Below are 40513 nucleotides of genomic sequence, written 5' to 3' on the forward strand. Positions count from 1 at the left end.
GGTGAGATGAGACCGCAGGGCCAAAGACCGCCGGGTGAATTCAGACCGCAGGGTCAAAGACCACCAGGTGAATTCAGACCGCAGGGTCAAAGACCGCCAGGCGAGATGAGACCGCCGGGTCAAAGACCGCCAGGTGAGATGAGACCGCAGGGTCAAAGACCGCCAGGTGAGATGAGACCGCAGGGCCAAAGACCGCCGGGTGAATTCAGACCGCAGGGTCAAAGACCACCAGGTGAATTCAGACCGCAGGGTCAAAGACCGCCAGGTGAATTCAGACCGCAGGGCCAAAGACCGCCAGGTGAATTCAGACCGCAGGGTCAAAGACCACCGGGTGAATTCAGACCGCCGGGTCAAAGACCGCCGGGTGAATTCAGACCACAGGGTCAAAGACCACCAGGACCAAGACCGCCGATGAGCGGAGACCGGCCGTATGCGCCGAGACCGCAGGGCGATTTTCGTCCATCACAGCGTCCTGCAGGTGATGACCGGAGACCGCAGGGCGGCGGACGTCCGTTCTCCGACACCGGAAGAAGACCTTCCCAGGGACAGCGTCCGGGAGCAGATAAAAAAGCCCCTCAAACTCAGAGGATCAAGATCGAAGGAAAATCCGTTGAGCTTACTGTCGCCGAGCAGCCGGTAAAACGCCAGCCACCGGAGAAAAAGAAAGCCCACGAGAATAAAGAGTTTTTATTTGATAAACGGCGCAATGATGAAAAAGATTTTTCTTCCATCTTAAGAAAAAATGACCGGAGTCAACCAAACCGGAACCAACTCAATAAGATGGTTAAAGAAGTGGTTCCCAAGCATATTATTATTCCTGAGTCCTTGTCAGTTCAGGAACTGGCGCTCAGAATGAGCCGCAAAGCCGGAGAAGTCATCAAGGAATTAATGAAGCTTGGTGTTATGGCGACCATCAATCAGGAAATTGATGCTGATACAGCAACGATTGTCGCTACTGAAATGGGCATGACGCTTGAGGTTAGAGCCGAAAAATCCATGGCAGTCATTGAGGAAGTAGAAGATGATGCGTCCACGCTCAAATTCCGTCCTCCGGTTGTCACGGTCATGGGCCACGTCGACCACGGAAAAACATCTTTGCTCGATGCGATTCGTTCCGCCAATGTCACCGCATCCGAAGCTGGCGGGATTACGCAGCATATCGGTGCTTATCAGGTAGAAATTAAAAATCAAAAAATTACTTTCCTGGATACTCCTGGTCACGAGGCTTTTACAGCCATGAGAGCGAGAGGGGCCCAGGTCACAGATATTGCCATACTGGTTGTTGCTGCGGATGATGGTGTCATGCCCCAGACCGTGGAAGCGATCAACCATGCCAAAGCGGCCAATGTACCCATCATTGTTGCTATCAATAAAATTGATAAAGAAAATGCCAATCCGGACCGTGTCAAACAGGAATTGACTGAGTACGGCTTAGTTGTTGAAGAATGGGGCGGGGATACGATCACGGTACCGGTCTCAGCCAAAGCTAGACTCAACATTGACACTCTGCTGGAAATGGTCCTGCTTGTTGCAGAGATGAAAGATCTGAAAGCTAATCCGAACCGGAAGGCAACCGGAACCGTTATTGAAGCGAAGCTCGATAAAGGCAAGGGGCCTGTAGCAACTGTCCTGGTATCCAAAGGTACGCTGAATATCGGTGACATTATTGTTGCCGGGCATTCTTTTGGTAGGATCAGGGGGATGGTTGACGACAAAGGCCGCAGAGTAAAAAAAGCGGGACCTTCCATGCCTGTGGAGGTTCAGGGATTGTCTGAAGTTCCGCCGGCGGGAGAAATCTTCAACGTTGTTAACGATGAGAAACTCGCCCGCAGCGTTACCGAAGCCAGAATGGATGAGAAAAAAGCGGAAGAAGTTAAACAAAAATCCAGGATTAGCCTTGATGATCTTTTCGATAAGATCAAAGAAGGCGAAGTCAAAGATTTGAATATCATTATTAAAGCTGACGTTCAGGGCTCTGTCGAAGCTATTAAGCAGTCTCTGGCCAAGCTGACGACCTCGGAAGTACGTGTAAACATCATTCACGGCGGAGTCGGTGCGATCAGTGAATCCGACGTGATGCTCGCTGCTGCTTCCAATGCGATCATTATTGGCTTTAATGTCAGACATGATTCCAACACAAAATCGACAGCAGAACTTCAGGGTGTGGACATCAGGATGTACAGAGTCATCTATGATGCGATTGATGACATTAAGGCAGCGATGGAGGGCCTGCTCGAACCTACCTTCAAGGAAGTCATACAGGGTAAAGCGGAAGTCCGTCAGATTTTCAAGGTGCCAAAGGCTGGAACTGTTGCTGGAAGCTATATAACCGACGGCAAGATTCATAGGTCGGATAAGATCAGGGTAATCAGAGATGGAATTGTCGTTCACGAGGGAGACCTGGAATCTCTGAGACGTTTCAAGGATGATGCCAAGGAAGTTGCGGAAGGATACGAATGCGGGATTGGCTTAAAGAACTTCAATGATCTTAAAGAAGGAGATATCTTGGAAGCCTTTACGATGGAGGAAGTTAAAAGAGAGCTCTAGACCAGCATTGGAGGTTTTCTGAATGGCTAAACACAGGGCTTTTCGCCTGGCAGAATCGATCAAAGCAGAAGTGGCACAGATGATCCGGGAGAATATTAAAGACCCGCGGCTTGGATTCGTGACCGTCACGGATGTGGAGGTAGCTGACGATTTACGGCATGCCAAAATATTCGTCAGCGTATTGGGAACAGAAGAAGAAATGAAAAGCAGTTTGGATGTTTTAAATAAGGCATCCGGATATCTGCGCAGCGAACTGGGTAAAATCATCAGCCTGCGCTATTTTCCCGAGATCACTTTCAAGTATGATCAGTCTATTGAACATGGCGCCCATATTTCCAAGCTGCTTCGTGAGGTTGGCGCGAAAGGTGAATCCAGCTATGGACAAGACGACGAATAAGGTGATCTCAGAACTGGCCAAAAAATTGGATACAATCTCCGAGGCTGCACTGCTTACGCATATATCCCCGGATGGGGACTGCATAGGTTCAATGCTTGCTTTGGGGATTGCCTTAGAAGGTTTGAACAAAAAAATATGTTATTATAATCCTGGGTTTCTGCCGGTAAATTTGAAGTTTCTTCCGGGTGTGGACAAGATATGTTCTGTTCTGCCTCCGGAAGAGTTTCCAGAAACCCTTATTTTTATTGACTGCGCTGAAGCGGAAAGGGCGTACAACGATCTTTGCCCGGAGTTTCTTCAGGGAAAAACGGTGATTAACATTGATCATCATATTTCCAATAACGGTTTTGGTACGGTTAATTGGATTGACGCCGGTGCAGCCGCCACAGGTGAAATGATTTTTCACCTGCTGGGTGAAATGGGAGTTTCCATGACCAAGGAAATTGCAGAGAATCTCTATACTGCGATTATCACGGATACAGGCAGGTTCAGCTACAGTAATACCACAGTCGAAAGCTTCAGGATTGCTGCGGAATTACTCAAAACAGGCCTTGATCTTGTTCAGATCAACAATATACTGTTTGAACAGAAAAGCCTGGCTCAGACCAAACTGCTGCAAAAAGCGCTGACGAACCTGGAACTTCATCAGCAGGGAACGATGGCTGTCATTGTTCTGACCAGAGAAGACTTTGAAGAAACAGGTGCAGATGAGAGCTTGAGTGAAGGCTTAGTGAACTATGCACGCAATATCGAAAAGGTGGAAGCTGCTGCGCTGTTAAAAGAAATTGCCCCGGATGAAATCAAAGTCAGTTTCCGGTCCAATACCTGGCTTGATGTAAATCAAGTTGCGAGCCGGTTCGGCGGAGGCGGACACCGGCGGGCATCAGGCTGTTCTATTAATGGAACAATGGGTCAAGCCAGGCAAATGATTGTATCCGCACTTGAGGAGGCCCTGAACGTTGGACGGGATCATTAATGTTTTAAAACCTGTTGGCATGACCTCCACAGACGTTGTTAGGTGGCTGCTTCGAAAAACAAAAGCCGGCAAGGCAGGCCATATTGGGACGCTGGATCCCGGAGCTGCCGGGGTGCTTCCGATTTGCCTTGGCAAGGCAACGCGGCTGGCAGAATACCACAGCGACCAGGGGAAAAGTTATAGAGCTGAGATTACACTCGGAATCACGACAGATACGCAGGATGCTTTCGGACAGGAACTATCGAGGATTGTTCCTATAGTATCACGAGCGCAATTTGCAAATAAACTGGAGAATTTTCTTGGTGTCATTGAACAGGAACCGCCCATGTATTCCGCTGTCAGAAAGAATGGCAGGCATCTGTACGAATATGCCCGCCAGGGGATCGATGTTGCAAGAGAAAAAAGACAGGTTGAGATCAAGCGGCTGGATCTGGTGGAATGGCATGAAGAGACATTTCCAAGAGTTTTATTTGATGTGGAATGCTCCAAAGGAACGTATATACGCACTTTATGTCACGATATTGGCGCTGCCCTGGGTTGCGGTGCACATATGTCCTTTTTGCTCAGATTAAGCGCAGGCAAGTTTACGCTGGATTCCACCTACACACTGGAAGAGATTGACCAGGCGCTTGCCGACGGCGATGAACACATGCTCCTGGCTCCGGAATGGGGACTCACACTGCCAAAGGCAAGTATACCGGCCTATCGGCTTGCCGCTTTCCGAAACGGGCTTTCTACCGGAGGGGATCTTGTTGATGCTGAAGTGTACGGGGAACAGCTTCCTGTTCAGGTATTTTGTGAGGGACGTTTTATTGGTATAGGGAATTGGGAAAACGGATGTTTATGCCCCAATAAGGTCATGGGTTAGCAAAGGTTAACAAGGTACTAGGGGGTAAAGGTTTTTGGAAGTTTGCACTTTGATTCCGGGACACAAATTTGAGCCGACTGTGCTTGCTCTGGGGAATTTTGACGGTATACACCTAGGACATCAGGAGCTGTTGAAGCACGGTTTGGAGAAAGCACGTTCACTGAAGACATTGTTTTCAGTTTTGCTTTTTGATCCCCATCCGCTGAAAGTACTTCATCCAGATAGAAAACTGGAATTGATTACCGGCAAGGATGAGAAAATCATGCTATTTGAAAAATTTGGCGTAGACAAAGTGTTCTTATTGCCTTTCTCTCCGGAATTTGCCGAGACAACACCACAGGAATTCGTTGAAAATATTCTGCTGAAGATCGGGGCCGTTCATGTTACCGTTGGCTTCAACTACTCCTTCGGCTGTCATGGCAAAGGAAAACCTGGCGACCTTGAAAAGTTTGGTGAAACTTACAATTTTGGGGTAAGTGTTGTCCAAGCCCAGATGCTTGACGACAGAGTGATCTCTTCGACCGAAATCAGACGTGCACTTCTGAATGGGGATATCGATTTGGCCAAGGCCATGATGGGACGCGCACCTACGATTATCGGAACGGTGGTTCACGGTGACGGGCGGGGTAGGGATATTGGATTTCCGACAGCCAACATAGAGACGCATGAGGACTTGCTAATCCCGAAAAATGGTGTGTATGCTGTTACTGCAAAAATTGACGGCAGGATCTACGGCGGGATGATGAACATCGGGATTGTACCGACCTTTAAAACCGGCCAGGAGAAGACCATTGAGATTCATTTTTTTGATTTTCACGGAGATTTATATCGGAAGGACTTATTTATAGATATTCAGGTCAGACTGCGCGCTGAGAAAAAATTCAGCGGAGTCAAGGAAATCACAGAGCAACTCGGCAAAGACATGGAAGAGGCAAAACAAAAGCTGCAAAAACAAAACTTTACAAAATTTATGGAATAAGTTAAAATGACAAAAGTAACCGCTGACTGGGTTCGACGAATCACCACCGTCTTACTTGGCAGCAGGCGCTTAAAAAATATGGAGGTGCAGAACCAATGCTTACACCGGAGAAAAAGAAGGATATCATTGCGAAGTTTCAGCAGCATGAAGGAGACACAGGTTCACCCGAGGTTCAGATCGCTCTTCTCACTACAAGAATCAATGAGTTGACAGAACACTTCAAGACCCATAAGAAAGATCATCATTCCCGCCGGGGTCTTTTCAAATTGATTGGACAACGCCGTGCAATGCTGAACTACCTCAAGAAATCCGATTTTAACCGTTACCGCACAGTAGTAACAGAACTTGGCTTACGTCACTAAAAACCATCGAAAATATTTTGGTTATTCAATTTATATGTCGATATTTACAGGAGCGTGTTCAGCGCTCTTTGTATTTATGTATTAGGGTATTTATCTTAAGAAAAATTGTCCGGATTGTTTTTTTTGTTCGGGTGCAGGAAATAATAAATAATATGTCGAACACATTCCGGATATAAAAAATTGTGAATAAAAGAAGCGTATTTAAGGAGGTTTCCAAAGTGACTCAAGAAGTCTTGGAACGCTCGCTACAGGTTGGAGGCAGAAACCTGTCGTTTGAAACCGGTATCATAGGTCGTCAAGCCGGTGGGGCAATTTATGCCAGATATGGAGACACAGTCATATCTGCATTTGCAACGACCAGTTCTAAACCACGGGAAGGGATCGACTTTTTTCCTTTGACTGTTGATTTGGAAGAACGTTTTTATGCCGTAGGAAAGATTCCCGGTGGATTCATTAAAAGAGAAGGCAGACCTAGTGAGAAGTCCATATTGTCGTCAAGACTGATAGACAGACCGGTCCGTCCGCTTTTCCCGGACGGTTACCGCAACGATGTACAGATCAGTGCGATGGTCATGTCCGTCGATCAGGACTGTGCACCGGACGTAACGGCTATCAACGCAGTTTCGGCTGCGCTCACGATTTCCGATATTCCTTTTCTGGGTCCTATTGCCGCCGTGGTTGTCGGGCTTGTCGATGGCGAGTTTGTCGTTAACCCGACGGTAGCCCAGGCGGAAATCAGCAAAATGCAGCTGACTGTTGCTGGAACCAAAGATGCGATTATGATGGTCGAGGCTGGTGCCAAGGAAGTTCCCGAGGATCAGATGCTCGAAGCGATCATGTTTGCGCACGAAGAAATTAAAAAGATAGCGGAATTTATTGAGAGATACAGGGAAGCAGCCCTGGAAGTGGGACTTGCCAAAGCCAAAAGAGAAGTCACTCCGGTCGAGATCCCTGCGGAGATATCCGACAAGGTCCTGGCCTGGGGTTATGATAAGCTCGATCAGGCTATCCGTATTGAAGAAAAACTGGCCCGCCAGGAAGCTGTCGACAAGGTCAAAGCAGACGCGCTCGAAGTTTTTGCCGAGGAATTTTCTGAGAACTTAAAATTAGTTACGAAAATATTGGATGACCTGACCCATAAAATTATCCGCAAGCTGATTACCCACGAACATATCAGACCTGATGGCCGTGCTTTGGATGAGATCAGACCGATTACGATTGAAGTCGGACGTCTGCCGAGAACACACGGCACCGGTCTGTTTACGCGCGGACAGACACAGGTACTCACGGTTGCGACATTAGGAGCTGCCGGTGATGAGCAGATCATTGACGGTTTGGGATTGGAAGATTCCAAACGTTATATGCATCATTATAATTTCCCGGCCTTCAGTGTCGGCGAAGTCCGTCCGAACAGGGGACCGGGCAGACGTGAGATTGGTCACGGCGCTTTGGCTGAACGTGCCCTGTTGCCGATGATTCCTCCGGAAAGTGAATTCCCGTATACGCTGCGTCTGGTTTCCGAAGTATTGGAATCCAACGGATCGAGCTCCATGGCTTCCGTCTGCGGCAGCACACTCGCGCTAATGGATGCTGGGGTTCCGATTAAGGCCCCGGTAGCTGGGATTGCGATGGGATTGATCAAAGAAGAAGACCATTTTGCGATTCTTACCGATATTCAGGGTTTGGAAGACCACGACGGTGATATGGACTTTAAAGTAGCCGGTACTGCCGAGGGCATTACAGCACTGCAGATGGATATCAAGATCAAAGGCGTCAATCGTGAGATCCTCGCTCAGGCTCTGGCTCAGGCCAAGGCCGGCAGGATGTTCATCCTGGATAAAATGCTGCAGGTCCTGCCACAGTCCAGACCGAATCTCTCGCCGTTTGCACCGCGGATTATTACCTTTACCATTCATCCTGACAAAATCAGAGATGTCATCGGACCAGGCGGCAAGATCATTAAGAAGATCGTGGAAGAAACCAAGGTCAAAATCGATATCGAAGATGACGGACAGGTATTTATTGCTGCGGTTGACGGTGAAGCCGGAGACAAGGCAGCTGAGATTATTCGCTCTTTGACGCAGGACATTGAAGTCGGGAAGATCTACAAAGGCAAAGTTGTCCGGATCATGGATTTTGGCGCCTTTGTCGAAGTCATTCCAGGTGTGCTTGGACTTCCGGGAAAAGACGGTCTTGTGCATATCTCCCAGCTCGATGTGAACCGCGTGAACAAAGTAGAAGATGTCGTCAAACTCGGCGACGAGATCATCGTCAAGGCTACCGGCATTGACAAGCAGGGCAGACTGAACTTGTCCCGTAAAGAAGCAATGGGACAGAGCCAGGGAGCAAAAGAATAAGGAATTTTTGCGAGCTTAGGCCTGCAATCATTAATTAATGGAGCTAACTAAACTCAGCTCACAGAAGGCGTCTCATCATATAATTGAGGCGTCTTTTTTCTATTCTTGGGCAGTGTAGCCTTGCACAGATAAATTTGGAGAATACGCGAGACGTTAAATATGGCATCGCATCCATACTCTAATACGTTATGATACTTGAAATTAGTGTCTCCGTAATGCATAGCCAGCGTCAAGTGGAGCACGATGCGGAGTGCGGCTTTTTGTGCCATGGATGGCACAATAGCCGAAAGCGGTTATGCGTTATGGAGACCCGCCTCAAATAAGTATTTAATAGTCAATATAGAATGACGTCTGTATTACTTCTCATCGTCATATTAATGTAGGGGAGGGGATGCAGATGTCATTTTTTCCTCTGACTAAGATCAAGTTTAAAGCAATTACCCTGCTGGTTGTGTTTATCGGTCTTACCTTGATGCAAAGCCGAGTCGTTGGAGTCAGCAACCCGAATTTACCTGTTCCGGTCGATCAGGTTCAGACAGATAATAAAATGATTGCGCTTACCATTAATGTCGACTGGGGGGAAGCGTATATCCCGGAAATACTGGATACCCTTGACCGTTATCAGGCCAAGGCAACTTTTTTTGTGACGGGCAAATGGGCCGCCAAACATCCCGAACTCATTCAGCAGATTGCAGCAAAAGGCCATTTGCTTGGGAATCACGGTTATTCCCATTCGCATCCGGACAACCTGACTGTGGTTCAAAATAAAGAAGAGTTAAGCAAGACGGAAAACATAATTAAAGAAGCGACCGGGTGCAAAACAATATACTATGCCCCTCCATATGGGGAAAAAGGAAAAAACGGACTTCAGGCAGCAGATGAGCTGGGCTATACGACCATCCTCTGGACGCTGGATACCATTGACTGGAAGCCGGAGAGCACTCCGGAACTGATTACCCAGAGAATTTTGGAACCTAAAATACGATATGGCGTAAAACCGGAGAAAAAGGGTGCGATTGTGCTGATGCATCCCAAGGAAAATACCGTCAAAGCGTTACCCAATATCTTAGCCGGTTTAAAAAGTGAAGGATTCAGTTTTGTAACAATAGAAAAATTAATAACAAACGGATTAACAGGAAATACTACTCCTTGAGCAAAATGAAGGGGTGGTACAATTGAAAAAAAAATTCTTGGGCATAATTCTGAGTCTGCTGACCATGATACTGACAGCAGGCAGTCCTCTATATGCCCAAAATACCAGGTTATCCGGAGAAATGATCGTAGAGACGTCCAATTTATCCAGCGGAAAGTGGACGCTTCCATATGTAACAGCGCATTCGGCAGTGCTGCTTGATGCGGAAACAGGAGAGCTGCTATATGACAGAGATGGGAATGTCCAACGGCCGCCCGCCAGCACCACCAAGATTATGACTGCAATCCTGGCTCTGGAGCTGACAGAACCTGAGGAGATAACCACGGTCAGTGAGAAAGCCGGCAATGTTGGGGAATCTTCTATCTATCTGGACAAGGGAGACAAGATTAAGATTGGAGAATTGCTGGAAGGGGCGCTCTTAAGCTCCGGCAATGATGCGTGTGTCGCGCTCGCTGAAAATACCGCGGGAAGCCAGGATGAGTTCATCCGGCTGATGAATCAGAAAGCAGCCTCGCTGGGCGCTTATAACACAAACTTTGTCAATCCAAACGGTCTTCCCGATCCAAATCATTATTCCACGGCGTTTGACCTGGCTCTCATCACCAGATATGCGATGAATAACCCTCAATTTGCCGAAATCGTAAGCCAAAAATATTCAGTTATTAACTTTGAGGAACCGCGTAAGTCTCAAAATGCCAAAAACACCAATAAACTTCTGTGGAATTACCCTTTGGCGGACGGTGTAAAAACGGGAACGACCAACGCAGCTGGGAAATGCCTAGTCGCTTCAGCCAGTAAAGACGGACGGAGACTGATCTGCGTTGTGCTGAATGCCCCGGATCGTTTCGGAGATGCCCAAAGACTTCTGCAATGGGGCTTTGATTATACCGGAATCATTGAAATCGGAAAAAAAGGGGACGTTGCAGGCAACTTTCCGATTTCAGATACGGAAATTCCTCTGGTTCTAGGCGAAGATATCCGGCTCTGTCTTGAAAAAGACACGATCAAAGGCCTTAAAATGCAGATAAACCGAAGGACGGAAATTGACTATCCAATTAAAGAAGGAGAAATTCTGGGTTATTATCAAATTTATGCAGAGGACAAGCTTCTTAAAGAAGTACCGCTCCTGGCACAGCATGATGGGGAAAACCCAGGTAATCTTCCCGGAAGAGTCCGAATCTTTGTGGACGATTTACTGGATTTCTTTGCTAAGAAAGGATAAACTAAATAGAGCGTTATCAAAGTGCTTAAGGGGGAAGATCATTGCATCGAAAACACGTATTGCCTAACGGAGTTCGAATCATCACCGAAGAGATCGATTATGTCCGTTCCGTGGCAATTGGGATCTGGGTCGGAACAGGATCTCGCAACGAAACGGAAGGGTATGAAGGTATTTCTCATTTCATTGAACATATGTTTTTCAAAGGAACCGGAAAACGGAGTGCCCGTCAGCTCGCAGAATCTCTGGAAGCAGTCGGCGGCCAGATTAATGCGTTTACGACCAAGGAGCTTACTTGTTATTATGCCAAAGTACTTGATGAGGACCTCTCACTGGCGATTGATGTCTTAAGTGATATGTTTTTTAACTCTCTTTTTGATCCGAAGGAGATGGATAAAGAAAAAAATGTTGTCATTGAAGAAATTAAAATGTATCAGGATTCTCCGGATGAGCTGATCCATGATCTCTTTTCCCAGTATGTCTGGCATAAAGACCCACTGGGCAAACCCATCCTTGGTATGGAAGAAACCATACACGATTTAAGCAGCGAAAAGGTTTCTCATTACCTGGAGACACGCTATACACCGGACCAGGTCGTCATTGCGGTAGCCGGAAAGATTAAGCATGAGGATATCATCCGCCAGCTGGCCATGTTCGGTGAATTCCAGAGACAAAGAACAGATTCCATCAAGGAAAACCCTCAAGGGACGACCTTCAGAAAAGCGATTGGCAAGGATACCGAGCAGATGCACCTGATCGTGGGGGTGCCGGGGCTCGGACAGGATCATGAGGATATCTATGTGATGCATGTGATCAACAGCATCCTAGGTGGAGGGCTTAGTTCACGTCTTTTTCAGGAAATCAGGGAACAGAGAGGCCTGGCTTATTCCGTCTATTCCTATCACTCCACCTATGTCGATATCGGTCTGTTTGCGGTGTATGCAGGCACGAGCCCTGGGAATACGGATGAAGTCATCAAATGTATCCTCGATGAATTGAATAAATTAAAAAAAGAAGGATTAACTGAAGAGGAGCTCATGAAAACAAAAGCCCAGATCAAGGGCAACCTTTATCTGGGACTGGAATCTGTCAGCAGCAGAATGAGCAGACTCGGCAAAACAGAGCTGTCTTTTGGTGAAGTAAAAACACCGGAAGAGGCAGTTGAAAAACTGGAAAAGGTCACCACGGCCGATGTCACGAGAGTGATGGAGCGTCTCTGGCAGAAAGACAAAATCAGCATCCTCACGTTGGGACAAAAGGATTATAATACAGATTTCGACAGGATGATTGAGGAAGCTTTTGCGGAAATGTGATGCAATAAAGGCAAAGAAAAATGAGGAGGAAGAGGAAAACGATGCTGGAAGAGAGGATCCGAGTCAAGATAAAGAAGATTTCGGACGGAGATGCGGATAGATCCAATGTACCTTTTTATGCAACGACAGGAGCCGCAGGCGCAGACCTGTTTGCTTCCCTGGACCAGGACATGGTTGTGAGGCCAGGGGAAAGGGTCCGTGTTCCTACCGGAATAGCCATAGAGCTGCCAGACCCGCAGGTGGCAGCATTTGTGTTTGCACGCAGCGGTCTGGCAGATAAAAAAGGGCTTGCTTTAAGCAACGGGGTTGGTGTGATTGATTCGGATTTCCGAGGAGAAATCAAAGTACTGATGATCAATCTCGGAAATGAAGACGTTGTCGTCAGCAATGGTGATCGCATTGCCCAGATTGCGTTTATGCCTGTTTGCCGGGCCATTTTTACAGAGGTTGACGATCTGGGTGACACGCTTAGGGGCGAAGGTGGATTTGGATCGACTGGCTTATAGAAAGTCAGTTAAGCTGATTCATTTTATTGTCCAAGTCTTTTCGGCCTTTTCAAAAAGAAAGTTAAAAAGACTGCTAACAAACATAGGATACACGAAATGGTAAACGCAAGCGAATAGCTTTTCGTGGCATCAGCAATTCGAGCGGCCATCAGGGGGCCAAAGACACCTCCGACGCCCCAGGCAGTAAAGACAAAACCGTAATTCACACCGGCATGTTTTGTGCCGAAATAATCATAGGTTGCTGATGGGAAGAGCGAAAGCAAAGAACCGTAGCCTAATCCTGCAATCGCTGCACCCAACGCAATTAATGCCGGAGTATTGTAAGTGCTGAAAGCAAGCATGTTGAGCGCCTGGATCAGGAAGAAAATACGCATCGACCAAGAACGCCCGATTTTATCGGAGAGCCAGCCGGCAATAACCCTGCCGGAGGCATTAAAAACGGCCAGCAAAGCGACCATCGCGTACCCCCAGGAAATACCGGCCTGCGTTTTGGCAATTGAAGAAAGCTGGCTGATAATCATCAGCCCGGCGCTGGCTCCTGCCGCATACATCACCCAAAGCAGATAGAATTCCCGTCTTATAAGCATTTGCCGCCAGTTTAGGCCTCCTGTCGAGGCAGTAGCCGCTGAAGGGGAAGCCGTGCTGCTCTGAGATTGACCGCTTAGAGTGGAAGGGACAGTCAGTACCTGGGCAAGCAAAACAATAATCAGTAAGAACAGGATCCCTTCAATACGGAAGGTGTTCTCTATGCCAAACTTTCTGAGTAAAGCATTGGTTAATGGTGCGATATAAAGAGAAGCCAAACCAAAGCCGGCAACAACGACACCCGAGATCAGACCTTTTTTCTCTGGGGGAAACCATTTGACTGCGGCAGGTGTCGCAGCCGAGTATCCGAGCCCGATCCCCATCCCGGCAATTAAACCGAAAGTAACGATCAGCATGGTCAGTGAGTGCGTAAAGCTGCTCAGGATTAAACCACTGCCTGCCATGATTCCGCCAAAGGCAGCAATCCAGCGGGGGCCGTACCGGTCTTGAAGATATCCGCCGGGAACCATCATCAAGGCAAACACTGCGCAAGCGACCATATACGGAACAGAAGCCGCAGTTTTAGTCCAGTGAGCCTGCTCAATCAGGGCAGCTGCAAAAACGCTCCAGGTATACAGAACGCCAAGAGCCAAATTAATGCCGGTTCCGGCCAAAGTAACTGTCCAACCTTGTCTCACTCTGTTCATCATTATCTTCCTTTCTTTATCTGTCCGTCGATCCTGATGGAATCCGGCCAGTGTTATCTTTTAGGTATCTTATCAGAAAAGAGATCAAAGGTTTGTGATTCTGACTGCAAAAGCAGTATTCAGCACGTCAACGGAAGATAATAAAGCGTTACCCGTTTACGGAAGAATAATGCCGTTTTTTCCCTCATAGATATGCTTAGGGGGGATTCCTAATGAAAGCCCTGAAGCGTTTATGAGTATTCTATATAGTGTTCTGCTGGCGCTCGGGATTGCCGTATCATTGAGAACCAGAGTAAAAGTCATGATGTGGAGGTCTCCTGAGGCACCTAATCGTTTGGCCAAAGCCATTACCCAGCTGGTCGGGACTGCGGGTGGAATTTATATTTCTTTGGAACTGCTACTGACTTTTCTAGGAATACCAGAAAACATCTGGAATCCCTCATCGGTTTATTTTATAAAGCCACTGGCTGTTTTTTCGCTGATCATTGCGATACTGCAGCCCTATGGTCAAAAAATATGGGAAACGGTCCGGGGCAGGAGTGTGTAAGATGCTTTTAAGTGAACTGTCAGGAAAAGAGATTATTAATCTTCATGATGGCGCGAAGCTCGGTTCAATTGGCGAGAGTGATATTAAAATTAGCCCCGAAGGAAAAATCGAGGCAATCATCATCGATTCAAGAGCGGGATACGGAAGGTTTTTTAATAAGAACAGTGAAAAAGAAGGCGGGTATGTGGTCGTCCCTTGGAAAGCCATTAAAAAAGTAGGCAGTGAAGTGATCATCGTAGATATCGATATGTAGGTTTGACAGGTTTCTATTGATATAATAGAATAAGAAGTGTATTAAACCCCGAAAGGCTTCTGGCGCGGGGTTTTGCGTTATCGTATTCAGGAGGGGTATATTTGGACAAAATACGCGTATTTGTTGCCGGAGCATGTGGCAAAGTGGGCATGGAAACAGTCAGGACAATACGTCTGCAGAACGATATGGAGCTTGCAGGGGTATCAGATATTCAGAATCAAGGAAAGGATATTGGATTAGTCCTTGGACAGCAGCCATTCGACCTACAGATTTCAGGCCAGATGGAAATAGAAAAATTAAAAGAACTGCAAGTAGATATTCTCGTTGATTTTACGAATCCCCAATCAGTATTTTCCAATGCCAAAACTGCAATTAAAGCGGGGGTTGTTCCTGTTATTGGAGCGACTGGGCTGGACGATCATGAAATCAGTGAATTGGAAGATCTGTCCAAAGCGACCGGCACAGGGGTTTTTATTGCACCAAATTTTGCGCTTGGCGCAATACTGATGATGAAGTTTGCGAAAGAAACCGCAAAATACTTTCATCACGTCGATATTGTTGAATATCATCATGATCAGAAGCTGGATGCACCTTCCGGCACTGCTTTGAAAACCGCGGATATGATCTCTGAGATCCGGGAACCAATCATCCAGGGACATCCGAACGAATATGAGAAAATACCTGGTGCGCGGGGCGGAGACCTGAATGGCATTCACATCCATTCCATCCGTTTACCGGGACTGATCGCCCATCAGGAAGTTATTTTTGGAGGATCCGGACAGACGCTTACGATCCGTCATGACGCGTATACACGGGAAACCTACATGCCCGGGGTGATACTGGCCATTCGCAAAGCATATAAGCTGACCGGACTTGTTGTCGGACTGGAGAATTTCCTGGATTAGGTTAAGCACCGCGTTTCTCGGCTGCTCATATACTGGATAGTAGTTAACTGGACACTATCCAGTAAGGAGGCATAAACATGAATGCGGTACTTGAAGGAGTTCGCCTGGCAGTAATCGGCGGGGATGACAGAGAAATATTTCTTGTCCCTGAGCTGCAAAAGTGTGGTGCGAAGATCATCGGGCTCGGTCTGGAAAAGTCTCCGCTTGGAGACAGCATTGAACATGCCAAATCTTTTACCGAGGTTATTGCTAAAGCAGATGCGCTTATCTTGCCAATGTTTGGTACAGATGCACGGGGCCTGATCAAGGCAAAGTATTCCAGCTACCCGATCATCTTGAATAATGAAGTTCTGGAATCGATTCCACCCGGTGTTCCACTGTTTATAGGCTGGGCCCGTCCTGCTCTGATCAGTGCAGCCCAGAAGATGAACATAGACCTTGTAGAAATTGCCAACCGTGATGAGATTGTCATCTTGAATTCGATACCTTCAGCCGAGGGGGCGGTTCAGATGGCAATGGAGGCTACCAATATCACCCTTCACGGTAGTGAAAGCTTTGTTTTAGGGTTTGGCCGCTGCGGCATGACGCTGGTCAATTTGTTGAAGGGAATGGGAGCTAGGGTTACATGCGTTGCCCGTAAGCCGGCAGATTTGGCCCGGGCATCAGAAATGGGCGTGCATGTTGCCAGTTTTGCTGATCTTGAGAAGGAAATCAGCAGGGCGGAAATCGTATTCAACACTGTGCCTGCTCTGGTTCTCGGCAAAGAAGTCTTAAACAAAATGTCTCAGGATACCGTCATTATTGATATCGCCTCTATTCCGGGGGGAACAGACTTTGAATATGCTCAGATGCTTGGCATTAGGGCGCAGCTTGCCCCTGGCCTCCCAGGCATTGTGGCACCCAGAACCGCCGGAAAAATGCTGGCAAAACTTTATCCATCTCTGATTCTTGAGCACCTTGTACCTGCTGCAGATGCAGCCACTGCAGCTGCAGTCCGGAAGGGGGTGCCCAAAAATGAGATTTGAAAAGTTGCACATCGGTTTTGCGCTGACCGGTTCCCATTGTACCCTTGGCCGTGTCATGGGGGTGATCAGGCAGCTTGTCGAAGAAGGAGCAGATATAACGCCGATTGTTTCGGAGTCCGTTAATACAGTGGATACGAGATTTGGAAAAGCAGCGTACTGGAAATCCAGTCTGAAAGAGATTACCGGGAAAGACCCGATCAGAACTATCCCGGAAGCAGAACCAATCGGTCCGGGCAAGCTTTTTGACTGTATAGTTATTGCGCCCTGTACCGGGAATACACTTGCCAAACTCGCCAACGGTATCACCGATACACCCGTCTTAATGGCTACCAAAGCGCATTTGCGCAACTTAGGTCCTGTGGTAATCGCTATATCCACAAATGACGGGTTAGGGGTTAACGCCAAGAATATCGGAGCCTTACTCTTAGCCAAGAATATCTACCTGGTGCCTTTTGGTCAGGACAGCCCGCTCAAAAAAACCAATTCACTAGTTGCCCAGATGGATAAAATACCGGACACAATACTGCTGGCCTGCCAGGGAAAACAAATTGAACCGCTCCTGGTAGAAATTACTTCTTATGAGTAGCCAAAATATTTAGTATCCTATGAGAGAATAATGATTTATACTATATTAATACTTAGTTGTTGAAAGTGAATTGTCAGAATTATTGAATATCCATGTTTAAGGAGGATCTCAATGCCGAATATTGCAATTGTCGGGGCAACGGGTGTCGTTGGTCAGGAATTTCTGAAAATTCTTGCTGAACGGAAGTTCCCGGTGAATGAGCTTCGCTTGCTTGCGACGAAAAGATCAAGCGGGTCACGGATTCCCTGGCAGGGAAAAGAAATAGAAGTACAAGAAACAACGAATCAGAGCTTTCAAGGCATTGATATCGCCTTATTTGCGGGCGGTTCCGCCAGTACGGAGTATGCGCCGGCCGCAGTCAGGAGCGGGGCAGTCGTCATTGACAACAGCAGTGCTTTTCGGCTAAATCCGGATGTTCCTCTGGTTGTGCCTGAAGTCAACCCCGAAGATGTCAAATGGCATAAAGGAATTATTGCCAATCCGAACTGTTCCACGATTATCATGGTCGTGGCACTGAAACCGCTCGAAGCGCTTTCGCCAATCAAACGCATTGTGGTATCCACGTATCAGGCAGTTTCCGGCGCGGGCAAAGAAGGAATTATTGAACTGGAGGAACAAGTGAAGTCGTGGAGTAACGGGGAAAAGATCACGGATATCGATACCTTCCCATATCAGATCGCCTTTAACCTGATACCCAGAATTGATGTATTTCAGGAGGGTGACTATACAAAGGAAGAATGGAAAATGGTCAAGGAAACCCAAAAAATCTTCCACAGGGATGATTTGCGTATTACGGCTACCTGTGTCCGTGTTCCAGTCTTTCGTTCCCACTGTGAATCCATCAATATTGAGACTGAGAAAAAAATCACGATTAATCAGGCCAAGGCTGCGCTTGCCCAGGCTCCCGGCGTAATCTTAAAAGACGATTCGGCGAAAGATATTTATCCGATGCCGCTCGATAGCTCGAACAGGGATGAAGTTCTGGTCGGAAGAATCCGGGAAGATCAAACCATTGATCAGGGGATTAATCTCTGGATCGCAGGTGATCAGATTCGCAAAGGTGCAGCGACAAATGCAGTCCAGATTGCAGAATTGCTGTTATAATAGATAGGAAATAACGGATAAGATTAAAAGAAAAGAAAAGAAAACATAGACGTTATAATAGTAAGGAAAGCAAAATACAAGACAAGTTGAGAAAATTAGAGGAAGGAGAAATTACCTTGCGTATATTGGTTCAAAAATTTGGCGGAACTTCCCTAGCCAATCCGGAAAGAAGAGCGCAGGTCGCGGCTAAGGTTTCCGAGGCTATTAATCAAGGATATTCGCCTGTAGTTGTTGTTTCTGCAATCGGGCGTTCGGGAGATCCCTATGCGACCGATACGCTGATTAAGATGGTTTCAAGCATTTATTCCGAAGTGCCCAAAAGAGAAATGGATTTACTCTTAAGTTGCGGGGAAATCATTTCCGGCAGCATTATGGTTAGCACGCTGCAGGGTCTCGGGTTGGAAGCTGTTCTTTTAACGGGTGGACAGGCCGGCATTATCACCAACAGCAGTTTTGGCGATGCAAGAATTGTCAGAATCGAACCGGAAAATATCCTGGAGCAACTGAAAGAAGGTAAGGTTGTCGTCATTACGGGCTTCCAGGGCATGACCGAAAACGGACAAATTACAACCCTGGGCAGAGGTGGCAGCGATACGACGGCCTGTTCGATTGGCGTCGCACTAAATGCTGAAGCAATCGATATTTATACGGACGTCGAAGGTATTATGACCGCAGACCCCCGGATCGTCCAGGATGCCAAAATACTTGACGTGATCACCTATAATGATATCTGCCATCTGGCGCATCAGGGAGCCAAAGTCATCCATCCGCGCGCCGTGGAAATTGCGATGCAGAAGAATATCCCACTGCGGGTAAAATGTACGTTTTCCGATGCTCCAGGAACGCTGGTCACCAATGTTCAGCCCGACCTCGCGGAGGGTTCGGACATGATCGGCGACAGGATTATTACAGGGATTGCACATACCCCGAATGTCACCCAGATCAAGATCCACATTCAAGAAGAAGAAAATAAACCCAAAGCGATCACCAAAATATTTAAGGGGATGGCTTTAGCGGATATTAGTGTCGATTTCATCAGTGTTCAGCCAGAAACTGTCCTGTATACCGTTCGTGATGAGCTGGCAAAGAAAGCCGTCAATATTTTAAAGAATCTGGGCTTTAACCCTGAATCCGCACCAGGATGTGCCAAGATTGCGCTTGTCGGCGGGGGAATTGCCGATGTACCCGGTGTCATGGCCAATATGGCAGAAGCACTTGCTGAGAGCGACATTGAGATTCTTCAGTCCGCTGACTCCCATACCACGATCTGGGTGCTTGTCAGAAAGGAACATATGGTTCCGGCTGTTCAGTCTTTGCACAAAAAATTTGAGCTTGGTATTTGACAGCCAGGCAGTGCATAAAATAGTTTATGGAGGAAAGAGAAATGTTTGGCAGCGTTTTAACCGCTATGGTCACACCATTTAACGATAAGCTGGAGATTGATTATCCTGCAGCCGCAGTGCTGGCCAGATATTTGGCTGAAAACGGCACAGAAGGGATCGTCGTAGCCGGAACAACCGGTGAGAGCCCTAATCTAACCGGTGAAGAAAAGCTTAAGCTTTTTACGACAGTGAAAGAAGCGGTTGGGGATACGTGTAAAGTCATTGCAGGTGTGGGTACCTATTCCACTCGAGAGAGCATTGAACTTGCCGAAAAAGTCTCAGATCAGCTCGATGGCATTATGGCAGTGGTTCCGTATTACAGCAAACCTTCCCAGGAAGGTCTTTATGAGCATTTTAGAGCCATCGCAGCGGCCACAGACCGGCCGGTGATGCTTTATAACATACCAGGAAGGACAGTCATCAATCTTCTTCCTTCCACAGTCACCAAACTAGCTGAAATTCCGAATATCGTCTGTATTAAAGAAGCAGCAGGATCGATGGACCAGGTCAGTGAACTGAAAAAGGAACTGCCTTCGACCTTTGCGATTTATTCGGGCGATGATTCACTGACCTTGCCGATGCTGTCTTTAGGCGGGGCAGGGATCGTAAGTGTCGCTTCTCATTTGATCGGTACCCAGATGCAAAAAATGGTTGCTGCGTTTAAGGCCAACGATATGGAGAAAGCTTTAAAATGGCATCTGCTGCTGTTCCCAATCTTTAAAGGAATGTTCGTGGCAACAAATCCAGTGCCGGTGAAGTATCTGCTAAATGAAGTCGGTATCAAAGCTGGAGGCTACCGGTTGCCCATCGTTGGCCCGACCCAGACGGAACAGGCTTTCTTAAAAGAATTGCTCACGAATATCCGGAATCTGCCTGAAGAGGTCTGACCTTAGAAATTGCTTTCAGATAAAACTAAAATTAAAAATAAAATTAAAAACTTTGGTTATGCCGAAGTTTTAGTTTTATTCGCGAATGGGCAACAATAGTGTTGGAAGCTGTTCACCCAGCTTGCATATCTGATATTCAGGTACTATAATAAATCTAATGGTGTTGTACGGCTAACCGAATAACGGAATCAAAGAAACCAAGAGGTATTTTTACCTGTTTCTATTTTTGTTTGTGTTTTTTTGTTTTAGTCTTTTTTATCTGGCTCAGATACTTCGGGGTATCTTCTTGTTTTCTTTTGTTTACAAAATTAATAGGATTGAAATTGAAATTAGTAAAGTGAAATATATATAAATTGATGGAGGTATTGCCCTTGCCAAAAGAACACAAACTGCAAATTATCCCTTTAGGCGGGTTGGGTGAGATCGGGAAAAACATGACGCTGGTAAAGTATGACAACCAGATGATCATGATTGATGCCGGTATGGCTTTTCCTGAAGATGACATGCCTGGAATTGATCTGGTCATCCCTGACTATTCCTATGTCATCGAAAACAAGGACATGCTGCTCGGGATTATGGTGACCCATGGTCATGAAGATCATATCGGCACATTCCCGTATCTTCTGAAGGACATAGACGCGCCTGTATTTGCGCCAAAACTTACCTTGGGACTGATCCAGGCCAAATTAAAGGAGTGCAATGTCAACCGGTTTAAATCGACTGTCGTCAATCCTGGAGAGAGTATCAAGCTTGGCGTTTTTAAAATTGATTTTATCCGGGTCAACCACAGCATACCTGATTCTGTGAGTCTGGCTATCCATACACCCCTCGGTGTGATTGTCCATACCGGAGATTTTAAACTGGATCATACCCCCGTTACCTCGGAGATCCTGGATATTTATAAATTCTCCGAATTGGGTGAAAAAGGTGTACTCTGCTTAATGTCCGACAGCACAAATGTAGAAAGGCCTGGTTTTACGATGTCGGAGAGAGTGGTCGGGCAGATGTTTGACGATGTATTCCGTACCGCCAAGGAAAGGATCATTTTAGCCAGCTTTGCTTCGAATATCCATCGCGTGCAGCAGGTCATCACCGCTGCTTTCAAAACGAACAGGAAGGTTGCAATTGTTGGCAGGAGCATGCAGAATTACGCCTCAATCGCTGCTGAATACGGCTATCTGATCATTCCAGAAGGAACACTGGTCGATGTAGAAGAGGTTCTGCAGCTGCCGCCGAATCAGGTCTGTATTATTACAACAGGGAGCCAGGGAGAACCGATGTCGGCACTTTCTCGTATGGCTTCCAGCGATCATAAACAGGTCGAAATCCTGCCCGGTGATACGGTGATTATTTCGGCGAGTCCGATTCCGGGAAATGAGAAATCGGTTGCCCGGACCATCGATCAGTTGTTTAAACTCGGCGCCAATGTGATCCACGAACAAGCATCGGGCGTCCATGTTTCCGGCCATGGCAGTCAGGAAGAATTAAAGATGATGCTGAATATGGTAAGACCGCAGTATTTTGTGCCTGTGCACGGTGAGTACCGCATGCTGATCAAGCATGGTCAGATTGCCGAACAGCTTGGCATTCCGCACAAAAATATTTTTATTGCCGAAAATGGAAGTGTCATTGAGTTCACCAGAAATGGAGCAGGTATCGCTGGAAAAGTGCCATCCGGCAGAATTTTAGTGGATGGACTTGGCGTAGGGGACGTCGGCAATATTGTGCTGCGCGACCGCAAACAGCTGTCTCAGGACGGTATTTTAATCGTAGTCATTGCGCTGAGCCGTTCCACCAATGAAATCGTTGCCGGGCCTGATATTGTGACCAGGGGATTCGTCTATGTCAGAGAATCCGAGACGATGCTGGATGAGGCCAAAGAGAAAATCAAACAGACAACCGAACGCTGCCTTGAAAACGGCATTATTGAATGGGTTACTCTCAAAAATCAGATTAAAGACGTTCTAGGCAAGCATCTGTACGAAAAAACGAAAAGGAAACCGGTCATCCTGCCAATCATTCAAGAAGTGAAATAAGTTCAACAAGTTCGAACATTTTTTTCTAAACGGGTTGACAATGTTTTCGCATTTAGCTATACTATCAAATGTTCTCGCAATTTTGGCCCGTTGGTCAAGCGGCCTAAGACACCGCCCTTTCACGGCGGTAACACGGGTTCGAATCCCGTACGGGTCACCATTTAAAATCCGACGTTCGTGGTCTTCCTCGAACATCAGATAAGGGCGATTAGCTCAGCTGGGAGAGCGCCTGCCTTACAAGCAGGATGTCGGCAGTTCGATCCTGTCATCGCCCACCAAACTCGAAGTTCGAAGTTCGAGGCGCGAAGTTCGAAAAAGCATATTAAGATATTGCTTGAAGAGCGGAAGGTACGAACTGAACATCGGGAAACTTGCTGCAGAGGAATACGAAGGTTCGGATATCGAACGTCGTGCCTCGAATATCGAATTGGCCCCGTAGCTTAGTGGTTTAAAGCGCCTGCCTGTCACGCAGGAGATCGTCGGTTCAAATCCGATCGGGGTCGCCATTATTTATCAGGTTCTGAATTCATCCTGAAACCGATGGGGTGTCGCCAAGCGGTAAGGCACCAGACTTTGACTCTGGCATACGTTGGTTCGAATCCAGCCACCCCAGCCAGACGGGTCATTAGCTCAGCTGGTAGAGCACCTGACTCTTAATCAGGGTGTCCAGGGTTCGAGCCCCTGATGGCCCACCATCAAAACAATATTATTTCCGAGCCATTAGCTCAGTCGGTAGAGCATCTGACTTTTAATCAGGGTGTCCCGCGTTCGAGTCGCGGATGGCTCACCATCTATCATGCGGGTGTAACTCAGTGGTAGAGTGTCACCTTGCCAAGGTGAAAGTCGCGAGTTCGAATCTCGTCACCCGCTCCAAAAAAATATGCGCTCGTAGCTCAGCTGGATAGAGCGTCTGACTACGAATCAGAAGGCCGGGGGTTCGAATCCCTCCGAGCGCACCATCTTTCAAAGGCATTCGCCGTTATAGCTCAGTAGGTAGAGCGTATCCTTGGTAAGGATAAGGTCACCGGTTCAATCCCGGTTAACGGCTCCAGTTTTATGCGGGAGTGGCGGAATTGGCAGACGCGCACGTTTGAGGGGCGTGTGGTTAACACCGTGCGGGTTCAAGTCCCGCCTTCCGCACCAATCAGCGGTTTACGGAGAAGTACTCAAGTGGCTGAAGAGGACGGTTTGCTAAACCGTTAGAGTGGGTAACTGCTGCGAGGGTTCAAATCCCTCCTTCTCCGCCAGCATATTCCTCGATAGCTCAACGGTAGAGCAATCGGCTGTTAACCGATAGGTTGCTGGTTCGAATCCAGCTCGGGGAGCCATGGCAGGGTAGCCAAGTGGTCTAAGGCAAGCGGTTCATACCCGCTCATCCGAGGGTTCAAATCCCCCCCCTGCTACCAAACATGCGGGTGTAACTCAATGGTAGAGTGCCAGCCTTCCAAGCTGGTTACGTGGGTTCGATTCCCATCACCCGCTCCATAGAAAATAAAATCCTGCGCAATCGCGCAGGATTTTCTATTTATGAGGGTGATGGGAATCGAACGGGAGGAATAGAAAATGCGCCCTAAGGAAGCATTTTCCCGACCCGGCGTGATAGCGAGCGAATTGGCAGAGGCCAATTCGCGAAGCGGAGCGATTCCCATCACCCGCGGGGTTGATGTGTGAAGTAGTAAATAATAATGAACAAAACCATTTTGTCAAGATTTTGTCAATGACAATTTGAGAAAGATATTACAATTTATGCTATTTAGTAGTATAATTAAAATGTATTTTTATTTCTAAAAATGAAATATAAGATAAGCGAATAAATGTAAAAATTATGTAAAATTAATGTAAATTAAATGTAAAATATAGCAGAGGGAGTGAAACAATGCCTCTATATTCGTATGTTGCCAAAGACTTTTCCGGCCAGAGATCGACAGGCGTTCTGGAAGCCGATAGTATTCAGAACTTTTACCGCCAGCTCAAAGAGCGACAGCTTTTTTGCATCGAAGTCAGCGAAAAGAAACAAAGCGCGCAAAAAGCGATTAGTAAGGATAAGCCGATCAAGCTAAAAGTCAAAGACCTTGTCGTGTTTTGCAATCAGTTTCATGCACTATTAACAGCCGGGGTAACAGTCATCAAAGCACTCGATGTAATCTATCAGCAAACGGAAAGCAAGAAGCTCAAAGCAGTTGTTCTCAGAGTTTATGAAGCAGTCCAAAAAGGTGATATGCTTTCCGAAGCTATGCGCAAGCAGGGGCAGGCATTCCCGGAAATTCTCATTAATATGATTGAGTCGGGAGAAGCCAGCGGCAAACTTGATCTCGTACTGGCTAAAATGACGGATCATTTTGAAAAGGAACGAAAGCTTCGGACAAAAATGATTTCTTCCATGACATACCCGGCCATCTTAACCGGCGTAATGATCATTGTGGTTATTATATTGATGACTTTTGTGCTGCCGACGTTTACCGCCATGTTTGAATCGACCGGCACAACCCTGCCGCTGACAACCAGAATCCTTATGGGAATCAGTAATTTTATGAGGTCTTATTGGTACATTTTAATCATTGTGATTGCAGCGATCGTTTTTGCAACAAGACAATACATTAAGACGGATTCAGGAAGACTGAAATGGGATGGAATGAAACTGAAGATCCCTGTTGTAAAGTCGACTTCCATCAAGATCATGTCCGCCAGGATGGCCCGCACCCTTTCCACCTTGTTAAGCAGTGGGATTCCTTTACTGAACTGTATAGAAATCACCGCGAAAGTGCTTGGGAATAAAGTAGTCAGTGACGGTTTGTTAGCTGCCAAAGAGGATATGAGCAAAGGAGCGACGATCTCGCAGTCCATCCGCAAGATCGGGGTGTTTCCGCCGATGATTTATTCCATGATCAGCATCGGCGAGGAATCCGGCTCACTTGAGAGTATTTTGGAAAGAACGTCTGCCTATTATGACGAGGAAGCCGATGTGGCAATTCAGCGTATGCTGGCGCTGTTTGAACCGGCCTTGATCGTTGTGATGGCGGTCGTGATCGGCTTTATTGTTCTGTCGATTGTTTCGGCGATGTATGGCGCCTATCAGAATATTTAAGTAAATTATACATAAGAGGGGGAATATACTTGACTGCTGCATATCTGTCCTTTGATCTTGGAACAAGAAATATTCACGCTGTTGTCGGCCAGGCGGAAGGAAATACTGTCAGAATACTGCGAAGTGCCAGCATCGGGCTTCCGAAAGGCGTGCTCTCTGACGGTTTGATTACGAATAAAGAAGTACTGATCTCAGCCATGCAGGAAGTGCTTGCTTCTCTGAATACTTCCACCAAAGATGCCCTGATCACGTTTAACTCCAACAGCGTGATTATTCGTGAATTTGAGGTTCCTTCAGGAAATGAGCAAGAACTCGAAGCAATGATTAAGAATGAAATTATTCAATTTTTCGGTATGACGGATACCGATCTGGTCGAGTACCGCAAGATCGGTGAGACAGAGACCGGCGGAATGAAAAAAGTCAAGGTACGGGCAGCGGTCATGAATAAGGAAATAGCGCATGCGTATTACGACCTTCTTGATAGCCTTAAGCTGAAACCAGTCGCGCTAGATATTCACACGAATGTTATTTCTAAAATTTTCAACGAACAGACTGCGATTAACAACAATTTGTCGAAAAACTATATCATTTTGGATATTGGATATTCCGGGACGATGATCTATCTGATCTCTCAGGGCAGCCTGAATTTCTTCCGCTCTATCAGCTTCGGCGGAAGAGCAGTGGATCGCCTGCTTGCAGGCCTATTTGCCTTATCCGAAGAGAAGGCTGAAGAAAAGAAACTGGAGTTTCTTTCCGATAAACAAGAGCGCATTGCTTCGGAAGCAGGCGCAACGGAAAGAACGGAGAATAGATCCCTTGACGTGAAAAAGAAAGGCCATACGTTTGTGATTAAAAAGAAGGGTCTAACTGAAAATGTGGAAGAACCTGTTTCCGATTCAGTTGAGAACACGGTTGAAGAGTTTCGGCCCATTGAACAAGGAAAAGTTTTTACCAAAGAGGAAGCACTAGCCGCTGTGAAACCGCTTTACGGAGAACTGCTCGAAGAAATCCGAAAGGTCATGCAGTTTTTTGCGAACAGGAGCGGCTCCAAGGATTTGAGCCAAATCTACCTGATCGGTGGAGGCGCCAGTCTTACAGGAATACCTGAGTACCTGTCCCACGGGCTCGGTTTGAAAGTTGACCGGCTTAAGACGATCAGTAACATTCAGTATATAGACCATGAGCAGGCACCCGGAGACTATGTCAATGCCTCCGCTGCCCTGATCAGGCTTTGAGAGCAGGTGACAAAATGAATGATTTTAACTTTTTTTCAACATTTGAAAAACAGAAACTGGCCCAGAAGAGAAAAATCAGAAGATCCTATGGGGTGATACTTGGTGTGATTCTTGTTGTTGTACTATTTTACGGCATTATGGGGGCAAGGATGCTCTATTGTTCTTACGCGATTGATAAAGGCGAGGCCTTTCTGAATGCTCCGGAAAACAAAGCGAAGCTGACAGACATTCAGGCCAAGAAAGCAGCTACCGAGAATTTAATCACCTATACGGCGCAAGTAAGTCAGGCTAAGAACAAAATAGCGCTGGCCACTAAAGTCAGCAGTGAATTCCTGAATACCATACAAAAGACGATTCCGGCAGCAGTCAGCCTGAAGTCTCTGGAAATCAAAGACTATCAAGTGATTCTGCAGGGCACTGTACCGGCATCGGCGACAGTGGCCGAGTTGGCCCATAACCTGGAGGCAACAGAGCTTTTTTCCAGGGTGCAGGTACAGTTTATTCAAAGTGGTAGAGAAACAGCTGCCTATGAATTTTCCATTCTGTGCGAATTGAAGGAGGTGGCTGAATAATGAAGCTGCAGAAACCAAACTTGCAGGGGAAAAAGATTGGGAAATTATCACTCGATACCAAAATCACCGAGCGGGATAAAAAAATGCTGATGGTTCTTGGGGTTGTGATTATCATTGCGCTCAGCTACTATGTCCTTTACCTTCCGATGAGTGCCAGCCTTGAAAGTTTAACAGCCGATAAAGCAATCATGGATCAAAAAGTGGCTGCAGCCAAAAGCGACCTGGAAAATGAACAAAGCATTGTCAAGGCCTATGAAACGCAATTAGCGAAGGGAATGAAGGCTTCTGAAGCCTTCTTCCCCGGAGTCTATCCGTATAAGGAGCAGTATGTGCTGCTCGTGGAAAAGATCGTGAAGGGAAGCGGCGCGACGTTGACGAATCTTGAGTTTTCCGATCCCGAAGTTAGTGGGGTCGTGATGCCGGCGGACAACCGCTATCTGCTTCCGGCTTATTCCTTGCAGCAAGAAGCGAATACCATTAACCAAGCTTATAGTGACCAGCCGGCAAAAGAGATACCTTCTGCTGCAGGTACTTCCCAGAGTACCGCCACCACCGGTGAAGAGAAGACTTTACCTGCCGATGCGGTGCTCCGGCTGCCGGCAACAATTGAGTTTACCGGGAGCTACGCCCAGTACCGGACAGTTATCACCAGCCTGGAAAAACTAAACCGGGCGATTGCGTTGGAAGCCTTCGAGGCCAAGGAAGAGGAAACAGGACTGAAATTCACACTGACCGTATCTTTCTATGCGGTGGAAAAAGTTGATAACGGCGAGGATCCATTCAACGCCTGGACGATTAAAGGCAGTTACGGAAAGTCGGATCCTTTCAATTAAGCTTAAGAACGATTTTTTTCAATAATAGGAATACAAGGAGGGGAGTCATGTGAAAAAAAAATCGGATGGTTATGCATTAGTGCTGACAATGGTCTTATTGGTTGTGCTGTCTGTGTTGGGGACTGCGATCCTGAGTATTGCTTTCGGGGAGACCAAGATGGTCGCGAACCAAGTTGAAAACAAACGGGCCTACTATGCCGCACGTTCCGGCGCCGATGCAATGGCTTCCTATATTATTGATAACAGCAGCAATAGTAATATTGCGACAATCGTCAGTAATCTCATTACAAAGACCCTATATAATCCGGGAACAGGAACCGTTGGAAGCAATAATTTTGCTGTAAAAGTCAGCAGTATCAATAGCGGCCCATACAGCGGGGATCTGTTGATTGAATCTGAGGGGACGGCTGATACCGGTAATCTTCCGGTCACGGTCTATTTGACACTAAAACAGGCAGTTAAGATAGCTTTAGATATGACTGTATTTGCGGATGATGGTATGTGTTTTGGTAAGAATATAACAGTAACCGGTGATGTGGGGACGAATAGCGACAGTATTACTTTTGGGAAAAATCCAATAAATGGAGATGTTATTCTGGGCCCGGATACTAGTGATGCTGAAATGACGATCGCGGATGCTATGTCTGGAAATCCACAAAAACTAACTTCAAAGATAATATTTCCTGATACTAAGGCTACCTTATTTCCAACAGAAAATAATGAAGTGTTTTTAGGAACAGAAAAAAAAGTAAAGGGTAAGACTGTAATAACACCGTATGTAGTTACATCGAACCCAAGTGACCAAAGTAACAAAGTACTTGCAACGGCTGTAACAAATTTATCTGACGCCATGGAATATATCGAATGGCCTGCGGACGGGGGGGGTGAATTACAATTACTAATAACAAGCTCTGATTTTACTTTGGGAAAAACAGTTAACGTACCTTATGGTAATACTTTATATTTGTATTATAACGGCACTAGTCAATTAGCTGAGTCTAGTGGTAATTTTTCATATACGCATATTAGTATTTATGCACCAAATGCTGAATTCAATATTACTGGTGGCGGTAATGGCACTTTTTTAGGAAAAATGATAATAGGATCTTATGATGATACTTCAAACAGTCATGTAACATTAACAGATGATTCAGAGATAGACGAGAACAAGGTTGTTGGAATTGATACGTACCAACGCGATGTCTGGCTTAAATAAGGAATCATAAATGTTCGAAATAAGGTGTTATTAAGGAGGGATACCGGAATGCTTAGAAAAAAGGCAAAAGGGTTTACGCTGATTGAGATCATTGTCGCTCTGGCGATCATCGGTGTGATGGGAGTTTCCCTTCTTACTGTTTTCACAATGGGCATACGGGTCATCGTCCAGGCCAGAGACCGCAATGATGCGTCATTCACAGCCCAGTCCAAGGTGGAGGTAAAGCTCAATACGATAAATGCGACGCCTTCCACGATTACAATCACGATGCCCGATGCGACGACGATTTTGGCTAGTGGTACAGTAATGCTTGCCGAGAGTGCTACTGTGAACGGAAAAGAAGTTTCGATTGATTACTTCAAGCCCGGGAAATAACAGAATTTAGACTAGGAGGGGAGCCCATGAAATTCAGCATAAAAACACAAAGGAAGAGCAAGGGCTTTACCTTGCTTGAAGTGATGGCTGTCACTGCAATCATGGCTTTGGTCGTGGCAATCATTTACCCGATGATCACATTCGGAACAACCGCTCTTCACAAGGGACAAGTAAATGCCGATAAGCAATACCAAGTGCGCATGGCTGCCGATTTTATCAGCAAGCAGCTGCGCTATGCCAATTCATTTACCTTCCTGACGAGTACGCCTACCGCTGCCACCGGCAGAAACGATATTTACCTGGATGCTTCAGGTTTCTTCCACTACAATAACAATGGAACGAGTGCCACTGTGTCAGGAGTTGACAATACCACCAAATTTAAAATCTCTTTTACCAACACCGGAAAATCAAATTCGATCATTTTTACGATTGGTGATAAAGATGATGTCAATTATGATGTCACCACCGAAGTCATTCTGCTGAATTATCATAAAAGCACGTTTCCGACCGCCTCAGGCTCCTGTATCGGTTTCTCGTATACCTTGCCGTCTTCTTTGTAGGGCAGCCTGCGCAGTTGATTTTAGTAAAGTAAATAGTCTGGATGATCATATCCTATGGAGAGTGCAATATGGAAGAAACCGGGCAATTGAATCAGCCTATCAATGAAGCAGCAGCGTACTACTATCAGCATAAAGATAAAGAATCAGCAGAAAAGGTACTTGGAGCTGGCAAGGGATTGATCAAATATTTTGCAAGGCTCTACGGCGGAGGCTGCTGCGAGGACGATCTTTTTCAGGCTGGCAGTCTGGGTTTGCTAAAAGCTTTGCGGAATTTTGACCCCGATAGGGAGACTAGCTTTGTGACTTTTGCTTCTCACTGTATCATGGGGGAGGTTTGTCATCTAGCGCGCAAAGAAGCATCTTTCTACCGTCCGGGTTGCATTGTTGAGCTTCAGTCCAAGGTGGATCAGGAAGTCATGAAATATATGAAAGAAAACGGCGATGTACCTGGTACTGAATACATCGCCAAAAAGCTGAAAATTAAGGAAGAGAGCGTCATAGAAGTTATGCGGGCGGGATTTGTAAGTTTTGATGACATCGACGCTTCAAGGATTCATAGTACAGCCTACGAGACCTTTCAACTCCCAATTGAGGATAAGCTTACGCTTTACCATGCGTTAAAAAAGCTCACAGATATCCAGCAGAAAGTGGTTCAAATGCTTTTTTTAAAAGACATGACACAACAGCAGGTCGCTTCGCAGCTTGGAATATCTCAACGGCAGGTTAGCAGGGTGAAGGAACGAAGTATAGAGGTGTTAAGGAAAAATATTAAAAACTAGTGGAATTAAAGAGTAATAATTAAGCATTATATATTAAATGGAATAAGAAAAAGGATGAACCAGATAAATTACCTGATCATCCCTTTTTTATGATTGACTCTTTTTTACTTCACTTTTTTGATCACGCAAATAATTGTATAGTTAATTAGGGAGTTTCACCCATCGCTTGAACTTTACCACTCGTAGCAGCACTTCTTCCAGCACGGAAACCATCTTTATCAAATGTGAAATATCCGTTTGCATCAATTGCGCTTAGAGTGCCACCTGTAACGCCAGATAGGGTCCTTACATTTCCACCAGCAGCTTCTGATGGGGTACCATTTTCAGCTTTTATACCATCAATTGCTGTAGCAATTTGTTTTGCATCTACTAATGCTTGAGTTGCTTTAGCTTTGTTCTGGAACCCAGTAAAAGTAGGGATCAACACAGCCGCAAGAATACCCAAGATCGCAATAACCACAATCAGTTCAATCAGTGTAAAGCCTTTGTTTTTCTTTTTCATTTGAAGACACATTTTCTTTAACATTTCTTTTTCCTCCATTTTTTAATTATCATAAACTTTTTGAGGTTGTCCTCATGGTCTAGACGTTTGAATTATACCTGCAAAATTATTTTTTAGACACGATTCTTGTTATTTTACAAAATTTATACAAATAATTTACATTTATTTTACAAATCAAAAAATCTATTGTCCTGGCAGGATTTGGGCAATATAATTAACCATAGATATGGAAACTCAGGGGGATACGAAAGATGATTACATTGATGACGCAGACAGATATAATGGTCTTAAGCGGAACATTGCTGCTGGTGCTGTTCATAGCACTCATATTCTACATAAAATACGATATGGTGCGTCTGGGCGGACTCGCGAAGGGCCTTAAACAGATAAGTAATGCGGATAAGAAGCTGCCGTCTGATCAAAAGGGCAGAATGGACACGCTGCTGGATATGGCCTCTAAAACTGGAAACCCGGTTTTAGAAACGCTTTGGAAAGAGTATCACCGGGAATATGCAGATAGGCTCAAAGGTGAGATCTGTCCGGACATTCCGTATTACTTTAATGAAAACAATATGATCAATATCCCGTGCGGGCGGCAGATGATGGAGCGCGCAAGTTTGGCTCTTTTTATTCTGGGTATTGCCGGGTCGATGGTATATCCCTCTTTGTATTTTCTGGGTTTTGACGGGACGGTGACACCCGAAGGCATCATCAGGAACCTTGGTATCCTGCTTTTGGAGCTGGCAGTGGTCTCCGTAATTGTCTTTCTGTTTAAAGTGGCCGATACGGCCAGACTGGAGAGAACCAGGAAAGGGCTATGGGAATATCAATACAGGCTTTCCGGATGGCTGAATCCGATTTCCGAACACACGGAGATCAGTCTCTTAGTCGAGAGCCAGCGTCAGAACACCCTGGCTTTTCAGGACGCGGTGCAGCGGCTGGAAAACAGATTGGATTCCTTTGAGACAGAGACGATGGCGCCGATGCTTGGAGATAAGTTCAGGGAAGCCATCGAACAGAATATTACGCCGGTATTAAAGCAGACTTCAGGCGTGCTGACCGATCTTTCAGATGCGCTGATCACCAGGCAGGAAAATGGGATGAAAGAACTGGCTCAGACCTTTACCGAAAAAGTCACTGCGGTTACGGCCGACAGGCTGAATACGTTTACGGAAAAGACCACAGTGATTGCCGGGGCTCTGGAAACCGTTGTATCAGGTATGAGCAGGATCCAGGAAGCGACCGAACAAAACGCAAAATCCCAGGAAAAACTTTGTGTACAGTCTCTTGATGCACTGAATGAAGCCGGTAAAGTCCAGACACAGGTCTCGGAGGCATTGCGGGCCTCTCTGGACAGCGTCAGGGCGGCAGAAGCAGTTGCTGCAGAGATGAGAGCGTATGCAGTTCAAGGCATGGATAAAGCCGATGCCATGGCGCTGCAGTCGCTGCAGTTGCTCGAAGAGAACGTGGAGCAAGTGAAATCGGTCCAGAATGGGATTGCAGAGCTGGCGGGCACACTGCAGGGGCATATGGATCAATCCATCGCCAGGATTTCCGAAACACTGATCGGCGCAGTCGAAAAATACGCGGAAATTTTTGCAGGAATCGAGGCATCAAGAAAACTGCACGGGGAACAGACGGATCAAAGAATTGGGCAGATGGTGGAGGGCCTAGATCTACGTCTTTCGGATTTCAGCGACCGGATCTTGAAGTCCAGTGCGCTGGCGACAGATAAGCTGACCTCTTCGGTAACTGAGATCTCTGAGTCCAGCAGTCTGCTGCTGGAACAAATCAATGAAAAGGCTTCCCAGATGTATGCGGAGATTACCGGCAAGCTGGATAATTCCAATATGCAGATCTCCGGATACCTGGCTCGGGCTGTTGCGGAATATGCGGAGGTCAGCAACAGAATGGAAGCGTCCCGTGAAAAATACAGTGAAGAACTGGATAACAGGCTTAGTCAATTAATCGAGGCAACCGATGAAAGGTTGGCGGGCTATACGGAGAATATCATGGGATCCCATACGCTGACAGCTCAAAAATTGACGGTAGTCGCGGAGGGTCTCTCGCTATCAAGCAGCAATTTATTGGAACAGATCAACGAACGCGCTTCCCAGCTGTTCAGTGATGTGGCAACCAAGCTGGAAAGCTCCAATCTGCAAATCTCCGGAGATCTTGTCAGGGCGGTTGAAGGATACACAGAAGTCAGCACCAAAATGGAAGAGTCCCGCGAAAAATATGGTTATGAGCTGGATGAAAGGCTCAGTCGGCTGATGGCGATAACCGATGAACGTTTGTCGGATTACAGTAACAGAATCATGGCCTCCAACCTGCAGACAACGGAAAAACTAGCTGATATGGCCGCGGAGGTATCGCTCGAAGGCAAAAATATGCTGGAAAAGGTAGGCCGTCAGGCTTCTGATCTTTATGGCGATTTGCTTAGCAGGATGGATAAGTCCATTGATTCCATGGGCGAAAATCTGGCAGTAAGTATGCGGGCTGCCATGGGTGAAAGCATAGAGATTGTGGAGAAGCTGGCAGTCAGGACTGCAGAAATGAAAGATCTGTATGACGACTACTTCACCCGGATCGCGGAGCAGTCTTCAAAGACCTTGGACGAGCTCGATTTCAGCATACAGAAGACAATGGCATCCTTCTCGTCAGAAACGGCCGAGATCATCAGCAAAATTGCGAACAACTCTTCCGGAGCACTGGAATTCTTTGATAAAGGGATTAAGGAACTGGTTGAAAATATGGACGAGAATTCCCGCAGTATCGGTCTCTACACCAAAGAAATTAATATTGACGTGGCCGATCTGTCTGCAAATCTCAGGTTGTCCGTACAGGAATTTAATGAGCGGATTCAGGACGGGATCAATGGAACCTTTGCAGATTTTGACAAGGGTCTCGGGGAAGTAACCCTGAGACTGGCCACCATCCTTGAAAGTATCAGAGATTCTGCAGAAGCGCTGCAGAGCGCTTTAAAAACAGGAACGAAGCAGTAAACAGGAGTAAAGTATGCAGAGATTTACCCCGGAGCGATTAAACAGCACAATGGATGTTCTGCGTGAGACCGTTTTACTGCCTCACGAGTTTGCGGAGCGGGTCAGCCGGAATCCAGAGCCTGGAACATTTAAAGACGATTTCAGCAGATTCCAGGGCTCTCTGGAGAGCTATGCTTTTTCCCTGGGCAAAAGGGAACTTGAGGATTGCCTTGTCGCTTTGATACAGGATCATAGGCCGGAAATGAAGTCCGTGATCCTCCAGATTCTTAAACTGCGGATGAGTCCAAGGCTGATCAGCTTGATCCGGGCGCTCACTCAGTATTTTTATGAGCTTCCGGAAATGAGAAAGGCTTCAAGGCTTGCAGCAAATTCTAGGGATTGCAGTGACGAGCTCCTGCATGAGTTGTTTGATCAGGAAAAGGATATTATTGAAGCTGCGGTCAATCTGATTCATCAAAATGAGGAAATGGTTTCTCCGATGATCACGAGATACAGGTTGATTACAGGGAGCCCTTTTTGCAAAGCTGTAATCCGCAGATTTTTTCAGGATGGAAATGAGGAAAGCTTCCTCTTAAATGAGGATTATTTTTTAGAAATGATTGATGCGGATTCTGAACGGGATTTAGTGCCTGTGGTCATTAATTATCTTGATCAGACCTGGACGCAGGCTCCTTCCAGGTCTATCAACCGGAAACTGCTCCAAAGATTTGGCCTGCCTGAGGATGAGAAGTCCATAATCTGGGAGAACACCGATGCTGATTTGATTGCGAAATACCGCCAATGGGTTTTCCTGGACATGATGGAGGATTTTTTTGGTCCGGATAACCGAAAATATCTGATTTTCAGCAGGTATTACCAGGAGTTGAAGCATATCGGGCTCTACCATGACGATCAGATCATGGTCCTTGATTTTGGACAATTCGGCATCTTAGATCTGAAAGAGATGGCCGAATATTCCTGGCTGATGGAAAAATCAACACTGGAAATGGAGCTGGAAACCCTGCAGAAAGGGGAAGAACTTCGCTTGATTCACAGGAAGACAGATATCGAGGCCAGAGATGTTATCATTGAAGAAAAAAGCTCAGATATTCTGGTTTTAAATCTTACCGGAGTAGGTAAGCTATATGTTGCGGAGCTAATGGGGGAACTGCTCCGCAGGGGCGAAGAGATCTGGCCGGTCAAGTTCAAGCATGCGATATCCCGCTTTCGGGAAAAGATCTATTAATAGGTGATCTACCCATAGATGATATACTTAATTGTGAAAGAAACGCCCTGCCCGGAATATTTCTTATACTCCGAACAGGGCGCTTTATTTTATTGCTTTATAAACAAAATACTAAAGGTATGGTGCTATTCGAGGCCAAGTGAAGCACGATGCGAAACGCGACTGTTTGCGCCATGGATGGCGCAACAGTCGAAGCGCGGATAGCACCATGTCGTAAGCCCCTATTTTAACTTAGAAAATAAACGGCTGATCAAGATACTTCGAGAACAATTCAGGATTCACACATCTCGATTTTGCTTCCTCTAGGGTTACCATCTTCCGTTTGACCAGATTCGCCAGGGAATAATCCATCGGGGCCATACCGACTTTGATGCCAGTCTGAATAACTGTGTCAATCTGGTGGGTCTTGCCTTCGCGGATCATATTCCGGACAGCGTCATTGACGATGAGAGCTTCCATCGCTGCAACACGTCCGGTGCCATCAATAGTAGGCAGCAGCTGCTGGCAGATAATGCCCTGAAGAACAGATGCCAGCTGAACTTTAATCTGCTGCAGCTGATTCGGCGGAAAGACATCGATGATCCGGTCAATAGTAGTCGCTGCGGATGAAGTATGGAGCGTGGACAAGACCAGGTGGCCTGTTTCTGAAGCCATCAGGGCTGTGTTGATCGTCTCAAGGTCGCGCATTTCACCGACCAGGATAACATCGGGGTCTTCACGCAGTGCAGACCGTAAAGCATCTGCAAAGGTATGGGTATCGTCGCCAATCTCACGCTGGTTTATCATGCATTGATTATGGGCATGCAAATATTCGATCGGGTCTTCGATGGTAATGACGTGACTGTTGCGGTGCGTATTCATATGGCGCACCATGGCAGCAAGGGTAGTGGATTTACCGGAACCGGTCGGACCTGTGACCAGGATCAGACCTCTGGGTTTCATCGAGAGGTCTTTCAGGATATCGGGAAGTCCCAGTTCGTTTATGCTTGGAATATCAGGAACAATGACCCTGATCGCGGCTGCCATGCTTTTCCGTTGGCTGTAGACGTTAACCCTGAAACGGCTGATACCAGGGATCGTATAGGAAAAGTCAACTTCTCCCTTTTGCTGCAAACGGTTTTTCACGGGTTCATCCATCAGTTCGTCGACAAGCTCTTTAGTGTCCAACGGAGACAAATACTTGGCGTTTGCCATCGGAGTCAAGATACCATTGATTCTGAACATTGGGGGGAGACCGGTTGTGATGTGGAGGTCAGAAGCTTTCAGTTCCAATGACATTAAAAGTAAGTCCCTGATATTTAGATTCATACAAACACTCCTCAACATAATTAGATTTGATCGGTCTATTCAATACTATAGGTTACTTTTAATAATTCTTCCGTGGTGGTGGTTCCGTCCAGAACCAGACGGGTACAGGTATCACGCAGAGAAATATAGCCAAAGCGGCCGGCAATATGTCTTATTTGATCAGGAGTTACTCCCCGGTTAACCATCTCGCGGATATCCTTGTTGATCGGAATGATTTCATGGATGGCAGTTCTGCCGTGATAGCCTGTGTAATTACAGGCAGGACATCCAGTCCCTTTGTATAGCGGCTGGGGTTCTCGCAGTTTCAGCAGCATCATTTCGGCATGTTCCGGCCGGTATGAAGTTTTGCATTTCGTGCATATTTTACGGACAAGTCTCTGTGCCATCAGGCCGACAACCGCGGAAGAGACGAGATAGGATTCAATTCCCATATCGACAAGTCGGAGGATCGAGGAAGCTGCGTCGTTGGTATGAATGGTGCTTAAGACCAGATGGCCGGTGATGGCAGAACGGATCGCAATCTGGGCTGTTTCAGAGTCCCGGATCTCTCCGATCATGATAATGTCCGGGTCCTGACGCAAAATGGACCGCAGTCCCGAAGCAAAAGTCAGGCCAGCTTTGGTATTGACCTGGACCTGGTTGATCCCATCCATCCGGTATTCAACAGGATCTTCTACGGTGATGATATTGACAGTGGGTTTATTCAACTCCCGCATGACTGCATAAAGTGTCGTGGTTTTTCCGGAACCGGTGGGGCCCGAAACAAGGATGATCCCATTCGGACTTTTAATAATCCTGTCAAACAGCTCAAGATTTTCGGTAGTGAAGCCCAGTTCGGATTTGGTATAGGTACTATTTCTCATCCCAAGGACACGGATTACAATCTTTTCTCCGTGGACGGTAGGCAGAATGGATAGTCTGAGGTCAACATTGTTGCCGTCAATGCTGACTTCGATCCTGCCGTCCTGGGGCAGACGCTTCTCGGCAATATCCATTTGTCCCATGATCTTGATTCTGGTGACAATGGCCTGGTGGGCCGCTTTGGATGTTTTCATGGCTTCCTGAAGTTCTCCGTCTATTCGGTAGCGGATCCGCATTTCATCGTCAGAAGGCTCAATATGTATATCGCTCGCATTGGTCTTGATGGCATGCTGGATCACGGAATTGACTAGTCTTACGACCGGTGCATTCGTCACCTCATCGCCGAACTGGTCGTCAATTCCGGAAAAATCAACAAGGTCATAGGTTTGTTTCAGTTCTTCAATCGCTTTTTCGGCGCTTTCCTTGCCATAATAGCGCTCGATCGCATTCATGATATCTGACGCGGTAGCCATGGCTGGCTTGATGTCAAGGAGGGTGGCCCGTTTGACATCATCGATCGCATAAAAGTCCAACGGATCGACCATGGCAACGATTAGCACATTGTTTTCCTTCCTGATCGGGATCAAGGAATGCTTTCTGACCATTCCTTCCGTAATCAGACCGGTCGCCAGAGGATCTATCGGAGTTTCGCCAAGGTCAAAGTATGGAATGTGATATTGAAATTCCAGCACTTTGAGTAGCTGTTTTTCCGTAATGGATTTCGTTTCAATAAGGATCTCGCCCAGTTTTTTAGAAGTTTTGGACTGCATTTCCAAAGCATCTTCGAGCTGCTTGGTAGTAATCACCTCTGATTCAACTAAAAGCTGTCCCAGTTTTCGCATCGTTTCCGGCATATTTTTTCTCCAATTGATTGTTTATGTTTTGTCTATTTTAATTTATTGTATTATAGTGTAAATCAAAAATAAAGAAAAATTGCTAATATTTACAAATCCTGCGAATTTAGATACCCTAAGGGAAGAAAGATTAAAGGAGTGTTTGAGATGGAAACGTTTTTTATGGAACATGTTTGGCTGGTCTATTTGGGTTTATTTATCGTCGGGATTGCTGCCGGGAGATTTTTGAAAATATTAATTAGAAGAAACATGGATGAGGAACACAGAAATTTCCCAGCCAAACCGGTCATGGAAATCTTGAATGCGTTCTTATACTGCGCTGTATTCTGGAAATATGGTTTTTCTGTGGAAACACTGGGTTTTATAATTCTTGGTTCTATCCTTTTGCTGATTGCTTTCATCGATTTTAAGACTATGTTGATCCCCAACTGGACTGTCCTCTTGATTCTGGTTCTTGGCATTTTATTTGCTTTCTTCAGTCGGGATGTTTCCTGGCTGCAGAGGCTGATTGGCTTCTTTGGAGCTGGATTGGGTTTGCTGCTGATCTATATATTCTCCAGAGGCGGCATAGGCGGCGGAGATATCAAGCTGATGGCTGCATCGGGTTTTTTCCTGGGCTGGAAGCTAACGCTTTGGGCAATGCTTGTCGGGTCAATTATCGGTGGAGTCTTTGGGGTGGTTATCCTGGCCAGCGGCAAAGGACAATTAAAGACTGCGATTCCATATGGACCGTTTTTAGTAATAGGTATCATAGGAAGCATTCTTTTTGGCAATGAAATGATTTCGTGGTATTGGAGTTTATTAATACGCTAAATCGTTTTATTATTTTTTAGATTAGATGTATTGTATTTTTGCCGCAAATAATAAGAAAATGCGTAAAATAACAGGTAATAAATTCTTTTGAAAGAATCATGTGATTTGCTGTTGACAGTGTCAAAACAGCGTGCTATTATAATAAAGCGTCTCGGGGCGGGAACGCCTGAAAGAAGCGCAAAGGTCATTGAAAACTGAACAACAAGAATGAATTAAAAAGCTAGACTCGTCAATAAATTTTGGTAAACAAACGAGCTGAATCAAGCTCCGTAAATAGTTTTTATGGAGAGTTTGATCCTGGCTCAGGACGAACGCTGGCGGCGTGCCTAACACATGCAAGTCGAACGGTCCGACGCCTAACACCGAATGCTTACATGCAGGAAGCAAGCAACAGAAGCGAGTGCGCGAGCGAAGAGAGCGCACCACGCTATTTAAAAGTGGATAACACGTTAAATAGTGGGGTGAACCTGAGAGAGCGCACCACGCTATTTAAGCTTGCCAACACATGAGAGAGCATTGGGTGTTAGGCGGAGGATAGTGGCGAACGGGTGAGTAACGCGTGGGTAACCTGCCCTTAAGACCGGGACAACAGCTGGAAACGGCTGCTAATACCGGATGTATTGTCCGAGAGGCATCTCTTGGAGAAGAAAGCTGGC

The 40513-nt window shown here is 46.4% G+C and carries 35 protein-coding genes, 14 tRNA genes and 1 rRNA gene; 46 read left to right on the top strand and 4 right to left on the bottom strand.

The window, feature by feature from the left end:
* Positions 1 to 411 precede the first annotated feature (411 nt).
* The 11 genes from infB to dut all read left to right on the top strand — a co-directional run bounded on the left by infB (position 412) and on the right by dut (position 12677).
* On the top strand, positions 412 to 2547 hold the full coding sequence (infB, locus tag NC238_04750; GenBank protein ID MCM1565263.1) for a translation initiation factor IF-2: 2136 nt from the start codon (positions 412 to 414) through the stop codon (positions 2545 to 2547).
* Between the two features lie 22 nt (positions 2548 to 2569).
* Positions 2570 to 2944, top strand: coding sequence for a 30S ribosome-binding factor RbfA (gene rbfA, locus NC238_04755; GenBank protein ID MCM1565264.1), 375 nt, complete (start codon positions 2570 to 2572; stop codon positions 2942 to 2944).
* Positions 2925 to 3920 carry a bifunctional oligoribonuclease/PAP phosphatase NrnA gene (locus NC238_04760; protein ID MCM1565265.1) on the top strand — a complete coding sequence of 332 codons (996 nt, stop codon included), beginning with the start codon at positions 2925 to 2927 and terminating at the stop codon, positions 3918 to 3920. Before rbfA ends, NC238_04760 begins: the two co-directional genes overlap by 20 nt.
* Positions 3904 to 4788 carry a tRNA pseudouridine(55) synthase TruB gene (gene truB / locus NC238_04765; protein MCM1565266.1) on the top strand — a complete coding sequence of 295 codons (885 nt, stop codon included), beginning with the start codon at positions 3904 to 3906 and terminating at the stop codon, positions 4786 to 4788. Before NC238_04760 ends, truB begins: the two co-directional genes overlap by 17 nt.
* Before the next feature lie 34 nt (positions 4789 to 4822).
* Positions 4823 to 5767 (top strand): bifunctional riboflavin kinase/FAD synthetase, encoded by a 945-nt coding sequence (locus tag NC238_04770; protein MCM1565267.1) that lies wholly within the window; start codon positions 4823 to 4825, stop codon positions 5765 to 5767.
* Between the two features lie 95 nt (positions 5768 to 5862).
* On the top strand, positions 5863 to 6129 hold the full coding sequence (gene rpsO / locus NC238_04775; protein ID MCM1565268.1) for a 30S ribosomal protein S15: 267 nt from the start codon (positions 5863 to 5865) through the stop codon (positions 6127 to 6129).
* Positions 6130 to 6347: 218 nt separating this feature from the next.
* The gene (locus tag NC238_04780) at positions 6348 to 8486 is read left to right on the top strand and encodes a polyribonucleotide nucleotidyltransferase (GenBank protein ID MCM1565269.1); all 2139 of its coding nucleotides are present in this window, start codon (positions 6348 to 6350) and stop codon (positions 8484 to 8486) included.
* Between the two features lie 397 nt (positions 8487 to 8883).
* The gene (locus tag NC238_04785) at positions 8884 to 9639 is read left to right on the top strand and encodes a polysaccharide deacetylase family protein (protein ID MCM1565270.1); all 756 of its coding nucleotides are present in this window, start codon (positions 8884 to 8886) and stop codon (positions 9637 to 9639) included.
* Between the two features lie 13 nt (positions 9640 to 9652).
* Positions 9653 to 10861 (top strand): D-alanyl-D-alanine carboxypeptidase, encoded by a 1209-nt coding sequence (locus NC238_04790; GenBank protein MCM1565271.1) that lies wholly within the window; start codon positions 9653 to 9655, stop codon positions 10859 to 10861.
* Between the two features lie 41 nt (positions 10862 to 10902).
* Positions 10903 to 12171 carry an insulinase family protein gene (locus NC238_04795; protein ID MCM1565272.1) on the top strand — a complete coding sequence of 423 codons (1269 nt, stop codon included), beginning with the start codon at positions 10903 to 10905 and terminating at the stop codon, positions 12169 to 12171.
* 41 nt (positions 12172 to 12212) lie between these two features.
* Entirely contained in the window at positions 12213 to 12677 is a 465-nt protein-coding gene (gene dut / locus NC238_04800; GenBank protein MCM1565273.1) for a dUTP diphosphatase, read from the top strand.
* A 23-nt stretch (positions 12678 to 12700) separates the two neighbouring features.
* On the opposite strand, the gene NC238_04805 is transcribed toward dut, so the two are convergent.
* Entirely contained in the window at positions 12701 to 13909 is a 1209-nt protein-coding gene (locus NC238_04805) for an OFA family MFS transporter (GenBank protein MCM1565274.1), read from the bottom strand.
* 232 nt (positions 13910 to 14141) lie between these two features.
* Here NC238_04805 and NC238_04810 point away from each other — a divergent pair, with 232 nt between their 5' ends.
* From NC238_04810 to NC238_04960, 31 genes are all read left to right on the top strand, one after another.
* A complete protein-coding gene (locus NC238_04810) occupies positions 14142 to 14456 on the top strand; it encodes a hypothetical protein (protein MCM1565275.1) in 315 nt (104 codons plus the stop codon).
* 1 nt (position 14457) lies between these two features.
* The gene (locus tag NC238_04815; GenBank protein ID MCM1565276.1) at positions 14458 to 14709 is read left to right on the top strand and encodes a YlmC/YmxH family sporulation protein; all 252 of its coding nucleotides are present in this window, start codon (positions 14458 to 14460) and stop codon (positions 14707 to 14709) included.
* 101 nt (positions 14710 to 14810) lie between these two features.
* Entirely contained in the window at positions 14811 to 15614 is an 804-nt protein-coding gene (gene dapB, locus NC238_04820; protein MCM1565277.1) for a 4-hydroxy-tetrahydrodipicolinate reductase, read from the top strand.
* 77 nt (positions 15615 to 15691) lie between these two features.
* Entirely contained in the window at positions 15692 to 16639 is a 948-nt protein-coding gene (gene dpsA, locus NC238_04825; protein ID MCM1565278.1) for a dipicolinate synthase subunit DpsA, read from the top strand.
* A complete protein-coding gene (locus NC238_04830; GenBank protein ID MCM1565279.1) occupies positions 16629 to 17225 on the top strand; it encodes a dipicolinate synthase subunit B in 597 nt (198 codons plus the stop codon). Before dpsA ends, NC238_04830 begins: the two co-directional genes overlap by 11 nt.
* Before the next feature lie 111 nt (positions 17226 to 17336).
* Positions 17337 to 18329, top strand: a complete 993-nt coding sequence (locus tag NC238_04835) for an aspartate-semialdehyde dehydrogenase (GenBank protein ID MCM1565280.1) — start codon at positions 17337 to 17339, stop codon at positions 18327 to 18329.
* 116 nt (positions 18330 to 18445) lie between these two features.
* Complete coding sequence (gene dapG, locus NC238_04840; protein MCM1565281.1) at positions 18446 to 19672, top strand: aspartate kinase; 1227 nt, start codon at positions 18446 to 18448, stop codon at positions 19670 to 19672.
* A 41-nt stretch (positions 19673 to 19713) separates the two neighbouring features.
* Positions 19714 to 20598 (top strand): 4-hydroxy-tetrahydrodipicolinate synthase, encoded by an 885-nt coding sequence (dapA, locus tag NC238_04845; GenBank protein MCM1565282.1) that lies wholly within the window; start codon positions 19714 to 19716, stop codon positions 20596 to 20598.
* Positions 20599 to 20969: 371 nt separating this feature from the next.
* On the top strand, positions 20970 to 22634 hold the full coding sequence (locus NC238_04850; GenBank protein MCM1565283.1) for a ribonuclease J: 1665 nt from the start codon (positions 20970 to 20972) through the stop codon (positions 22632 to 22634).
* An 84-nt stretch (positions 22635 to 22718) separates the two neighbouring features.
* A tRNA-Glu gene (locus NC238_04855) sits at positions 22719 to 22794 on the top strand.
* Positions 22795 to 22836: 42 nt separating this feature from the next.
* Positions 22837 to 22912 (top strand) — tRNA-Val (locus NC238_04860).
* Between the two features lie 151 nt (positions 22913 to 23063).
* Positions 23064 to 23140 (top strand) — tRNA-Asp (locus tag NC238_04865).
* A 35-nt stretch (positions 23141 to 23175) separates the two neighbouring features.
* Positions 23176 to 23250: transfer RNA gene (locus NC238_04870), tRNA-Gln, on the top strand.
* A 3-nt stretch (positions 23251 to 23253) separates the two neighbouring features.
* Positions 23254 to 23329: transfer RNA gene (locus NC238_04875), tRNA-Lys, on the top strand.
* A gap of 19 nt (positions 23330 to 23348) precedes the next feature.
* A tRNA-Lys gene (locus tag NC238_04880) sits at positions 23349 to 23424 on the top strand.
* Positions 23425 to 23432: 8 nt separating this feature from the next.
* A tRNA-Gly gene (locus NC238_04885) sits at positions 23433 to 23507 on the top strand.
* A gap of 9 nt (positions 23508 to 23516) precedes the next feature.
* A tRNA-Arg gene (locus NC238_04890) sits at positions 23517 to 23593 on the top strand.
* 16 nt (positions 23594 to 23609) lie between these two features.
* Positions 23610 to 23685, top strand: a tRNA-Thr gene (locus tag NC238_04895).
* Positions 23686 to 23692: 7 nt separating this feature from the next.
* Positions 23693 to 23777: transfer RNA gene (locus tag NC238_04900), tRNA-Leu, on the top strand.
* Positions 23778 to 23790: 13 nt separating this feature from the next.
* Positions 23791 to 23881, top strand: a tRNA-Ser gene (locus NC238_04905).
* 6 nt (positions 23882 to 23887) lie between these two features.
* Positions 23888 to 23962 (top strand) — tRNA-Asn (locus NC238_04910).
* Position 23963: 1 nt separating this feature from the next.
* Positions 23964 to 24040 (top strand) — tRNA-Ile (locus NC238_04915).
* A 5-nt stretch (positions 24041 to 24045) separates the two neighbouring features.
* Positions 24046 to 24119, top strand: a tRNA-Gly gene (locus NC238_04920).
* Between the two features lie 391 nt (positions 24120 to 24510).
* Positions 24511 to 25719, top strand: a complete 1209-nt coding sequence (locus NC238_04925) for a type II secretion system F family protein (protein ID MCM1565284.1) — start codon at positions 24511 to 24513, stop codon at positions 25717 to 25719.
* Between the two features lie 29 nt (positions 25720 to 25748).
* Positions 25749 to 26954: a pilus assembly protein PilM gene (gene pilM / locus NC238_04930; GenBank protein MCM1565285.1), complete on the top strand. Its 1206-nt coding sequence runs from the start codon at positions 25749 to 25751 to the stop codon at positions 26952 to 26954.
* A 14-nt stretch (positions 26955 to 26968) separates the two neighbouring features.
* Entirely contained in the window at positions 26969 to 27526 is a 558-nt protein-coding gene (locus NC238_04935; GenBank protein ID MCM1565286.1) for a PilN domain-containing protein, read from the top strand.
* A complete protein-coding gene (locus NC238_04940) occupies positions 27526 to 28359 on the top strand; it encodes a type II secretion system protein M (protein MCM1565287.1) in 834 nt (277 codons plus the stop codon). The genes NC238_04935 and NC238_04940 overlap by 1 nt, the downstream gene beginning before the upstream one ends.
* Before the next feature lie 49 nt (positions 28360 to 28408).
* On the top strand, positions 28409 to 29575 hold the full coding sequence (locus tag NC238_04945) for a PilX N-terminal domain-containing pilus assembly protein (GenBank protein MCM1565288.1): 1167 nt from the start codon (positions 28409 to 28411) through the stop codon (positions 29573 to 29575).
* A 48-nt stretch (positions 29576 to 29623) separates the two neighbouring features.
* Positions 29624 to 29950 (top strand): type II secretion system GspH family protein, encoded by a 327-nt coding sequence (locus tag NC238_04950; GenBank protein MCM1565289.1) that lies wholly within the window; start codon positions 29624 to 29626, stop codon positions 29948 to 29950.
* A 26-nt stretch (positions 29951 to 29976) separates the two neighbouring features.
* Complete coding sequence (locus NC238_04955) at positions 29977 to 30510, top strand: type II secretion system GspH family protein (protein MCM1565290.1); 534 nt, start codon at positions 29977 to 29979, stop codon at positions 30508 to 30510.
* 68 nt (positions 30511 to 30578) lie between these two features.
* On the top strand, positions 30579 to 31289 hold the full coding sequence (locus tag NC238_04960; protein ID MCM1565291.1) for a sigma-70 family RNA polymerase sigma factor: 711 nt from the start codon (positions 30579 to 30581) through the stop codon (positions 31287 to 31289).
* Between the two features lie 145 nt (positions 31290 to 31434).
* Here NC238_04960 and NC238_04965 read toward each other — a convergent pair whose 3' ends face one another.
* Complete coding sequence (locus NC238_04965; GenBank protein MCM1565292.1) at positions 31435 to 31815, bottom strand: prepilin-type N-terminal cleavage/methylation domain-containing protein; 381 nt, start codon at positions 31813 to 31815, stop codon at positions 31435 to 31437.
* Between the two features lie 227 nt (positions 31816 to 32042).
* On the opposite strand from NC238_04965, the gene NC238_04970 reads away from it, so the two are divergent.
* Both NC238_04970 and NC238_04975 read left to right on the top strand, forming a co-directional pair.
* Positions 32043 to 34796 carry a methyl-accepting chemotaxis protein gene (locus tag NC238_04970; protein ID MCM1565293.1) on the top strand — a complete coding sequence of 918 codons (2754 nt, stop codon included), beginning with the start codon at positions 32043 to 32045 and terminating at the stop codon, positions 34794 to 34796.
* 13 nt (positions 34797 to 34809) lie between these two features.
* A complete protein-coding gene (locus NC238_04975) occupies positions 34810 to 36021 on the top strand; it encodes a hypothetical protein (protein ID MCM1565294.1) in 1212 nt (403 codons plus the stop codon).
* Between the two features lie 231 nt (positions 36022 to 36252).
* Here NC238_04975 and NC238_04980 read toward each other — a convergent pair whose 3' ends face one another.
* Both NC238_04980 and tadA read right to left on the bottom strand, forming a co-directional pair.
* Positions 36253 to 37329: a type IV pilus twitching motility protein PilT gene (locus NC238_04980; protein MCM1565295.1), complete on the bottom strand. Its 1077-nt coding sequence runs from the start codon at positions 37327 to 37329 to the stop codon at positions 36253 to 36255.
* Positions 37330 to 37364: 35 nt separating this feature from the next.
* Complete coding sequence (gene tadA, locus NC238_04985; protein ID MCM1565296.1) at positions 37365 to 39044, bottom strand: Flp pilus assembly complex ATPase component TadA; 1680 nt, start codon at positions 39042 to 39044, stop codon at positions 37365 to 37367.
* Positions 39045 to 39191: 147 nt separating this feature from the next.
* Here tadA and NC238_04990 point away from each other — a divergent pair, with 147 nt between their 5' ends.
* Together NC238_04990 and NC238_04995 are read left to right on the top strand one after the other, a co-directional pair.
* Positions 39192 to 39857 carry an A24 family peptidase gene (locus NC238_04990; GenBank protein MCM1565297.1) on the top strand — a complete coding sequence of 222 codons (666 nt, stop codon included), beginning with the start codon at positions 39192 to 39194 and terminating at the stop codon, positions 39855 to 39857.
* Between the two features lie 279 nt (positions 39858 to 40136).
* A 16S ribosomal RNA gene (locus NC238_04995) occupies positions 40137 to 40513 on the top strand; the annotation flags it as partial.

It is taken from the genome of Dehalobacter sp., from assembly GCA_023667845.1.
GTDB lineage: Bacteria > Bacillota > Desulfitobacteriia > Desulfitobacteriales > Syntrophobotulaceae > Dehalobacter.

Coding starts and splice junctions, on each gene's coding strand:
- infB (MCM1565263.1), top strand. CDS start 412: ATGAGCGGAGACCGGCCGTATGCGCCGAGACCGCAGGGCGATTTTCGT.
- NC238_04830 (MCM1565279.1), top strand. CDS start 16,629: ATGAGATTTGAAAAGTTGCACATCGGTTTTGCGCTGACCGGTTCCCAT.
- dapA (MCM1565282.1), top strand. CDS start 19,714: ATGTTTGGCAGCGTTTTAACCGCTATGGTCACACCATTTAACGATAAG.
- NC238_04760 (MCM1565265.1), top strand. CDS start 2,925: ATGGACAAGACGACGAATAAGGTGATCTCAGAACTGGCCAAAAAATTG.
- dpsA (MCM1565278.1), top strand. CDS start 15,692: ATGAATGCGGTACTTGAAGGAGTTCGCCTGGCAGTAATCGGCGGGGAT.
- NC238_04955 (MCM1565290.1), top strand. CDS start 29,977: ATGAAATTCAGCATAAAAACACAAAGGAAGAGCAAGGGCTTTACCTTG.
- NC238_04810 (MCM1565275.1), top strand. CDS start 14,142: ATGAGTATTCTATATAGTGTTCTGCTGGCGCTCGGGATTGCCGTATCA.
- NC238_04805 (MCM1565274.1), bottom strand. CDS start 13,909: ATGAACAGAGTGAGACAAGGTTGGACAGTTACTTTGGCCGGAACCGGC.
- NC238_04960 (MCM1565291.1), top strand. CDS start 30,579: ATGGAAGAAACCGGGCAATTGAATCAGCCTATCAATGAAGCAGCAGCG.
- NC238_04950 (MCM1565289.1), top strand. CDS start 29,624: ATGCTTAGAAAAAAGGCAAAAGGGTTTACGCTGATTGAGATCATTGTC.
- NC238_04965 (MCM1565292.1), bottom strand. CDS start 31,815: ATGTTAAAGAAAATGTGTCTTCAAATGAAAAAGAAAAACAAAGGCTTT.
- NC238_04980 (MCM1565295.1), bottom strand. CDS start 37,329: ATGAATCTAAATATCAGGGACTTACTTTTAATGTCATTGGAACTGAAA.
- NC238_04925 (MCM1565284.1), top strand. CDS start 24,511: ATGCCTCTATATTCGTATGTTGCCAAAGACTTTTCCGGCCAGAGATCG.
- NC238_04990 (MCM1565297.1), top strand. CDS start 39,192: ATGGAAACGTTTTTTATGGAACATGTTTGGCTGGTCTATTTGGGTTTA.
- rpsO (MCM1565268.1), top strand. CDS start 5,863: ATGCTTACACCGGAGAAAAAGAAGGATATCATTGCGAAGTTTCAGCAG.
- tadA (MCM1565296.1), bottom strand. CDS start 39,044: ATGCCGGAAACGATGCGAAAACTGGGACAGCTTTTAGTTGAATCAGAG.
- NC238_04785 (MCM1565270.1), top strand. CDS start 8,884: ATGTCATTTTTTCCTCTGACTAAGATCAAGTTTAAAGCAATTACCCTG.
- NC238_04935 (MCM1565286.1), top strand. CDS start 26,969: ATGAATGATTTTAACTTTTTTTCAACATTTGAAAAACAGAAACTGGCC.
- NC238_04970 (MCM1565293.1), top strand. CDS start 32,043: ATGATTACATTGATGACGCAGACAGATATAATGGTCTTAAGCGGAACA.
- dut (MCM1565273.1), top strand. CDS start 12,213: ATGCTGGAAGAGAGGATCCGAGTCAAGATAAAGAAGATTTCGGACGGA.
- NC238_04975 (MCM1565294.1), top strand. CDS start 34,810: ATGCAGAGATTTACCCCGGAGCGATTAAACAGCACAATGGATGTTCTG.
- NC238_04815 (MCM1565276.1), top strand. CDS start 14,458: ATGCTTTTAAGTGAACTGTCAGGAAAAGAGATTATTAATCTTCATGAT.
- NC238_04835 (MCM1565280.1), top strand. CDS start 17,337: ATGCCGAATATTGCAATTGTCGGGGCAACGGGTGTCGTTGGTCAGGAA.
- rbfA (MCM1565264.1), top strand. CDS start 2,570: ATGGCTAAACACAGGGCTTTTCGCCTGGCAGAATCGATCAAAGCAGAA.
- NC238_04940 (MCM1565287.1), top strand. CDS start 27,526: ATGAAGCTGCAGAAACCAAACTTGCAGGGGAAAAAGATTGGGAAATTA.